At 51.1% G+C, this 56964-nt stretch carries 58 protein-coding genes and 1 tRNA gene (2 of these 59 running past the window's edge); 28 read left to right on the top strand and 31 right to left on the bottom strand.

Annotated elements, in window-relative coordinates; genetic code table 11:
* The 5 genes from cysE to HV229_RS00540 all read right to left on the bottom strand — a co-directional run.
* On the bottom strand, position 1 holds a 1-nt sliver of the coding sequence (cysE, locus tag HV229_RS00560) for a serine O-acetyltransferase (RefSeq protein WP_016154965.1). The gene continues 821 nt to the left of window position 1, outside the view; a 1-nt sliver of its 822-nt coding sequence is all that appears in the window; only part of the start codon is in view: it crosses the left edge, with 1 base visible at position 1; its stop codon lies beyond the left edge, outside the window.
* A 77-nt stretch (positions 2-78) separates the two neighbouring features.
* Entirely contained in the window at positions 79-1098 is a 1020-nt protein-coding gene (gpsA, locus tag HV229_RS00555) for an NAD(P)H-dependent glycerol-3-phosphate dehydrogenase (RefSeq protein WP_016154966.1), read from the bottom strand.
* Positions 1098-1565: a protein-export chaperone SecB gene (gene secB / locus HV229_RS00550; protein ID WP_003024155.1), complete on the bottom strand. Its 468-nt coding sequence runs from the start codon at positions 1563-1565 to the stop codon at positions 1098-1100. Before secB ends, gpsA begins: the two co-directional genes overlap by 1 nt.
* A gap of 46 nt (positions 1566-1611) precedes the next feature.
* Positions 1612-1863: a glutaredoxin 3 gene (grxC, locus tag HV229_RS00545; RefSeq protein WP_003024152.1), complete on the bottom strand. Its 252-nt coding sequence runs from the start codon at positions 1861-1863 to the stop codon at positions 1612-1614.
* A 51-nt stretch (positions 1864-1914) separates the two neighbouring features.
* Positions 1915-2346: a rhodanese-like domain-containing protein gene (locus HV229_RS00540; RefSeq protein ID WP_005120473.1), complete on the bottom strand. Its 432-nt coding sequence runs from the start codon at positions 2344-2346 to the stop codon at positions 1915-1917.
* A 247-nt stretch (positions 2347-2593) separates the two neighbouring features.
* Here HV229_RS00540 and gpmM point away from each other — a divergent pair, with 247 nt between their 5' ends.
* From gpmM to HV229_RS00525, 3 genes are read left to right on the top strand one after another with little or no spacing between them, the layout of a single operon-like run.
* On the top strand, positions 2594-4138 hold the full coding sequence (gene gpmM / locus HV229_RS00535) for a 2,3-bisphosphoglycerate-independent phosphoglycerate mutase (protein WP_016154967.1): 1545 nt from the start codon (positions 2594-2596) through the stop codon (positions 4136-4138).
* Positions 4139-4171: 33 nt separating this feature from the next.
* Positions 4172-5431: a murein hydrolase activator EnvC gene (gene envC / locus HV229_RS00530; protein WP_249417804.1), complete on the top strand. Its 1260-nt coding sequence runs from the start codon at positions 4172-4174 to the stop codon at positions 5429-5431.
* Positions 5432-5434: 3 nt separating this feature from the next.
* Entirely contained in the window at positions 5435-6367 is a 933-nt protein-coding gene (locus tag HV229_RS00525) for a divergent polysaccharide deacetylase family protein (RefSeq protein WP_047358804.1), read from the top strand.
* On the opposite strand, the gene HV229_RS00520 is transcribed toward HV229_RS00525, so the two are convergent.
* The 3 genes from HV229_RS00520 to kbl all read right to left on the bottom strand — a co-directional run bounded on the left by HV229_RS00520 (position 6368) and on the right by kbl (position 9828).
* Positions 6368-7405: a glycosyltransferase gene (locus HV229_RS00520; RefSeq protein ID WP_181546679.1), complete on the bottom strand. Its 1038-nt coding sequence runs from the start codon at positions 7403-7405 to the stop codon at positions 6368-6370.
* Positions 7406-7596: 191 nt separating this feature from the next.
* Positions 7597-8622: an L-threonine 3-dehydrogenase gene (gene tdh / locus HV229_RS00515; protein ID WP_181546677.1), complete on the bottom strand. Its 1026-nt coding sequence runs from the start codon at positions 8620-8622 to the stop codon at positions 7597-7599.
* A gap of 9 nt (positions 8623-8631) precedes the next feature.
* On the bottom strand, positions 8632-9828 hold the full coding sequence (kbl, locus tag HV229_RS00510) for a glycine C-acetyltransferase (RefSeq protein ID WP_046275754.1): 1197 nt from the start codon (positions 9826-9828) through the stop codon (positions 8632-8634).
* A 215-nt stretch (positions 9829-10043) separates the two neighbouring features.
* Between kbl and rfaD the strand changes: the two genes are divergently transcribed.
* Genes rfaD through HV229_RS00475 form a run of 7 tightly spaced genes read left to right on the top strand, consistent with a single transcriptional unit; the run spans position 10044 to position 17305 of the window.
* The gene (gene rfaD / locus HV229_RS00505) at positions 10044-10976 is read left to right on the top strand and encodes an ADP-glyceromanno-heptose 6-epimerase (protein ID WP_003827312.1); all 933 of its coding nucleotides are present in this window, start codon (positions 10044-10046) and stop codon (positions 10974-10976) included.
* A gap of 2 nt (positions 10977-10978) precedes the next feature.
* A complete protein-coding gene (rfaF, locus tag HV229_RS00500) occupies positions 10979-12025 on the top strand; it encodes an ADP-heptose--LPS heptosyltransferase RfaF (protein WP_131347174.1) in 1047 nt (348 codons plus the stop codon).
* Positions 12026-12028: 3 nt separating this feature from the next.
* The gene (gene rfaC / locus HV229_RS00495) at positions 12029-12997 is read left to right on the top strand and encodes a lipopolysaccharide heptosyltransferase RfaC (protein ID WP_046275756.1); all 969 of its coding nucleotides are present in this window, start codon (positions 12029-12031) and stop codon (positions 12995-12997) included.
* Positions 12998-13013: 16 nt separating this feature from the next.
* On the top strand, positions 13014-14297 hold the full coding sequence (locus tag HV229_RS00490) for an O-antigen ligase family protein (RefSeq protein ID WP_176442211.1): 1284 nt from the start codon (positions 13014-13016) through the stop codon (positions 14295-14297).
* Entirely contained in the window at positions 14290-15303 is a 1014-nt protein-coding gene (locus tag HV229_RS00485; RefSeq protein ID WP_181546675.1) for a glycosyltransferase family 2 protein, read from the top strand. Before HV229_RS00490 ends, HV229_RS00485 begins: the two co-directional genes overlap by 8 nt.
* A 1-nt stretch (position 15304) precedes the next feature.
* On the top strand, positions 15305-16360 hold the full coding sequence (gene rfaQ, locus HV229_RS00480) for a lipopolysaccharide core heptosyltransferase RfaQ (protein WP_046275758.1): 1056 nt from the start codon (positions 15305-15307) through the stop codon (positions 16358-16360).
* Positions 16361-17305: a glycosyltransferase gene (locus HV229_RS00475; RefSeq protein WP_181546673.1), complete on the top strand. Its 945-nt coding sequence runs from the start codon at positions 16361-16363 to the stop codon at positions 17303-17305. It begins immediately after the preceding gene.
* Between the two features lie 27 nt (positions 17306-17332).
* Here HV229_RS00475 and HV229_RS00470 read toward each other — a convergent pair whose 3' ends face one another.
* Genes HV229_RS00470 through HV229_RS00455 form a run of 4 tightly spaced genes read right to left on the bottom strand, consistent with a single transcriptional unit; the run spans position 17333 to position 21359 of the window.
* Positions 17333-18343: a glycosyltransferase gene (locus HV229_RS00470; RefSeq protein ID WP_181546671.1), complete on the bottom strand. Its 1011-nt coding sequence runs from the start codon at positions 18341-18343 to the stop codon at positions 17333-17335.
* A 51-nt stretch (positions 18344-18394) separates the two neighbouring features.
* Positions 18395-19414, bottom strand: a complete 1020-nt coding sequence (locus tag HV229_RS00465) for a glycosyltransferase (RefSeq protein ID WP_181546669.1) — start codon at positions 19412-19414, stop codon at positions 18395-18397.
* A 30-nt stretch (positions 19415-19444) separates the two neighbouring features.
* Entirely contained in the window at positions 19445-20242 is a 798-nt protein-coding gene (gene rfaP / locus HV229_RS00460) for a lipopolysaccharide core heptose(I) kinase RfaP (protein ID WP_181546667.1), read from the bottom strand.
* Complete coding sequence (locus tag HV229_RS00455) at positions 20235-21359, bottom strand: glycosyltransferase family 4 protein (RefSeq protein ID WP_181546665.1); 1125 nt, start codon at positions 21357-21359, stop codon at positions 20235-20237. Before HV229_RS00455 ends, rfaP begins: the two co-directional genes overlap by 8 nt.
* A 424-nt stretch (positions 21360-21783) precedes the next feature.
* Here HV229_RS00455 and waaA point away from each other — a divergent pair, with 424 nt between their 5' ends.
* Together waaA and coaD are read left to right on the top strand one after the other, a co-directional pair.
* A complete protein-coding gene (gene waaA, locus HV229_RS00450; protein ID WP_181546663.1) occupies positions 21784-23061 on the top strand; it encodes a lipid IV(A) 3-deoxy-D-manno-octulosonic acid transferase in 1278 nt (425 codons plus the stop codon).
* A gap of 8 nt (positions 23062-23069) precedes the next feature.
* The gene (gene coaD, locus HV229_RS00445; RefSeq protein ID WP_047358802.1) at positions 23070-23549 is read left to right on the top strand and encodes a pantetheine-phosphate adenylyltransferase; all 480 of its coding nucleotides are present in this window, start codon (positions 23070-23072) and stop codon (positions 23547-23549) included.
* 47 nt (positions 23550-23596) lie between these two features.
* Here the strand turns inward: coaD and mutM are convergent, their stop codons facing one another.
* The 4 genes from mutM to radC all read right to left on the bottom strand — a co-directional run bounded on the left by mutM (position 23597) and on the right by radC (position 25871).
* Positions 23597-24406: a bifunctional DNA-formamidopyrimidine glycosylase/DNA-(apurinic or apyrimidinic site) lyase gene (gene mutM / locus HV229_RS00440; RefSeq protein ID WP_019078041.1), complete on the bottom strand. Its 810-nt coding sequence runs from the start codon at positions 24404-24406 to the stop codon at positions 23597-23599.
* Positions 24407-24504: 98 nt separating this feature from the next.
* A complete protein-coding gene (gene rpmG / locus HV229_RS00435; RefSeq protein WP_003024094.1) occupies positions 24505-24672 on the bottom strand; it encodes a 50S ribosomal protein L33 in 168 nt (55 codons plus the stop codon).
* Between the two features lie 20 nt (positions 24673-24692).
* Complete coding sequence (gene rpmB, locus HV229_RS00430; RefSeq protein WP_003024071.1) at positions 24693-24929, bottom strand: 50S ribosomal protein L28; 237 nt, start codon at positions 24927-24929, stop codon at positions 24693-24695.
* A gap of 276 nt (positions 24930-25205) precedes the next feature.
* On the bottom strand, positions 25206-25871 hold the full coding sequence (gene radC / locus HV229_RS00425) for a DNA repair protein RadC (protein WP_016154986.1): 666 nt from the start codon (positions 25869-25871) through the stop codon (positions 25206-25208).
* A 172-nt stretch (positions 25872-26043) separates the two neighbouring features.
* On the opposite strand from radC, the gene coaBC reads away from it, so the two are divergent.
* The 3 genes from coaBC (at position 26044) to slmA (ending at position 28413) form a co-directional block, all read left to right on the top strand.
* On the top strand, positions 26044-27264 hold the full coding sequence (gene coaBC, locus HV229_RS00420) for a bifunctional phosphopantothenoylcysteine decarboxylase/phosphopantothenate--cysteine ligase CoaBC (protein ID WP_094168838.1): 1221 nt from the start codon (positions 26044-26046) through the stop codon (positions 27262-27264).
* Entirely contained in the window at positions 27242-27700 is a 459-nt protein-coding gene (gene dut, locus HV229_RS00415) for a dUTP diphosphatase (protein ID WP_016154988.1), read from the top strand. The genes coaBC and dut overlap by 23 nt, the downstream gene beginning before the upstream one ends.
* Positions 27701-27816: 116 nt before the next feature.
* A complete protein-coding gene (gene slmA, locus HV229_RS00410) occupies positions 27817-28413 on the top strand; it encodes a nucleoid occlusion factor SlmA (protein ID WP_016154989.1) in 597 nt (198 codons plus the stop codon).
* Between the two features lie 87 nt (positions 28414-28500).
* Here the strand turns inward: slmA and pyrE are convergent, their stop codons facing one another.
* Complete coding sequence (pyrE, locus tag HV229_RS00405; RefSeq protein WP_016157763.1) at positions 28501-29142, bottom strand: orotate phosphoribosyltransferase; 642 nt, start codon at positions 29140-29142, stop codon at positions 28501-28503.
* 65 nt (positions 29143-29207) lie between these two features.
* Positions 29208-29924, bottom strand: coding sequence for a ribonuclease PH (gene rph / locus HV229_RS00400; RefSeq protein ID WP_181546661.1), 717 nt, complete (start codon positions 29922-29924; stop codon positions 29208-29210).
* 125 nt (positions 29925-30049) lie between these two features.
* On the opposite strand from rph, the gene HV229_RS00395 reads away from it, so the two are divergent.
* Both HV229_RS00395 and HV229_RS00390 read left to right on the top strand, forming a co-directional pair.
* Entirely contained in the window at positions 30050-30913 is an 864-nt protein-coding gene (locus tag HV229_RS00395; protein ID WP_019078038.1) for a YicC/YloC family endoribonuclease, read from the top strand.
* Between the two features lie 255 nt (positions 30914-31168).
* Positions 31169-31786 carry a trimeric intracellular cation channel family protein gene (locus HV229_RS00390; protein ID WP_003024049.1) on the top strand — a complete coding sequence of 206 codons (618 nt, stop codon included), beginning with the start codon at positions 31169-31171 and terminating at the stop codon, positions 31784-31786.
* On the opposite strand, the gene ligB is transcribed toward HV229_RS00390, so the two are convergent.
* Positions 31783-33462: an NAD-dependent DNA ligase LigB gene (ligB, locus tag HV229_RS00385; RefSeq protein WP_131347194.1), complete on the bottom strand. Its 1680-nt coding sequence runs from the start codon at positions 33460-33462 to the stop codon at positions 31783-31785. The genes HV229_RS00390 and ligB overlap by 4 nt on opposite strands.
* Before the next feature lie 261 nt (positions 33463-33723).
* Between ligB and gmk the strand changes: the two genes are divergently transcribed.
* The 5 genes from gmk to recG are packed head-to-tail and all read left to right on the top strand — an operon-like array spanning position 33724 to position 39597.
* A complete protein-coding gene (gmk, locus tag HV229_RS00380; RefSeq protein WP_016155006.1) occupies positions 33724-34347 on the top strand; it encodes a guanylate kinase in 624 nt (207 codons plus the stop codon).
* Between the two features lie 54 nt (positions 34348-34401).
* Positions 34402-34677, top strand: coding sequence for a DNA-directed RNA polymerase subunit omega (rpoZ, locus tag HV229_RS00375; protein WP_000135058.1), 276 nt, complete (start codon positions 34402-34404; stop codon positions 34675-34677).
* A gap of 18 nt (positions 34678-34695) precedes the next feature.
* Positions 34696-36810, top strand: coding sequence for a bifunctional GTP diphosphokinase/guanosine-3',5'-bis pyrophosphate 3'-pyrophosphohydrolase (spoT, locus tag HV229_RS00370; protein WP_003024038.1), 2115 nt, complete (start codon positions 34696-34698; stop codon positions 36808-36810).
* Between the two features lie 10 nt (positions 36811-36820).
* Positions 36821-37510 (top strand): tRNA (guanosine(18)-2'-O)-methyltransferase TrmH, encoded by a 690-nt coding sequence (gene trmH / locus HV229_RS00365; protein ID WP_131347196.1) that lies wholly within the window; start codon positions 36821-36823, stop codon positions 37508-37510.
* Positions 37511-37515: 5 nt separating this feature from the next.
* Positions 37516-39597, top strand: coding sequence for an ATP-dependent DNA helicase RecG (gene recG, locus HV229_RS00360; protein WP_016155008.1), 2082 nt, complete (start codon positions 37516-37518; stop codon positions 39595-39597).
* 42 nt (positions 39598-39639) lie between these two features.
* Here the strand turns inward: recG and gltS are convergent, their stop codons facing one another.
* Positions 39640-40845 carry a sodium/glutamate symporter gene (gltS, locus tag HV229_RS00355; RefSeq protein ID WP_016155009.1) on the bottom strand — a complete coding sequence of 402 codons (1206 nt, stop codon included), beginning with the start codon at positions 40843-40845 and terminating at the stop codon, positions 39640-39642.
* Between the two features lie 225 nt (positions 40846-41070).
* Here gltS and xanP point away from each other — a divergent pair, with 225 nt between their 5' ends.
* Positions 41071-42462 carry a xanthine/proton symporter XanP gene (xanP, locus tag HV229_RS00350; protein WP_003024026.1) on the top strand — a complete coding sequence of 464 codons (1392 nt, stop codon included), beginning with the start codon at positions 41071-41073 and terminating at the stop codon, positions 42460-42462.
* A gap of 121 nt (positions 42463-42583) precedes the next feature.
* Positions 42584-44293 carry an AsmA family protein gene (locus tag HV229_RS00345; RefSeq protein ID WP_181546659.1) on the top strand — a complete coding sequence of 570 codons (1710 nt, stop codon included), beginning with the start codon at positions 42584-42586 and terminating at the stop codon, positions 44291-44293.
* A gap of 41 nt (positions 44294-44334) precedes the next feature.
* Here HV229_RS00345 and HV229_RS00340 read toward each other — a convergent pair whose 3' ends face one another.
* From HV229_RS00340 to HV229_RS00300, 9 genes are all read right to left on the bottom strand, one after another.
* Positions 44335-45018 (bottom strand): D-lyxose/D-mannose family sugar isomerase, encoded by a 684-nt coding sequence (locus HV229_RS00340; RefSeq protein WP_181546657.1) that lies wholly within the window; start codon positions 45016-45018, stop codon positions 44335-44337.
* Between the two features lie 49 nt (positions 45019-45067).
* Positions 45068-45928, bottom strand: coding sequence for a ketose-bisphosphate aldolase (locus HV229_RS00335; protein WP_016155012.1), 861 nt, complete (start codon positions 45926-45928; stop codon positions 45068-45070).
* Between the two features lie 80 nt (positions 45929-46008).
* Positions 46009-46860 (bottom strand): class II fructose-bisphosphate aldolase, encoded by an 852-nt coding sequence (locus tag HV229_RS00330; RefSeq protein WP_053388722.1) that lies wholly within the window; start codon positions 46858-46860, stop codon positions 46009-46011.
* A gap of 11 nt (positions 46861-46871) precedes the next feature.
* Positions 46872-47963 (bottom strand): PTS fructose transporter subunit IIC, encoded by a 1092-nt coding sequence (locus tag HV229_RS00325; RefSeq protein WP_181546655.1) that lies wholly within the window; start codon positions 47961-47963, stop codon positions 46872-46874.
* Positions 47964-47989: 26 nt separating this feature from the next.
* Positions 47990-48310, bottom strand: a complete 321-nt coding sequence (locus HV229_RS00320; protein ID WP_181546653.1) for a PTS fructose transporter subunit IIB — start codon at positions 48308-48310, stop codon at positions 47990-47992.
* A 19-nt stretch (positions 48311-48329) separates the two neighbouring features.
* Complete coding sequence (locus HV229_RS00315) at positions 48330-48800, bottom strand: fructose PTS transporter subunit IIA (protein ID WP_003842172.1); 471 nt, start codon at positions 48798-48800, stop codon at positions 48330-48332.
* Between the two features lie 26 nt (positions 48801-48826).
* A complete protein-coding gene (locus tag HV229_RS00310) occupies positions 48827-50380 on the bottom strand; it encodes a PRD domain-containing protein (RefSeq protein ID WP_181546651.1) in 1554 nt (517 codons plus the stop codon).
* 446 nt (positions 50381-50826) lie between these two features.
* The gene (gene yicI / locus HV229_RS00305; RefSeq protein WP_181546649.1) at positions 50827-53145 is read right to left on the bottom strand and encodes an alpha-xylosidase; all 2319 of its coding nucleotides are present in this window, start codon (positions 53143-53145) and stop codon (positions 50827-50829) included.
* 10 nt (positions 53146-53155) lie between these two features.
* The gene (locus HV229_RS00300; protein WP_016155017.1) at positions 53156-54538 is read right to left on the bottom strand and encodes a glycoside-pentoside-hexuronide family transporter; all 1383 of its coding nucleotides are present in this window, start codon (positions 54536-54538) and stop codon (positions 53156-53158) included.
* A 290-nt stretch (positions 54539-54828) separates the two neighbouring features.
* Here HV229_RS00300 and HV229_RS00295 point away from each other — a divergent pair.
* Together HV229_RS00295 and HV229_RS26470 are read left to right on the top strand one after the other, a co-directional pair.
* Positions 54829-54923, top strand: a tRNA-Sec gene (locus tag HV229_RS00295).
* A 204-nt stretch (positions 54924-55127) separates the two neighbouring features.
* Positions 55128-55310, top strand: coding sequence for a DUF6680 family protein (locus tag HV229_RS26470; RefSeq protein ID WP_308457948.1), 183 nt, complete (start codon positions 55128-55130; stop codon positions 55308-55310).
* Between the two features lie 70 nt (positions 55311-55380).
* Here the strand turns inward: HV229_RS26470 and HV229_RS00290 are convergent, their stop codons facing one another.
* Positions 55381-55572: a toxin-antitoxin system HicB family antitoxin gene (locus HV229_RS00290; RefSeq protein WP_003844491.1), complete on the bottom strand. Its 192-nt coding sequence runs from the start codon at positions 55570-55572 to the stop codon at positions 55381-55383.
* Positions 55573-55708: 136 nt separating this feature from the next.
* Here HV229_RS00290 and HV229_RS00285 point away from each other — a divergent pair, with 136 nt between their 5' ends.
* Positions 55709-55999 (top strand): SymE family type I addiction module toxin, encoded by a 291-nt coding sequence (locus HV229_RS00285; RefSeq protein ID WP_115190052.1) that lies wholly within the window; start codon positions 55709-55711, stop codon positions 55997-55999.
* A gap of 160 nt (positions 56000-56159) precedes the next feature.
* Positions 56160-56342, top strand: a complete 183-nt coding sequence (locus tag HV229_RS00280) for a prevent-host-death protein (protein WP_249417780.1) — start codon at positions 56160-56162, stop codon at positions 56340-56342.
* 146 nt (positions 56343-56488) lie between these two features.
* Here HV229_RS00280 and misL read toward each other — a convergent pair whose 3' ends face one another.
* Positions 56489-56964: the 3' portion of an intestinal colonization autotransporter adhesin MisL gene (gene misL, locus HV229_RS00275; protein WP_181546647.1), read on the bottom strand. 2407 nt of this gene lie beyond the right edge of the window; 476 of the gene's 2883 nt are visible here — the last part of the coding sequence; its start codon lies off the right edge, out of view; the stop codon is at positions 56489-56491.

Below are 56964 nucleotides of genomic sequence, written 5' to 3'. Positions count from 1 at the left end.
TTGCGTACTCCAGAAGGTAGCAAAACGACCGACCCGTTCTTCGCGGGTCGGGTCGTTATATTCAACAGTTCCTTACAGCTAGTGGCGACTCAGCTCGTCCCTGCGTGCACGGCCTAATAACGTCAATGCTGCCTCGCGCGCGTTTTTTCCGCAATACAATACTTGATAAATTTCCTCGGTTATTGGCATCTCAACACCAAAACGGTGCGCCAATTCACGAACTTCTTTCGTATTGCGGTAGCCTTCAACCACTTGACCAATCTTGTCCTGCGCCCCCTGCACGTCCATCCCCTGGCCGAGCATCATGCCAAAACGACGGTTACGCGACTGGTTGTCGGTACAGGTCAGCACCAGATCGCCTAAACCCGCCATACCCATAAAGGTGGCAGGATCGGCACCCAGCGCCGCGCCAAGACGAGACATTTCGGTCAGTCCACGGGTGATCAATGCGGTTCGCGCATTCGCGCCGAAACCGATGCCGTCAGACATCCCCGCGCCAATCGCAATGACGTTTTTCACCGCGCCGCCAAGCTGCACGCCAATGAAATCCGGATTGCTGTAAACGCGGAAGCTCTTGCCGCAGTGCAGCAACTGCTGGAGATCGTCAGCAAAGGTGTCGTCCGTCGAGGCCAGAGAAATCGCCGTCGGCATGCCCGCCGCCAGCTCTTTGGCGAACGTCGGACCGGAGATAACCGCCAGTGGAATAGAATTCCCCAGCGCTTCACGCGCGACGTCCTGCAGCAGGCGTCCCGTTTCCGCTTCCAGACCCTTTGTCGCCCAGACCAGACGCGCGTCAGGACGCATCAGCGGTTTGATGTTGCGCAGCACTTCGCCAAAGACGTGGCTAGGCACCACCACCAGAATATTACGACTGGCGGCCAGCGCAGTGGCTAAATCACTTTCCAGGCGCAGCGTTTCGGGAAAAGGCACATCAGGGAGGAACGCGACGTTGCAGCGATCGTGCTCGAGGGTCGCGATATGTTTCGGATCATGGCCCCAGAGGACAACCTGATGGCCATTTCTTGCCAGGGTGATGGCAAGAGCGGTGCCGTACGAGCCGGCACCAATCACAGTCATTGAAGCATTACTTTGGTTCATCAGGCATCCTGATGTTCTTCAGTACCTTCGCCAGCCTGCTGCTGTAAATAGTTCATGAACAGCGCATCAAAGTTGACCGGCGCAAGGTTCAGTTGCGGGAATGTACCGCGTGAAACCAGGCTGGTGATGCATTCGCGGGCATACGGGAACAGAATGTTCGGGCAGTATGCACCAAGGCAATGCGCCATCTGAGTCCCTTCAATACCACTGATGGAGAAAATACCGCCCTGCTGAACTTCACACAGGAACGCAGTTTCTTCACCCAGAGAAGCCGTTACGGTGACACGCAGCACTACTTCATACACATCATCTGCCAGTTGGGTAGATGCGGTATCAAGATCCAGTTTAACCTCTGGCTGCCAATCTTTCTGGAAAACATGTGGTGCATTTGGCGCTTCGAAAGACACATCCTTGGTATAAATACGTTGGATCTGGAAAGCCATTTCAGTGTTATTTTGTTCTGACATGTTGAGAAAACCCTTTAGTGTTGTCCTTTAAATACTTCGGTACGCCTTAACGCAGCAGTGGATCCAGTCCACCACGTGCATCCAACGCATACAAGTCGTCACAACCACCAATGTGCTGTGCATCAATAAAAATCTGCGGAACCGTTGTACGGCCACTGCGCTTGATCATCTCTTCACGCTTCACGGCATCGCCGTCAATCGGAAGTTCCTGGAAACTCACACCCTTGCTGTTCAACAGCGCCTTTGCGCGATGGCAAAACGGGCAGGTCGCTTTGGTATAGATCTCAATATTGGCCATGACTTATCTCCAGTGTTCTTTTACCCTGCGGCATGAAAGAAGACGGGTAAATTACTTGCCGCGAACCAGTGGCAGATTCTCGCCACTCCAGCCCGCTACGCCGTCTTTCAGTACAGATACCTGCTCAAAACCGGCTTTAATCAGCGCAGTTGCTGAATCCTGGCACTGCATACCAGAGCCATCAACCACAATAACAGGTTTGTTTTTGTGTTTTTCCAGCTCGCCAAAATTGTTGGCTTTGATTTCGCTCGGCAGCAGGTTCGTGGAGCCCGCGATATGGCCTTTGCGGAAGTCGTCGCGCTGACGTAAATCCACAATCACCGCATCTTCTTTGTTGATAAGACGAGTGGCTTCTCCGCGCGTAATTACCTTCACTTTCGAAGTCAGGCTCTTAAACGTGGTAAATAATACAGCCGCCAGTAACGCAATCCAGGCGATACTCAATACAGGGTGGCGACTAACAAATTGCATAATTTCTTGCATGGGGGGTAACAACTCCCGACTTAGTGATTAAAAAACCAGGAAAGGAGTATACCTGCGCGTTGGCGCAAATACAGCCAGAGCGTGCATTGGATTGCATTTTTGCGGGGCGCTACGGAAAAAAAAACGTAAATCCGCGCCCTCTGCGACACGCTCTGGTCGATTATTTGATCTTCTGGGGCTATTTTATCGATTCAGCTGTAGTAAAATTACGCAATTATTTTTGTCTATTGAGTGTGAGGTTGTCGCAATGTCGGTTTCTAAAAAACCTATGGTACTGGTGATTCTGGATGGCTATGGCTATCGTGAAGACAGCCAGGATAACGCCATCTTTAATGCCAAAACCCCGGTAATGGATGCTCTGTGGGCAAAACGTCCGCATACCCTGATTGATGCCTCTGGCCTGGAAGTCGGCCTGCCCGATCGCCAGATGGGCAACTCCGAAGTGGGTCACGTCAACCTGGGCGCGGGCCGCATCGTGTATCAGGACCTGACCCGTCTGGATGTTGAAATTAAAGAACGGACTTTCTTCGCTAACCCAGTGCTGACCGATGCGGTCGACCAGGCAAAAAATAGCGGCAAAGCGGTTCATATCATGGGCCTGCTCTCTGCTGGCGGCGTTCACAGCCACGAAGATCACATCATGGCGATGGTCGAAATGGCAGCTGAACGCGGTGCTGAGAAAATCTATCTGCACGCTTTCCTTGATGGCCGTGATACCCCGCCGCGCAGCGCTGAACATTCGCTGCAGAAATTCGAAGAGAAATTTGCCGCGCTGGGCAAAGGCCGCGTAGCGTCCATCATCGGTCGTTACTACGCCATGGACCGCGACAACCGTTGGGATCGCGTTGAACAGGCTTATGACCTGATGACGCTGGCAAAAGGCGAGTTCCAGTTCGCTACGGCTGTTGAAGGCCTGCAGGCTGCTTATGCCCGCGACGAAAACGACGAATTCGTGAAAGCGACCGTGATCCGTGCTGAAGGCCAGGCTGAAGCCGCTATGGAAGACGGCGATACGCTGATTTTCATGAACTTCCGTGCTGACCGTGCGCGTGAAATCACCCGTGCGTTTGTTAACGCTGACTTCGACGGCTTCGCCCGTAAGAAAGTCGTTAACCTCAACTTTGTGATGCTGACCGAATACGCAGCCGACATCAAAACGGCTGTTGCTTACCCACCAGCGTCTCTGGCCAACACCCTTGGCGAGTGGATGGCGAAGAATGACAAAACGCAGCTGCGTATTTCCGAAACTGAAAAATATGCCCACGTGACCTTCTTCTTTAACGGCGGCGTAGAAGAGCCGTTCAAAGGCGAAGATCGCATCCTGATCAACTCGCCGAAAGTCGCGACCTACGATCTGCAGCCGGAAATGAGCTCTGCTGAGCTGACCGAGAAGCTGGTTGCTGCGATTCAGAGCGGAAAATACGACACCATCATTTGTAACTACCCGAACGGCGACATGGTTGGTCACACCGGGGTGATGGAAGCTGCGGTTAAAGCGGTTGAAGCGCTGGATCACTGCGTTGAGCAGGTGACTAAAGCGGTTGAATCCGTTGGCGGCCAACTGCTGATCACCGCGGACCACGGTAACGCAGAGCAAATGCGCGATCCGTCCACTGGTCAGGCGCATACAGCACACACCAACCTGCCCGTTCCGCTGATTTATGTCGGTGGTAAAAACGTCAAAGCAGTTGAAGGCGGCAAACTTTCTGATATCGCCCCGACGATGCTGACGCTGATGGGTATGGAAATCCCGCAAGAGATGACTGGTAAGCCGCTGTTCATCGTGGAATAATCCCTCCCCATGAGGGGAAAGGCGATTAATACCATCACTTGGGCCGTGAAACTGCGAAAGCTTTCAGTCAGGCCCTTGTTCTACGCCAGCGCGCTTAGCGCTGGCGTATTGCTGTGCGCCTTTTCCGCCCACGCGGACGAGCGCGATCAGCTCAAATCTATTCAGGCTGATATCGCGGCAAAAGAACGCGCGGTACGCCAACAACAACAACAACGCTCCACTCTCCTCGCTCAACTTAAAGTTCAGGAACAGGCCATCGCCGTTGCCGCCAGGCAACTACGCGAAACGCAAAACTCGCTGGCGCAGCTGAATGCGCAAATTACAGAGATGAATGCCGCCCTCGCGAAGCTGGAAAAACAGCGGGCTGCGCAAGAGCGTAGCCTGGCAGCCCAACTTGACGCAGCGTTTCGCCAGGGCGAACACACCGGTATTCAGCTCATTCTGAGCGGGGAAGAGAGCCAGCGCGGGCAACGCCTGCAGGCCTATTTCGGCTATCTGAACCAGGCGCGGCAGGAAACCATCGCGCAGTTGAAACAAACCCGCGAAGAAGTCGACTCGCAAAAAGCCGAGCTGGAAGATAAGCAGAGCGAACAGCAGACGTTGCTGTACGAACAGCGCGCTCAGCAGGCTAAGCTGGAGCAGGCGCGTAATGAACGCAAGAAGACGCTCTCGGGTCTGGAGTCATCGATTCAGCAGGGTCAGCAGCAACTGGGCGAAATGCGCGCCAACGAATCACGCCTGCGCAACAGCATTGCTCGCGCCGAAGCCGCAGCCAAAGCACGCGCGGAACGTGAAGCTCGCGAGGCGCAGGCCGTACGTGACAAACAAAAGGATGCGTCACGGAAAGGCTCAACCTACAAGCCAACCGAAAGCGAAAAATCACTGATGTCCCGTACCGGCGGTTTAGGTTCCCCACGCGGCCAGGCATTCTGGCCCGTTCGTGGCCCAACGCTACATCGTTATGGCGAACAGTTGCAAGGTGAGCTACGTTGGAAGGGGATGGTTATTGGCGCATCCGAAGGCACCGAAGTTAAAGCCATTGCCGATGGTCGCGTCATTCTGGCGGACTGGTTGCAGGGCTACGGTCTGGTGGTCGTCGTTGAGCACGGTAAAGGCGATATGAGCCTTTACGGTTATAACCAGAGCGCGCTGGTCAGCGTCGGTACGCAGGTTCGCGCCGGGCAGCCTATTGCACTTGTGGGTAGCAGCGGCGGACAGGGCAGGCCGGCACTCTATTTCGAAATTCGTCGCCAGGGTCAGGCGGTCAATCCACAGCCGTGGTTGGGAAGATAAGTTTTGCCTCAATTTCGTCGTCTATTATTCTCTCTCGCCAGCGTGCTGGCCTTCGCAACACCTGTTTTTGCTGGCAAACTTGCCATCGTTATTGATGATTTCGGCTATCGTCCACACACCGAAAATCAGGTTCTGGCGATGCCTTCCACCCTCTCCGTTGCCGTTCTGCCTAATGCCCCACACGCGCGTGAAATGGCGATTAAAGCGCATAACAGCGGGCATGAAGTTTTAATCCATCTGCCGATGGCGCCACTGAGCAAACAGCCGTTAGAGAAAGATACTTTGCGCCCGGAAATGAGCAGCGAAGAGATTGAGCGGATTATTCGCGACGCGGTAAGCAAAGTACCGAATGCGGTCGGGCTGAACAACCATATGGGCAGCGCGATGACCTCCAGCCTGTTCGGCATGCAGAAGGTGATGCAGGCGCTGGAACGCTACGATCTCTACTTCCTGGACAGTATGACCATCGGCAACAGTCAGGCAATGCGCGCAGCATCAGGAACCGGCGTGAAGGTTATCAAACGCAAAGTCTTCCTGGATGACACACAAAACGAAGCCGATATTCGCCGTCAGTTTAATCGTGCCGTTGAGCTTGCGCGCCGCAACGGTTCAGCAATTGCCATTGGGCATCCTCACCCTTCGACGGTTCGCGTCCTGCAGCAGATGCTTTATAACCTGCCAGCGGACATTACGCTGGTTCGCCCAAGCAGCCTGCTCAATGAACCACAGGTAGACACCTCCAGACCAAACCTTACACCGCCGAAGAATGGTAAACCTGATGCGCCACGTAATCCTTTCCGCGGGGTGAGATTATGCAAACCGAAGCAGCCGTTAGAGCCGGTTTACGCCAGCCGCTTCTTCAGCGTGCTCGGTGAAAGCATCACCCAAAGCACGCTGGTGCAGTACATGCGCCTGCAATGGCAGGGCTGGCAATAATTACTCTTTAATATCCAGCGTTAAATGGGCCAGGCGGCGCGGCGTCAGTGATTTATCGCGCCACTGACTAAAGCGTATGGCCCACAATAGCACCTGATAACCCAGCTTAACGCTGCAGATATTGCTCACCATGCGCTTAAACATACCCGATACGAATACTTCAGCAATCATCCGTTGGCGGATTTTCTCGTCCGGCTCTTTACGTATGCAATGACAAACGCGTAGCGCTTCGTAAATCACCTGCTGTTTGAACTCCGGATAAATTGGAATGCGTCCAGCATAGTCGTGATTCATCTTATCCAGCAGACGGGTAATTTTAATGTAGTGGCGTTGATAGGCGAGATTTTTCAGCCCGGTGCGTGGCAGGCGGCTGACGGACGCGCCGTGCAGGAAGTATTTATACAACGGCACTTCCGTGTAACGCGCGCGTTTCGCATTAAACATAAACTCTGTCGTCCAGATAATATCCTGGTGGTGCAGACCGGACAGGAAGGTCAGTCCTGCGTCGCGGATGGTCTGATGGCGGTAAACGCCCATCCAGACAACGTGCCGCCAACGGCGACTGGCTAACGCTTTGCGTAACCAGTCTGGCCCGGTCATCACGCCGGTAGAACGAATTCGATTGGTAGGAATGGATGCCCAGGTGTGGCCTGTCTCCGCAATACACCAATCAGCGTTGCACTGCGCAACATCCAGATTATCCTTCAGCGCCATAGTCATCAGCGTCTCATACATTTCCGGATAGGCAATATCATCGCCGTCTACGTACGCGATGTACTCCCCCCTGGCAACTTCCATACCGGTATTGCGCGCCGCGGATACCCCTCCATTGGGCTGGTGCAACAGGTGAACGTGCGGGTAACGATCCGCATAAGACTGAGCAAGGTCCGCTGAGTTATCCGTAGAACCATCATTAACAATGATGATCTCCAGGTTCTTCCAGGTTTGCGCAATCAGCGAATCCATACACGCAATGAACGGTTCACCCGTGTTGTAAAGTGGCATAATGACGCTCAGGAGACCAGGGATATAGGTCATATCAAATCCAGCCAAACAATAGAGTTATCGGCACTTTTTAGCATATTAAGCGGTAGATTTTCAGAAAAAATTATTAATTCTTTAGCAGAAAATGCGCCAGGCAGGAGCGAGCGTGCAAGCATAAAAAAGCCCCGGATGGTAATGATAATCAACACCCAGGGACATACGCAGAATCTACTGATTGGATAGGGTTAATCCCAGCTCAGGATCACTTTCCCTGACTGGCCCGAGAGCATCGCGTCAAAGCCCTGCTGAAATTCATCGATGGAGAATCGATGGGTGATGATCGGCGACAAATCCAGACCAGACTGAATCAATGCGGCCATCTTGTACCAGGTCTCAAACATCTCACGACCGTAGATACCTTTAATAAACAATCCTTTAAAGATAACTTTAGTCCAGTCGATGGACATGTCTGATGGTGGAATACCCAGCATAGCAATACGGCCACCGTGGTTCATGGTGTCCAGCATGGCGCGAAACGCTGGCGGCGCGCCGGACATCTCCAGACCGACATCAAACCCTTCGGTCATGCCCAGTTCAGCCATCACGTCGGTCAGACTCTCTTTCGACACGTTGACCGCGCGAGTGATGCCCATTTTACGCGCCAGTTCAAGGCGATACTCATTAACATCGGTAATCACCACGTGGCGTGCGCCAACGTGCCTGGCAACCGCTGCCGCCATAATACCGATTGGACCCGCACCGGAAACCAGTACATCTTCCCCAACCAGATCGAACGACAGCGCCGTATGCACCGCATTACCGAACGGATCGAAGATAGACGCCAGGTCGTCAGAGATGTTGTCCGGAATTTTAAACGCGTTAAATGCCGGGATCACCAGGTACTCTGCAAAGCAGCCAGGACGGTTTACGCCAACACCGGTCGTATTGCGGCACAGGTGAGTACGTCCACCGCGGCAGTTACGGCAATGCCCGCAGGTGATATGACCTTCGCCTGAAACGCGATCGCCGATTTTAAAGCCTTTAACTTCCTGGCCGATGCCAACAACTTCGCCGACATATTCATGTCCAACGACCATCGGTACCGGGATGGTTTTTTGCGACCATTCATCCCAGTTATAAATGTGAACGTCAGTCCCGCAGATGGCTGTTTTACGGATTTTAATCAGCAAATCGTTATGGCCGACTTCCGGTTCAGGAACGTCGGTCATCCAAATGCCCTCTTCCGCTTTCAGTTTGGATAACGCTTTCATTTCACATCCTCAGGCAATAACGCCCAGTTGTTTACCAATGCGTGTGAACGCCTCAACAGCACGCGTAATCTGCTCAGGGGTATGCGCCGCAGACATCTGGGTACGAATACGCGCCTGACCTTTTGGAACCACCGGATAGAAGAATCCAGTAACGTAAATCCCCTCTTTTTGCAGCTCGCGGGCGAACTCTTGCGCCACTACCGCATCCCCCAACATGACCGGGATAATTGCGTGATCCGCTCCCGCTAACGTAAAGCCTGCGGCAGACATTTGCTCGCGGAACTGACGTGCGTTCGCCCACAGGCGATCGCGCAGCTCGCTGCCTGCTTCGACCATCTCCAGCACTTTAATGGAGGCAGAAACAATTGCAGGAGCCAATGAGTTGGAGAACAGATACGGACGGGAACGCTGACGCAACCACTCAACAACCTCTTTGCGCGCTGCGGTGTACCCGCCAGATGCGCCGCCGAGCGCTTTACCCAGCGTACCAGTGATGATGTCCACACGCCCCATCACGTCACAGTATTCATGTGAGCCACGACCATTTTCGCCGACAAAGCCGACAGCATGGGAATCATCAACCATGACCAGCGCGTCGTATTTATCCGCCAGGTCACAAACGCCTTTCAGGTTAGCGATCACACCATCCATAGAGAACACGCCATCGGTGGCGATCAGGATATGACGGGCTCCCGCTTCACGCGCTTCTTTCAGGCGCGCTTCCAGCTCGACCATGTCATTGTTGGCGTAACGGAAACGCTTTGCTTTACACAAGCGAACACCGTCAATGATAGAAGCGTGGTTGAGCGCATCTGAGATAATCGCATCTTCTGCGCCCAACAGCGTTTCAAACAGGCCGCCGTTGGCGTCAAAGCAGGAAGAGTAAAGGATGGCATCTTCCATACCGAGGAATGCCGCCAGTTTTTGCTCCAGTTGCTTATGGCTGTCCTGGGTACCGCAAATAAAGCGGACCGAAGCCATACCAAATCCGTGAGAATCCATACCTGCTTTTGCAGCTGCAATCAGTTCCGGGTGGTTAGCCAGCCCCAGATAGTTGTTCGCACAAAAGTTAATAACGTGGCTTCCGTCCGCCACGGTGATATCCGCCTGCTGGGCAGACGTAATAATGCGCTCTTCTTTAAACAATCCTTCCGCACGTGCGGTTTCGAGATCGTTCGTTAACTGTTTGTAAAAATCCCCACGCATTTCAATTCTCCAGACTGGGCAAATTTCAGCACATATTAACCAAAGCTATACGCTGATACGAGATGACGCATCATCACTTCTTCAAAATGAAGCATAAATCACGTGTACCCGTACGGCTTATCGGTGAATGGCTGAAGCCAGAGCCATGTAGTGATATGATAGAAAGTATTCGTGTCTGAGATTGTCTCTGACTCCAAAATTCGAAGGTTACATTTATGATCATCGTTACCGGCGGCGCGGGCTTTATCGGCAGCAACATCGTCAAGTCATTGAATGATAAAGGCATCACCGACATCCTGGTGGTGGACAACCTGAAAGATGGCACCAAGTTTGTTAACCTGGTGGATCTGAATATTGCTGACTACATGGACAAGGAAGACTTCCTGATCCAGATTATGGCCGGAGAAGATTTCGGCGATATCGAAGCGATTTTCCACGAAGGCGCATGCTCCTCCACTACCGAGTGGGACGGCAAGTATATGATGGACAACAACTATCAATACTCCAAAGAGCTGCTGCACTATTGCCTGGAGCGTGAAATTCCGTTCCTGTATGCGTCCTCTGCCGCCACCTACGGCGGTCGCACTTCTGATTTCATCGAATCCCGTGAATATGAGAAACCGCTGAACGTTTACGGCTACTCAAAATTCCTGTTCGACGAGTACGTTCGTCAGATCCTGCCAGAAGCCAATTCTCAGATTGTTGGCTTCCGCTATTTCAACGTCTACGGACCGCGTGAAGGCCATAAAGGCAGCATGGCGAGCGTCGCTTTCCACCTCAACACCCAGCTCAACAATGGCGAAACACCAAAACTGTTCGAAGGCAGTGAAAACTTCAAGCGTGATTTCGTTTACGTAGGCGATGTGGCTGCGGTGAACCTGTGGTTCCTGGAAAACGGGGTTTCCGGCATCTTTAACCTTGGTACCGGTCGTGCGGAATCTTTCCAGGCCGTTGCCGATGCAACGCTTGCGTACCACAAAAAAGGCAGCATTGAGTACATCCCATTCCCGGAAAAACTGAAAGGTCGCTATCAGGCGTTTACCCAGGCCGATCTGACTAATCTGCGCGCTGCGGGCTATGACAAGCCGTTTAAAACCGTTGCTGAAGGTGTAACGGAATATATGGCCTGGCTGAACCGCGACGCGTAAGTATGAAAATTTTGGTGGTAGGCCCGTCCTGGGTGGGCGACATGATGATGTCGCAAAGTCTCTATCGCACGCTTAAGGCGCGCTATCCCCAGGCGATAATCGACGTGATGGCACCTGCATGGTGCCGTCCGTTATTGTCGCGCATGCCTGAAGTTAACGAAGCTATCGCCATGCCGCTGGGACACGGTGCGCTGGAGATCGGCGAGCGGCGTAAACTCGGTCATAGCCTGCGTGAAAAACGCTATGACCGCGCCTATGTGCTGCCTAACTCGTTTAAATCCGCGCTGGTACCGTTCTTTGCTGGCATTCCCCATCGTACCGGTTGGCGTGGTGAAATGCGCTACGGCCTGCTAAACGATGCGCGCGTGCTGGATAAAGATGCCTGGCCGCTGATGGTCGAACGCTATGTAGCCCTGGCCTATGATAAAGGCGTAATGCTGTCAGCTAAAGATTTGCCGCAGCCTCTGCTATGGCCGCAGTTGCAGGTAAGCGAAGGTGAAAAGTCCCTGACCTGTCGCCAGTTTTCCCTTTCTGCCGAACGCCCCATCATCGGCTTTTGCCCTGGAGCGGAATTTGGTCCAGCGAAACGCTGGCCACATTACCACTACGCAGACCTGGCGAAGCAACTGATCGATGAAGGCCATCAGATTGTGCTTTTTGGCTCTGCAAAAGACCATGAAGCCGGAAATGAGATCCTGGCGACGCTGAACGTTGATCAGCAGGCCTGGTGCCGTAATCTGGCAGGCGAAACACAGCTGGAGCAGGCCGTCATTCTGCTCGCCGCCTGCAAAGCGGTGGTCACCAACGACTCTGGATTAATGCACGTTGCCGCAGCGTTGAATCGACCTCTGGTAGCGTTATATGGCCCCAGCAGCCCGGATTTTACTCCGCCGCTTTCACACAAGGCTCGCGTAATTCGCTTGATTACGGGCTATCACAAAGTACGCAAGGGAGATGCAGCAGAAGGCTATCATCAGAGCCTGATTGACATCACACCCCAGCGCGTGCTGGAAGAACTCAACGACCTGTTGTTACAAGAGGAAGCCTGACGGATGCGGGTACTGATCGTTAAAACATCGTCTATGGGCGATGTACTGCATACGTTACCGGCATTAACCGATGCGCAGCAGGTCATGCCGGATATTCAATTTGATTGGGTAGTGGAAGAAGGCTTCGCGCAGATCCCATCCTGGCATGCAGCCGTTGACCGGGTTATTCCAGTGGCGATCCGCCGCTGGCGTAAAGCCTGGTTTTCAGCGCCGATTAAAGCCGAGCGTAAAGCCTTTCGCGATGCGGTGCGTTTACATCAGTATGACGCGATAATTGATGCGCAGGGTCTGGTAAAAAGCGCGGCGTTGGTTACGCGTCTGGCACGTGGCATCAAGCATGGTATGGACTGGAGCACGGCGCGCGAACCATTGGCGAGCCTGTTTTATAATCGCAAACATCACATTGCCAAACAGCAGCACGCGGTAGAACGTACGCGTGAATTGTTCGCCAAAAGTCTGGGATATTCCAGGCCCCAGTCGCAGGGTGATTACGCTATCGCTCAGCATTTTCTGAAAGAACGTAATGCTGATGCGGGCCAGTATGCCGTATTTCTGCATGCCACAACGCGTGATGATAAGCATTGGCCAGAAGCCAACTGGCGGGAGCTAATTGGCCTGTTAAATAACGCTGGCATACGTATTAAACTGCCATGGGGTGCTCCTCATGAAGAAGCACGAGCCCGTAGGCTGGCAAATGGTTTTTCTTATGTTGATGTTCTTCCACGGATGACTTTGGGAGAGGTCGCTCGCGTACTGGCGGGGGCAAAATTTGTGGTGTCGGTTGATACAGGCCTGAGTCATTTAACCGCTGCACTGGATCGCCCTAATATTACGTTGTACGGTCCAACGGACCCAGGATTGATTGGTGGGTATGGGAAGAATCAATACACACAGCTGAGCCATTCCGGAAAATTGCAGGATCTGGACGCTAGCTTAGTCAACGTATCGCTGGTTGATAATAATTTGCTTTAACTTTAAGAGATGAACCATGCTTCGCCAACACATGTTTTCTCGCTTTATTTGTAGTATAAAAAACAATCCATTCGATTTTATATACTTCTTATTTTATGCCGGGATCCTGGCAACCCTTGCGATGGTGCTGGTCAATCCAGATGAAGCGCTGAAGGTATTTATTTTCTCCACAGCTCTGTCTCTGCCGCTTATAGGAAAAAACATAAAGCATGTGTGCAGTAACAAACAAAACCTGGTTTTGCCTTTTATGTTGCTGCTCTTCGGGTTACTCCAGATTATATGGGTAGAAATATTTAAACAACCGGGTTCAGCTTTTACCGGCGCCTACCGTTCATACCAGAACGGTGGCAAAGTGATGATTTTTGCCGCGCTGGTGATGACCATACTAACATCACAAGCACCAAGTGCTAATAAAATCCGCTTGACCAGTATCTGGGTGATTCTTACGGCAATCGGTTTGTATCTTTTCGCGGGTTATCAACTTAGTGGAGCACAAAACCCTTTAAGATACCGCGTTGCTCTTGGTTTTGAACATCAAACCGGCACGGCTTACTCTCTGACACTAATTGCATTATTAGCCTCGCAAGCGATCATTAATCTGCGCCTGAGACATACGGTTTCACTGTACTTGTTACATTTTTTGATCTCACTGGCGGTCATCATCACCACACAAACTCGGGCTGCGATTTTGGTATATCCGCTCCTGAGTATCGGACTATTTTTCATCCACTACCGCCACAACCACAACATACTGTTAAGGGCGCTACTGGGTTTTGTAATACTGGTCGGGATTGCTGCGATCCCCTTAAAACCAGTCATTGAAAGTCGCTACCAGAACTTCCTGATCGATCTGCACTCTTATAATCAAAATAACAGCAATACCTCTATTGGTGCGCGACTTGCGATGCAACGGGCAGGAATTGAAGCAGGGAAAGGTCATCACTGGGGGCAGTCACTTGAACAACGTGGGGCGGAAATTCAGCGACTTGCCGTCCAGGATACGTCCCTACAAGGGACGCTTAAGTTCATTAACGTACATTTGCATAACGAAATTATTGATACCTTTTCGCTAAAGGGCATCTCCGGGGTTATTGTGCTACTCTTGCTCTATACCGCTATGTTTTTAAGAGCTTACTGGCAACGTAGTCCTCTATTGTTCGTCATCTCAGGCGCTATCGCTATCTATGGCTTGAGTGATTTATTATTGTATGCCAAAGGTGAAGCCTTGAGCAGCATGCTGGCGTTATGTATTGCAGCAGTGCTGAGCTCGAATCCAACGAGAGAATCATGCTATGAATAGCGCTTCAGGTTATTTACTGAGCATTATTATACCTACATACAATAATGCTGAACTCATCACGGCGACGTTGGCGTCGATCCATCAGAGCATCACTGATGATGTGGAGATAATAATTGTTAATGATGGCTCAACAGATTTAACTGAAGAAAGTATCAAGGCATTTTATCGTGAGCAGAAATGCCACAACGTTAAGTATATTAGCCAAAAAAATCAAGGCGTTGCAATCACTCGTAACGTTGGCCTTACCCATGCGACAGGGAAATATATTGGGTTTATTGACAGTGACGATATTGTCTGCATAGATTATTTCACTATCCTTCTCCCTAAATTGAGAGACGAAAAATATGATATTCTCGAATTTAATCTGACCAGAGATATGAACAATCTGTATCAGAATTCATCTGGTATAAAAAATGATATTAATCAGCATGAAATTATATTATCGGATGATGATTTTACCCCTCTACTTCCAATATTCCGGGCAGGACAATGGCATCTCATGACAAAAATCTTCCATCGTAACGTTATTGGTAACGATCGATTCGAAGAACATCGTCGGTATGAAGACATGATTTTCTGCCCTTTCCAATACTTTAAATGCCATAAAATATTAAAGATTGAGAATAAACTATATTTTTACCGGTTAAATGATAAGAGCATTACCGAGAATATTATTGATAGCGATGCGGATAGTATCTTTTTTGCTATGCGGAAAATGTATAATTATATAAATAAAAATAACGCAAAACGTACTGTTGCCACACTAATGATCATCAACTGTTTTCTGGAAGGACGCAAACTATTACGCAAGAAAAAAGGTTATTATCGTTATAGTGAAAGTATGCTGAATGATATTCATAATGCGCTTGCATCCTGTGACACAAAAATTGTTAATAAAAAAATACTTCTTAAGATGAAATATCCCCATATTGACCGCTCCATTTCAGAAATGAGATATAAGGTATTATCTGCTTGCAAGAGCTTATTTTTTCGAAAAGGAATTTAACATGTTTGAAAAAATTGACCATGTGCTTATTTGCAAGCTCAAGTTTTATGGGGATGTTCTGTTAATCACGCCCGTCATTGCCAGCATTCGGGCTCGTTATCCACAGGCTAAGATCGATCTGCTCCTCTATAAAGATACCAAAGCAATTCTGGCCGCCCATAAAGATATCAATAATTTTTATCTCATTGAGAAAAAACAAGGCCTGTTGGCAACAGTAAAAAATTATCTTTCAGTGCGTCAACAACTGAAGAAAAATCACTATGACTTGATTATTAACCTCACAGAACAATGGCCAATTGGAGCACTTATCGCCTCTTTACGCCTTCCTTCAATTGCCTTTAAGCGTGATAAAGAGCAGTGGAACCGACTTTTTACGCGAGTAACGCCATCCGTTGGGACGCATATTGTTGAACAAAACCTATCTATTCTAAAAGGCATTGGGTTTAGCGAAGCAGAACTCAAGAAAGAGATGTCACTGAGTTATCTTCAGGAGGATTATCAACATCTGGTATCTCTGTTGCCTACACTGCCTGCGCAAAAATATGTCGTTATTCAACCCACTGCCAGACAAGAGTTTAAATGCTGGGATGATGAGAAATTCGCTCATGTTATAGACCATCTGCATCAGCGTGGTTTACATGTTTATCTTACCTGTGGGCCTGCATTGAGTGAGCAGCAACAGGTCCAGCGTATTGCTGCCCTGTGTCAATCGTCTCCTGACCTGACGCTGGCAGGTAAAACGACCTTTCTGCAACTGGCCGCGTTGATTGACCATGCTGTTTTGTACATTGGTGTCGATTCTGCACCCATGCATATGGCCGCAGCGCTAAGGACACCGCAGGTATGCCTGTTTGGCGCCACCAATTACCGACAATGGAAGCCGTGGTCTGATAAAGCCGTATTGATTTGGGCTGGCGAGTACCATCCGATGCCTTCGCGAGATGAACTCGATCGGTCAAAAAAATATCTAACTTGGATTCCGGAACAGGTCGTGATTGACGCTATCGATACGGTACTTCATGATAGTGACAATGTTAAAGGTAATGAGAAAGCATAAATGGACAGCAAAAATAACGTTATTAATATTGCTTACTGTACAGATGCCAATTATCTGGAATATGTAGCAGTGTCCATTATGTCGGTCATAATGAACAACCCAGAGCAAGACCTGTCATTTTTCGTCTTTGTCTATGATGTTACTGACGAAGAAATCAATAAACTACGTTCAACCAGTGATAAAATTCAGGTTATCAATATCGATAAAGAAGAGATTGAAAAGTATAATAATGACTTTGCAATCAAACACCTGAACCGCTCTACCTATATGCGTCTGGCCGTACCGCGCTTACTAAAAGATAAAATAGAGCATTTTATCTATTTAGATGCTGATACACTATGTTTTGATAAGCTCAATGATATTAACAGCATTGATATCAGCAACGTCATTTGCGCAGTCAGCCACGACTCCCTCGATATTCACGATACAAAAAATGCTAAACGCTTGGGCCTTAGTACTGATCATTATTTCAATGCTGGCTTTTTATATATTAACATTGAAAATTGGATCAAGTTTGATATTGAAAATAAAGCAAATACAGTGTTATTTGAACAAGGTAAATCCTTGCCTTATTTTGACCAAGATGCTCTGAATATCGCAATTGACGGCAACGTTAAGTTTATTGATAAACGATGGAATTTCTTATTTAACTGGTTCACAGATCAGCAAAAAGACACCTTTTTTTATCAAAAAGATATCTTGCCTCGCATCATTCATTTCACTGGTGGAAGAAAACCTTGGTATAAAGAACATACTGGGCTTTCACAGCAACTTTTTCTTTTCTACCATCACTTCACACCATGGCGAGACGCTGAAATGCGCTCTTACGCTCCGCGTATGAGGCCTACTGATTACCGGGTTTACTCGCGCCAGGAAGCCAAAAAGGGAAATTACTACGCTTCTCTCAAATGGTATATGAAATACCTTAAGACTAAATTACGTTAATAAAAAACTCCCTTACGGGAGTTTTTTTTACTTACTCTTTAACTTTTCCCGCAAATAACCAATATAGCTAATTATCGAGTTGAAATACTTCCCTTGTAATCTTTCATGACGTGATTTCTTTTTATACTGTTTTGGCGTTCTAGCTGGCAGCAATGGAACATCCGTCCAAGGTGAAGCTTTCCAGGCATCAACAAAAAACTGTGCTGAAGGGTAATTTGCCCATGAATTCCAGGGTTTAGTTACGCCAACATAATGGATAAGGATCGTATCATCAGTTATATATTCTTTATAACTTGATGTGTCCTTACTTTTAAGTTCTTGTTTAATTCCGTAAATTGCATCATAAATTCTTGGTAAAAAAATCGTCTTCCCAAAAAACATTATATTTAAGACATCCTGATCCAGAAAAGCGAATTTCCTGGTCTTATCCAGGAGGATCGAAAATGCTTTAGCAAAGAACTTTTGTTTTTTCCATTCCTTTAAATTTGCATATATAACACCAGCATTGAAGTATTGTTCGTTAAATTCCGGAGTATTAAGCCTCTGCGCGGCATACACCCGACTATATTCAACATCCTGAATAACCGCTGCAACATGATTTTCCAGGGTAATTTGTGTTAACTCAACAAGTGACCCTTTACATACAACATCAGCGTCAATATAGAGAAGATTATCAATATTTTCGCTAAGATACTCAAACGCGATAAATCTAAAGTAAGTCGCATGTGACCATGCATTCCCACACGGAAGGATCTTTAATCCTTCTGCATCCATCACATATACAGTTATATTGGTCGAAAACTGCTTTGCTAGTTTTTCTAATCTTTTGCGGTAATCTGAATCAAGATAATCAGTAAAAAGATGAAAATGTATGCTGATATCTTTGTTATGTAGTAAAACGGACGACATCGAAACTGCCGCTCCAAACATAAAGTTTTGATCAACCCCCCATGCAATATTGAGTTGTGGGGTTTGAGTCTCTGGAGCCCCAAAAACCTCAATGATGTCTTTAATAGACTGATTACAATCAAAATTCATGTACTACACCTTTTTAATATGCTATCTGGAAATTATTTGCACTTCTATTAACTAATGAGACCGTGCATTATGTAGTTTGTTCTTTATATACATAACATGACTAAGTACCGAGCGGATATATTTACGCTGCACTCTTTCATACCGGGATTTGCGCTTATACAATTTTGCAGTGTTTGCATTTAATAAAGACTTTCCCGCCCATGCAGATTTTTTATATGCGTCGATGAAGAATTTAGCCACCGGATATTTTGCCCAAGTATGCCATGGCTTAGTGACACCGACATAATGTATTAAAACAGTATCATCTGTAATATAATCCTGGTAAATTTTATCGTTTTTATTTTTTAGTTCCTGATCCACACCATAAATGCAGTTAAAATCCCGTCTCAGGAAAATCACATTACCGACAAATAATATATTTAGAACATCCTGATCAAAATACAGAAGTTCCTTTTGGCGTTTATCTAAGATAGAAAATGCCTTCGTCAACAACTGCTGTTCACGCCAAATTTCAAGATTCGCAAATACCACACCAGAATTAAAATAACCGTTACTCAGCTCAGGAATACCAAGCCTGTTACCGGACTTAATACGCACTTCATCAATATCATTGATAACAGCAGCATATTCCCCACAGAAATTAACCTCGGTAAGTTCGCGTAGAGAACCTTTGCAAATGACATCAGCATCAAGATACAGTACAGAACTTAACTCGGTACTTAAATATTCAAATGCGAAATAACGATAATACATTGCATAAGTCCATGCTTTCGTACTCGGCAACTCACGAAATGCCGCATTATCGAACACAAGAACAGTCACCGTTGTACTGTACATTTGTGTCAGGCGTTTTACGCTCTCCAGATAATCATCATCTATATAGTCTGTTGCTATATAAAAGTGAATATCAATATCAGGATTATTCACTAATACTGAGGTCATAGAAATGCCGGATCCAAATAAAAAATTACGATCGACACCATACGCAACACTTAGTTTTTTAGTCTTCTCATGCGCAGAGCTGTCGATAACGTGTTTTTGAATGATTAGCTTCTGGAAATCAATGTTCATAATAAAATAGCCTCAAACTTCATATGGTATTTATAGCGCTTTTCTTATTGTTCTTTGTCTTATTTTTTGCGCTTTTGTGACAGCCTGTTCAAACAACCGGACTTCCTGACGAAAGATTTCGCGCAGTGGCATCGAAAAATAGACACGTAAAAAACGGTAGATATCTCTGGACGTCAAACCGATCTCCAGTGAAGAGAAATAGAGTCCGATCAAATCCTTATCCCGCCAGCGTCGCGGTACATGCTGACGTATTTGTGCACGATGCAAATCAATCACAGAGAGTTTGATATCCGCAACATCTGCCGGCATTGGCTGTTGGAGTAGGAAATGGCAAATATAGCAATCCCGATGATTTACTCCGCCCCGATGCATTTTACCCACCATTTCAGCCACGCGGGTAATAATGGTCCGTTTTAATACAAAATCAGGACGCTTAACTCCCCACCTTGCACAAAAATCTTCAAGACTGATGGCAGGAGAGAGATCTTCAGTGATGATAAATGAGGTTCGCGCTAACGGATTCAGTCCTTTCTGCCCAAATGCAACACCAGTCATTGTGTCAACATTGAGTTCTTGTAAGCGATGAATTGCCAGCCACTCCCGATCTGCACCCAGTACTGGCATACGTAAAGAAATAAGGTTTTTCACCACTTCTTTAAGTGTGGTTCCATGATGATATTTAAGAAAATAACCCTTACCCATCATCTCAAAACGCAGGGTACGCCGTGTTTCCAGCGCGCGAAAAACTTCCCCATCCAGCTTTGTAACTTCCGTAAACGGGTCTTTTCCTTGCCATTGCGTGGCAAATGGTTCTTTTAACTCAATCATTATCAAGGCCTAAAATGATATCAGCAGCCTTATCCGCCAGGCTGTAGAGATCTTCTGTATCAGCAAAATGCCGAGCATTCTCGGCCCAACGACTTCTCTGCTCATTATTTTGCAGCGCATCGAAAAGTGCTGTATTCAGATTTACCTGCTCAAAAGGTTCAGGAATCACGACTCCGCATCGGGCGGCATTAATATAACCCGCATAGCCGCATACTTCTGTAGTTAATACTGGCAGCCCGGCGACTACAGCCTCCAACAAGACAATACCAGCAGCTTCCTGAACAGCAGGGTGAAGCAATAAATCAGCAGCAGACATCAATTCAGCGACATCATCTCGCCCCGAGAAGAACTGTACTTGTTCTTCGATACCCAATTGACAAGCCAGAGAACGGTAACGATCGGCCTTATCCTGACCAACAACCATCAATCGCGTACGGTGACGTATAACCTCAGGTAGCGAAGCCAATGCCTGTAATGTTCTTGGCACGCCTTTACGTTTGAAATCAGAACCCACCTGCAGGAGCAGGAACTGATCGAAACCAATACCGTTTTTTTCTCTGACAATCTGCCTGCTGTTTTCAGGTTGCTGACTATACTTTCTGTCAGGGTAGATGCCTGGTGGCAGAATACGAAAACGCTGGCTCTCAGTTTGGTAATGATGTTTGAAGTCACCAATTTGTTTATCGGTTAACATCAACAGCATGGTGTCAGCACCTTGCTGAAATGCGGCTTTTTCAAATGCAGCGTAATGCCGGTACCGACGCGTCAACTTGTAGAAAAAGCCTTTCTCACGGGCAACTTTCTCCGCGTAGCAAACGTCGGCTGCGTAATACACATCCAACCCAGGCATTTTGTTAAACCCGACGACACGATCGACGGGATGCTGACTTAAATAAGCCTGAACCCACTGATAATATTGCTCGTTTTTCCCATGATTCGTTCTGGATGTGACGGGGACGAGTATAATTTCCAGTCCTTCCGGACGCTCGCCCTGCCATGACTGGGTAAACACCTGGACATGATGACCACGAGCAGCAACCGTAAGCGCTACCCGCAAGAAATCACGCTGTAACCCGCCATAGGGAAAATATTTGTACAAACAAAAAGCAATATTCATGCATTAATATCCGCATCGCGTCGCCAGACATACCCGATCTGCGACATCAGAGTCATGTAATCCTTGCATGAACCGACCAAAGATTACTTCCCATGTTTTCGAAAGGTTTCTGCCTGCTAGCTACCTGAAATTGCGCAGTAGTATATCATTTATTATCACGCATTCCGAAATGAATATTTTTTGAACAAAATTTAAAATAACCTATTAAAAACATTAAGATATAAAGTGAAGCAATTCACGAGAAAACTCACGCCGCACAAGACGTTAAGTCATGTAAATGTACCAATAGACATTTTTGAAATAGCTACCGGTTAAAACAATGCCTCACGAATTCCATCGTTTTGAGACAACCTGGATAAAAATGATGGTAAAGCCACAGCTAAATACATAGAATCCCCAGCACATTCATAAGTCAGCTACCATTATGCTCGAATTGCTTTACACCGCCCTTTTCTACCTTATTCAGCCTTTGATCTGGGTACGGCTTTGGGTGCGCGGACGTAAGGCTCCGGCCTACCGTAAACGCTGGGGTGAACGCTACGGCTTTTACCGCCGTCCGCTAAAACCAGGCGGCATCATGCTTCATTCGGTTTCCGTGGGCGAAACGCTGGCAGCTATCCCATTAGTCCGCGCTCTGCGACATCGTTACCCCGACTTGCCGATCACGGTCACCACCATGACGCCAACCGGTTCCGAGCGCGTACAATCCGCTTTTGGCCCTGACGTTCAGCATATTTATCTGCCATACGATTTACCGGATGCCCTAAATCGTTTCCTGAATAAAGTTGACCCCAAGCTGGTGTTAATTATGGAAACCGAGCTGTGGCCGAATCTGATCGCGGCACTGCATAAGCGCCATATTCCGCTGGTCATTGCCAATGCACGTCTTTCCGCTCGCTCAGCTGCTGGCTACGCTAAATTAGGTAAATTTATTGGCAGGCTACTGCGCCGAATTACGTTGATTGCCGCCCAGAACGAAGAAGATGGCGCTCGTTTTATCACGCTTGGTGCCAGAAACAATCAGGTCACCGTTACCGGTAGCCTGAAGTTTGATATTTCCGTCACGCCGCAGTTGGCCGCAAAAGCGATTACATTGCGTCGTCAATGGGCACCTCACCGCCCGGTATGGATTGCAACCAGCACGCACGACGGCGAAGAAAGCATTATCATTGCCGCCCATCAGGCGTTATTAAACCAGTTCCCTAATCTTTTACTGATTCTGGTACCCAGACATCCTGAACGGTTCCCGGATGCCATTAACCTCGTACGCCAGGCTGGGCTAAGCTATACGACACGTTCTTCGGGCGAAGTTCCGTCATCAGGAACCCAGGTCGTAATCGGCGACACCATGGGCGAGTTGATGTTGCTTTACGGCATTGCTGACCTTGCTTTTGTTGGCGGTTCGCTGGTTGAACGCGGTGGACACAACCCACTGGAAGCCGCGGCGCACGCCATTCCGGTACTGATGGGGCCACATACTTTTAATTTTAAAGATATTTGCGCCCGCCTCGAACAGGCAAGCGGATTGATCACCGTCACCGACGCAACTACGCTGGTGAAAGAGGTCTCTTCTTTACTGACCGATGCCGATTATCGTAATTTTTATGGCCGTCACGCAGTTGAAGTTCTGTATCAAAATCAGGGCGCGCTTCAGCGTCTGCTGCAGCTGCTGGAACCTTATCTGCCACCCAAAACGCATTGAGGCAAGTCATGCAAAAACGGGCGATTTATCCAGGAACCTTTGATCCCATTACTAACGGCCACATCGATATCGTGACAAGAGCGACAAGCATGTTCGATCACGTAATCCTGGCAATTGCCGCAAGTCCCAGTAAAAAACCGATGTTTACTCTGGAAGAGCGCGTTGAGCTGGCACAACAGGCAACGGCGCATCTCGGTAATGTGGAGGTTCTGGGATTCAGCGACCTGATGGCAAACTTTGCCCGCGATAATCAGGCTAACATTCTGATCCGTGGCCTGCGTGCGGTAGCCGATTTTGAGTATGAAATGCAGCTGGCCCATATGAACCGTCATCTGATGCCACAACTGGAAAGCGTCTTTCTGATGCCGTCTAAAGAGTGGTCATTTATCTCATCGTCACTGGTGAAAGAAGTTGCCCGCCACCAGGGTGACGTAGCGCACTTTCTGCCGGAAAACGTTCATCAGGCATTATTGAGTAAACTGAAGTAATGCGTCTGGCCGGATGAGGCATACGCTACGTCCGGCCGATAATGGTGTTATTTCTGACAGCGACGGCAATAAAACGTTGTGCGCTGAGCGTGTTTTGTCGCAATGATTGGCGCGCCGCATACGCGACAGGGTTCACCTTCTCTCCCATAGACCTGCAGCTCCTGGGCAAAATAGCCCGGCTTACCGTCACTTTGCAGAAAGTCCTTCAGCGTGGTCCCGCCCTGCTCGATAGAACGCAGCAAAACCGCCTTGATAACGCGCACCAGCAGTTCGCACTCATCCTGCGACAAAGATGACGCCAGACGGTCAGGATGGATACCAGCCGCAAACAGCGACTCGCTGGCATAGATGTTTCCCACCCCCACGACCAGCTTGTTATCCATCAGCCAGGGTTTAATCGCAGTTTTCTTCTTCGCACATTTCTGCTGCAGATAACCAGCATTGAAATCGTCGCTCAGAGGCTCAGGGCCAAGATGGGCGAGGACATTATGCCCATCCAGCTCTTTAGTCCACAGCCAGGCGCCAAAACGACGCGGATCGGTATAGCGCAGGACTTTGCCGTTACTCATCACTAAGTCGACGTGGTCATGTTTTTCTGCCGGAAGCTCTTCAGAAAGGATACGCAAACTACCCGACATCCCCAGGTGAATGATTACCCAGCCATCTGATAGCTCCAGCAGCAGGTATTTCGCGCGCCGCTGTACGCTCAGGACAGGTTTATCACTCAGACGATAGATTTCCTCTGATACTGGCCAACGCAAACGACCGTTACGCACAGTCGCGTGCATAATCGTTGCCCCCACCAGATGCGGCTCAATACCGCGGCGGCTGGTTTCGACTTCAGGTAATTCAGGCATAGTATCTCCGGCGGTATATCAGATTTCATTAATATGGGGACGGCCAGAAAACAAAAAACCCCGCCGAGGCAGGGTTTTTCTTTACATCAAAGCGGAAATTATTTGATTTTCGCTTCTTTGTATAAAACGTGCTGACGAACAACTGGATCGAACTTTTTCAGCTCCAGTTTTTCCGGCTTAGTACGTTTGTTCTTCGTGGTGGTATAGAAGTGACCAGTACCAGCAGAAGAAACCAGCTTGATTTTCTCACGAATACCTTTAGCCATGATTTATTTCCTCTTAGTACTTAGTACTTTTCGCCACGGGCACGCAGTTCAGACAGAACTGTTTCGATGCCTTTCTTATCAATAACACGCATACCTTTAGCAGATACACGCAGGGTGACAAAACGCTTCTCGCTCTCAACCCAAAAACGGTGAGAGTGCAGGTTAGGCAGGAAACGGCGTTTAGTCGCGTTCAGTGCGTGGGAACGGTTGTTACCGGTCACCGGACGCTTGCCAGTAACTTGGCAGACTCGGGACATGTCTATTCTCCAAAAATCAAATTAGCTCGAGCTTCGTATGGGGTATTGGCGCCTCGTCAGGCTTCTCAGCCCGGTTATCGCAGTTCAATACACTAAATCTTTCATCGTTGCCTCGTCATTGGACGCAACAAGAATGATTTTGCGTATTTGCGAACTCTCGATTGCCAGGCCCAAATGCCAAACCCGAGATTCTCAAAGGTGGCGTAGTATACGCTGAGTCAGCGATGTGCTCAAGTCCCGAACAGACAAAGATCCCGATGGATCGCGTAAAGTGCGTTAAATCCAACCGCGTTCCGCAAAAGAAACGTACTCTCCGCGCCCAATGACCAGATGATCAAGCACCCGGATATCCATGAACTGACAGCATTTCACAACACGCTCGGTGATGAGTTTATCTGCTTTGCTCGGCTCTGCACACCCCGAAGGGTGATTATGTGCAAGGATCACCGCAGAAGCATTCATTTTTATCGCTTCGCGGACAATTTCTCGCGGATGCACTTCAACGTGGCTTAGCGTTCCGGAAAAAAGTTTACGGTGTTTAATCACGCGATGTTGAGAATCCATAAAGATCACATAGAAGATCTCGCGTTCCTCTTGCGAAAGCTGGCTTTGCAGAAATTCACGCGCCATTTCCGGGCTAAGTATCGCACGCTCCTCTATCACCTGTACGTTGTAGTAGCGCCTTGCCAGCTCCACTATTCCCTTCAACTGTGCGTACTTCGCGATACCGATGCCCTGAACATAGCTGAAATCCATGTAATCAGCAGACAACAGGCCATACAACGAATCAAAATGCTGAAGCATCTCTTTCGCCAGCGTAAGCACATCTTTACCCAGTATCCCGGTGCGTAGAAAAAGAGCCAGTAGCTCTACGTCGGTCAGCGAACTGGCCCCCTGCGCCAACAGCTTTTCCCGAGGCATTATACGTCCTGTATTTTCCATGCTTTTCCCCTCCTTTCGCGTCCGCATAGTGGCATAACGCCAGCGGCGAATCGACGCTCTGTTTTCACTTCTTCGTAGAGCCTCGCAAACTGGAGCGCGGGCAAAAGCACGACACATTGCGGATTGTGATAAAATATCCGCCTTCTGGTGAAACCCAACAGGAAAGATCATGATGAGCCTGGCCGGTAAAAAAATCGTACTTGGCGTCAGTGGCGGGATTGCTGCGTACAAAACCCCTGAGCTGGTGCGTCGTTTACGGGAACGCGGCGCAGACGTCCGCGTGGCGATGACCGAAGCAGCAAAAGCGTTTATTACTCCTCTGAGCTTACAGGCGGTTTCGGGCTATCCCGTATCCGACAGCCTGCTTGACCCCGCAGCCGAAGCCGCGATGGGCCACATTGAGCTGGGGAAATGGGCCGATTTGGTTATACTGGCCCCTGCGACGGCAGACCTGATTGCCCGCGTTGCCGCAGGTATGGCCAACGATCTGGTGTCTACGATCTGTCTGGCAACGCCAGCGCCTGTTGCCGTGCTGCCGGCTATGAACCAGCAGATGTACCGCGCCGCCGCTACCCAACACAATCTGGGCATTCTTGCCTCGCGCGGTTTGCTCATTTGGGGCCCTGACAGCGGTAGTCAGGCATGTGGTGATGTCGGTCCTGGACGTATGCTGGATCCGTTAACAATTGTGGATATGGCGGCAGAACATTTTTCACCTGTCAAAGATCTGCAACATCTCAACATCATGATTACAGCAGGCCCGACGCGTGAACCGCTTGATCCCGTGCGTTATATTTCCAACCACAGCTCCGGGAAAATGGGATTTGCTATCGCGGCCGCTGCCGCAAAACGCGGGGCAAATGTCACGCTGGTATCAGGTCCGGTTTCGTTACCCACACCGCCTTTTGTCCAGCGCATTGATGTGATGACCGCGCTGGAAATGGAAGCCGCCGTGCAATCTGCGGTGCAACAACAGCATATTTTTATCGGCTGCGCCGCAGTCGCTGATTATCGCGCTGAAACTGTCGCCAATGAAAAAATCAAAAAACAGGCAACGCAGGGTGATGAATTAACAGTAAAAATGGTCAAAAACCCGGACATCATCGCTGGTGTTGCCGCACTGGATGCTAACCGTCCTTTTGTCGTTGGGTTTGCCGCCGAAACAAATAATGTGGAAGAATATGCCCGGCAAAAACGCATCCGCAAAAACCTTGATGTGATCTGTGCGAACGACGTTTCGCTGTCCACTCAAGGATTTAACAGCGACAGCAACGCATTACACCTTTTTTGGCAGGATGGAGATAAAGTCTTACCGCTTGAGCGCAAAGAACTCCTGGGCCAATTATTACTCGACGAGATCGTGACCCGTTATGATGAAAAAAATCGACGTTAAGATTCTGGACCCGCGCGTAGGGCAACAATTTCCGCTCCCGACGTACGCCACTTCTGGTTCTGCCGGACTTGACCTGCGTGCCTGTCTTGATGACGCCGTAGAACTGGCGCCTGGCGCAACAACGCTGGTGCCAACCGGGTTAGCTATCCACATTGCCGATCCTTCCCTTGCGGCAGTGATGCTCCCGCGCTCCGGGCTGGGCCATAAGCACGGGATCGTACTGGGCAATCTGGTCGGTTTGATTGATTCCGACTACCAGGGCCAGCTGATGGTTTCAATCTGGAACCGTGGTCAGGACAACTTTACTATTGAACCGGGCGAACGTATCGCGCAGATGGTATTTGTACCGGTCGTCCAGGCTGAATTTAATTTGGTGGAAGAGTTTGAAGCCACCGATCGTGGCGAAGGTGGCTTCGGCCATTCCGGGCGCAAGTAACCCGCAGAAAAGTATCTCACAGCGTAATAACGCAATAACACACCGCAAATACCAGTTTGCGGTCGCTGTGTGGATGCCTGCCTGGCAAGAGCTTATTTTCAGGGGTATTTTGTAACATGGTAGAAAAGCAAACTGCGAAAAGGAATCGTCGCGAAGAAATACTTCAGTCTCTGGCACTGATGCTTGAGTCCAGCGATGGTAGCCAACGCATCACGACAGCTAAACTGGCGGCCTCTGTGGGCGTTTCCGAAGCGGCCTTGTATCGCCATTTTCCCAGCAAGACCCGCATGTTCGATAGCCTGATTGAGTTTATCGAAGATAGTCTGATTACCCGTATCAATCTGATTTTGAAAGATGAAAAGGACACTAACGCGCGATTGCGTCTGATCGTACTGCTGATTTTAGGGTTCGGTGAACGTAATCCTGGCCTGACGCGAATTCTGACCGGACACGCGTTGATGTTCGAGCAAGACCGTCTGCAAGGCCGTATTAACCAGCTTTTTGAGCGAATTGAGGCGCAGTTACGCCAGGTTCTGCGAGAAAAAAGAATGCGTGAAGGTGAAGGCTACACCGTGGATGAAACGCTGCTGGCCAGCCAGCTACTGGCTTTCTGCGAAGGTATGCTGTCCCGGTTTGTACGTAGCGAATTTAAATACCGCCCAACGGATGATTTCGACATCCGCTGGCCGTTGGTTGCCGCTCAATTGCAGTAACACCGTTGTTGGATGGCGACCTCGCCTATTTTGCCTACGAACCCTGCGGTGCGTAGGCTGGATAAGCGCAGCGCCATCCGGCAGTTCTTATACGCCGTACGCTTCGCGATACGCCCGTACTGCGGCCAGATGTTCTGCCATTTCTGGTTTTTCTTCCAGATACGCAATCAGATCTTTCAGGGTAATGATAGAAATCACCTTGCAGCCATAATCGCGTTCCACTTCCTGAATCGCTGAAATCTCGCCGCGACCGCGTTCCTGACGATCGAGAGAAATCAGTACCCCCGCCAGCGTAGCGCCGTTAGCCTGAATAATTTCCATCGACTCACGAATAGCCGTACCTGCAGTGATAACATCATCCACCAGCATTACACGCCCCTCAAGTGCGCTACCTACCAGATTACCGCCTTCACCGTGGGTCTTCGCCTCTTTACGGTTAAAGCAGTACGGCAAATCTTTATCGTGGTGTTCCGCCAGCGCAACAGCCGTGGTGGTCGCAATCGGGATACCTTTGTAGGCCGGACCAAACAGCAAATCGAACTCAATACCGGAATCCATCAGCGCTTCGGCATAAAAACGGCCTAACAGAGCCAGGCAGCGCCCGGTATTAAACAGCCCGGCGTTGAAGAAATAGGGGCTTTTACGCCCGGATTTCAGCGTAAACTCGCCAAACTTTAGTACCTGCTTGCTAAGCGCAAACTCAATAAACTGGCGCTGATACGGTTTCATGGATTCGCTCCTCATCTCACTTTATTACAGACAAAAAAAAGGCGACTCATCAGTCGCCTTTAAAATCAATTTTCTAACGCCGCCTTCTGCGTCGTTACAATGGATTCGATTCCCCCTCGGGCTAACTCCAGTAGGGTGAGAAGTTCTTCATGGCTGAACGGCTCGCCTTCTGCCGTGCCCTGCACCTCTATAATGCGGCCGTCTTCAGTCATCACCACGTTCATGTCGGTTTCTGCGGCAGAGTCCTCAACGTATTCGAGGTCACAGAGCGCTTCACCGTTCACAATGCCCACGGAAACCGCGGCGACCATCCCCTTCATCGGGTTAGTTTTCAGTTTACCGCTCGCAACCAGCTTGTTCAGCGCATCAGCCAACGCCACACATGCGCCGGTAATTGATGCAGTGCGCGTACCGCCATCTGCCTGAATAACATCGCAGTCCAGCGTAATAGTGAATTCACCGAGCGTCTTCAGATCAACGGCGGCGCGCAGCGCACGAGCGATCAGACGCTGGATTTCCATGGTACGACCGCCCTGCTTACCTTTCGCCGCTTCACGGGCGTTACGGGTGTGCGTGGCGCGTGGCAGCATGCCATATTCTGCGGTGATCCAGCCCTGGCCCTGACCTTTCAGAAAACGCGGTACGCCTTCATCAATAGAGGCGGTACACAGCACTTTGGTATCACCAAATTCGACCAGCACGGAGCCTTCAGCGTGTTTTGTATAATTACGGGTCAGGGTGACGGGACGCACCTGGTTGGCACTACGACCTGCTGGACGCATGATAAAATCTCCGGCTTGAAACGAATGTGGCTGCGCATTATACGGACTTCCGACTGTTATTCCTATCCTGACAAGACGTGGATGGCTATAATCCTCCCATCTCATCTTTAAAAACAGGAACGTCTATGATCCGCAGCATGACCGCCTACGCCCGGCGTGAAATCAAGGGTGAATGGGGTAGCGCTACCTGGGAAATGCGCTCGGTAAACCAGCGTTATCTGGAAACTTATTTTCGCCTGCCGGAACAGTTCCGTAGTCTTGAACCCGTTGTCCGCGAACGCATACGCACGCGTCTGACGCGCGGTAAAGTCGAGTGTACGCTGCGTTTTGAGCCTGATGCCAGCGCCCAGGGCGAGCTGATTCTAAATGAAAAGCTCGCTAAACAGCTCGTTAGCGCTGCTAACTGGGTCAAAATGCAGAGTGATGAAGGTGAAATTAACCCAGTTGATATCCTGCGCTGGCCAGGCGTAATGGCTGCCCAGGAGCAAGATCTGGACGCCATTGCCGCTGAAATCCTCGCCGCGCTTGACGGTACGCTGGATGACTTCATCGTCGCGCGTGAAACCGAAGGTCAGGCGCTGAAAGCGCTGATCGAGCAGCGTCTGGAAGGCGTCAGCACTGAAGTTGCTAAAGTGCGTGCACATATGCCGGAAATTCTGCAATGGCAGCGTGAGCGTCTGGTAGCCAAACTGGAAGACGCCCAGGTGCAACTGGAGAATAACCGCCTTGAGCAAGAACTGGTGCTGATGGCGCAGCGCATCGATGTAGCAGAAGAGTTAGATCGTCTGGAAGCCCACGTCAAAGAAACCTACAACATTCTGAAGAAAAAAGAGGCTGTTGGCCGTCGTCTGGACTTCATGATGCAGGAATTCAACCGTGAGTCGAACACTCTTGCATCCAAGTCTATCAATGCCGAGGTGACTAATTCCGCAATTGAACTGAAGGTATTGATCGAGCAAATGCGCGAGCAAATTCAGAATATCGAGTAAACTCCATTCCACGTAGCCCCCCATAAACGACGGGGCTACGTGTTTTTCCCAACACTTCGGTTGTGACCCATCCAGTTCGAATTATATTTTCTCATCATTTATTGTCACCATTCATAAAGTAAAGCGCATGCCATAACGCATTTACAGCAAAATCACATTAGCTGTAGTTATTAAAATCGCTTCACCTTAGAAAATCTCAATCGTGACAATGCGCACAAATCGTTAACCTTAGCCCCAGCAAATCAGGGGGAAGACATGCTGTTACACGTTTTATATTTAATTGGTATTACTGCCGAAGCCATGACCGGTGCGCTTGCGGCTGGGCGTCGCCGTATGGATACATTTGGCGTCATTATCATTGCCACCGCGACGGCCATTGGCGGCGGCTCGGTACGCGACATCCTTCTCGGCCACTATCCACTCGGCTGGGTAAAGCACCCTGAATACGTCATTATCGTGGCGACCGCTGCGGTACTCACCACCATTATTGCCCCCGTAATGCCCTATCTGCGTAAAATATTCCTCGTCCTGGATGCGCTGGGCCTGGTGGTCTTTTCTATTATTGGCGCCCAGGTGGCGCTGGATATGGGTCATGGACCAATTATTGCCGTGGTCGCTGCGGTCACTACCGGGGTCTTTGGTGGTGTATTACGTGACATGTTCTGCAAACGCATCCCGTTAGTATTCCAGAAAGAACTGTATGCCGGCGTTTCATTTGCCGCTGCTGTGCTGTATATCGTGCTACAACATTATGTCTCCAGCCACGATGTGGTGGTGATCTCTACCCTGCTCTTCGGCTTTACCGCCCGACTACTGGCCCTGCGCCTGAAGTTGGGGCTGCCGGTATTTTACTATCGCCATGAAGGCCATTAAGGCATAAAGCCCGTGATCCGCTGAGCAGCTAACCAGTTGCTCAGCGCTGTGATCTCTTTATCCTCCAGCCACTGAATAACCTGTCGTGCCCGTCGCTCTCCCATGAAAGGAAATTGCCGCCAGCTTTGTTCACTGCGATCCCGTAACTGCTGCCACGAACCATCCCGACTGGCATTCAACGTTGCCTGTGTTAACGGTATTCCCATGGCAATCACCCAGCGCGTAAATGGAAGATGGCGTGACAGATTGAACTGATGCCACAGCTTCCCCCCTTTGTTCACGCCAAATGTGGACTGTAGCTGCTCCTGTGTTAATCCAAGCCAGGAAAAGATATGTTCAAAGCGATACGTCTGATGTAGCTCCCGCCATCCCGCCTCGCCCATACCCTCCAGCCCTAACACATCTTTGGCCCCCAGCCAGACGAGCCTGGCAACAAACTGTTCCTGACACTCCGCTGTGGCATAAAAACAAGTTAGTGAATTGAAGCGCCCCTCAGGTGGTGCTGGCTTATTACGCTGGGTGCTGCGCCAGACCACCTCATCTATACGGGGAATCCCCTGTCCGGCCAGACTTATCAGAATCTGATCGCCAGGCGCAATATCCCATTCATTCCAGCGCCGTACTGAGCCAATATTGACGCGCTGCACCCACTTATCATCCAGCATGACGGGGACCAGCAATGCAACCACCGCAATTTTCCCACTTTTGCCAACGGAGAACTGGATACCCGTCACCTCAGATACCCTGGCCACGGGAGGATATTTCCACGCAGCCAGCCAGTCTCCCTGTCCGGGTAGCCAGTATTGCGCCCGCGGTTCTTTTCCCGTTCGCACCACCACACCATCCGTCACAAAAGGTAATGCTGAAGTCCACCACCCGGCGCGCGCCTGCTCGACGTCATCCACACTCTTCACGGCCTGAGTATATCGTTGCGTGAAACTGAACCCGGCAGCAGTGAGTTGCTCAAGTCTTTCCGACATGGCAACTGGACCATCAGGCCAGGCCCAGATAAAAATAGCCAGCGAGCGTAACATTTCCGGGTTGCTCTGGCGCATCATCATTCCAGCAACCTTTGAGCGGGCGTTCATTCCCCCTCTCTGCTGCTGAATATGCCCTTGTTGCTGCAAAAATATCTCCCCCTGCAACGTACTGTTAGAGAGCGGCCCCCTGGTAGTACGTGGAACGGAAGGGATCTGAAGAACCTTTTGCGTCCAGTCTTCGCCTTTCAGACCGTTACCACGGCTAATCGCCCGTATCAGATTTCCATTGCGATAAACCAGCGTGACCGCCACGCCATCCACCTTCGGCTGCACCCAGAGATCGCTACGAGCATGCATCCATTGCTGTAGCGCTTGCTTATCGGCAAGTTTTCGAACTCCCGTGTGGGGAACGGTGTGCGAGACGGTTCCACTTATTGGGGGCGCAGATAGATCTGATGGGGCTTCATCGCCAAAACAGCGCTGCCATTGGATGAGTTGCGCATTGAGCTGGTCATAAACAGCGTCGTCTACGACACTTTCCCCTTGTTTCCAGTAACTGTCATTCCACTGTGTTATCTGCTGCTGTAGCCGTGAAATTTCCTCTTGTGCCCTGGCTGGTGACCAGACGGGGCATACCGCCCATGAGGGTAGATACCACATTAGCAAAACCAGCCCTATGCATTTCCATAATCCCATGCTATCTCCGCTGAACCATACGTTTCCCAGCAGGTATAACGCGAATTGAAATGGAAACTGAGCGGCAAAAACTCATCCTGCGCGCAACGTTCCTGACATTTGCACGAATTGCTGCAAATCGCGGATAAAACAGGAAACTGGTACGCAAAACGCAATAAACATGCGCAAAAAGTGTGACAAGGGCTACGTCACATAGCGGCTACGTGTATAATAAGCCCGTATGTAGGCTCTCTTTCGACAATCACATACATTAAGATACTCATGGCTCAAGGCACGCTTTATATTGTTTCTGCCCCCAGTGGCGCGGGTAAATCCAGCCTGATTCAGGCTTTATTAAAGACCCAACCGTTGTATGACACCCAGGTTTCTGTTTCGCACACCACGCGCGCACCGCGCCCGGGGGAAGTGCACGGTGAACACTATTTTTTTGTGAACCATGACGAATTCAGAACCATGATTGGCAGAGACGCGTTCCTGGAACACGCTGAGGTTTTCGGTAATTACTACGGCACCTCGCGTGAGGCCATTGAGCAAGTATTAGCCTCCGGCGTAGACGTCTTTTTAGATATCGACTGGCAAGGTGCGCAGCAAATTCGTCAAAAAATGCCGCATGCGCGCAGTATTTTTATTTTGCCACCATCTAAGATTGAGCTGGATCGCCGTCTTCGTGGCCGCGGTCAGGATAGCGAAGACGTGATCGCAAAACGTATGGCGCAAGCTGTTGCAGAAATGAGCCATTACGCCGAATATGATTATCTTATTGTGAATGATGATTTCGATACCGCCCTGGGCGATTTGAAAACTATCATTCGCGCCGAACGTCTGCGCATGAGCCGCCAAAAGCAGCGTCATGACGCTTTAATCAGCAAACTGTTGGCAGACTGAACCCACATTCAGTATCATGCCCAGTCATTTCTTCACCTGTGGAGCATTTTAAGTATGGCACGCGTAACTGTTCAGGACGCTGTAGAGAAAATTGGTAACCGTTTTGACCTGGTACTGGTCGCCGCGCGTCGCGCTCGTCAGATGCAGGTAGGCGGAAAGGATCCGCTCGTACCGGAAGAAAACGATAAAACTACCGTTATCGCGCTGCGCGAAATCGAAGAAGGTCTGATCAACAACCAGATCCTCGACGTGCGTGAGCGCCAGGAACAGCAAGAGCAGGAAGCCGCTGAATTACAAGCCGTTACCGCTATTGCTGAAGGTCGTCGTTAATCACAAAGCGGGTCGCCCTTGTATCTGTTTGAAAGCCTGAATCAACTGATTCAAAACTACCTGCCGGAAGACCAGATTAAGCGTCTTCGGCAGGCGTATCTCGTTGCACGTGACGCTCACGAGGGCCAGACACGTTCAAGCGGTGAACCCTATATCACGCACCCGGTAGCGGTAGCCTGCATTCTGGCCGAGATGAAACTCGACTATGAAACGCTGATGGCTGCGCTGCTGCATGACGTGATTGAAGATACCCCTGCCACCTACCAGGACATGGAACAGCTTTTTGGTAAAAGCGTTGCTGAACTGGTAGAAGGGGTGTCGAAACTTGATAAGCTTAAGTTTCGCGATAAGAAAGAGGCGCAAGCCGAAAACTTTCGCAAGATGATTATGGCGATGGTGCAGGATATCCGCGTCATTCTCATCAAACTCGCTGACCGTACCCACAACATGCGCACGCTGGGCTCATTACGCCCGGACAAGCGTCGCCGCATCGCCCGTGAAACCCTCGAAATCTATAGTCCGCTGGCACACCGTTTAGGTATTCATCACATTAAAACCGAGCTGGAAGAGCTGGGTTTTGAAGCGCTGTACCCGAACCGCTATCGCGTGATTAAAGAAGTGGTTAAAGCCGCTCGTGGCAACCGCAAAGAGATGATCCAAAAAATCCTCTCGGAAATTGAAGGGCGTTTACAGGAGGCAGGCATTCCGTGTCGCGTAAGTGGCCGCGAGAAGCACCTGTACTCTATTTACTGCAAAATGGTGCTCAAAGAGCAGCGTTTTCACTCCATCATGGATATCTACGCTTTTCGCGTTATCGTTCATGATTCCGATACCTGTTATCGCGTACTCGGCCAGATGCACAGCCTGTACAAACCTCGTCCTGGTCGCGTGAAAGACTATATCGCCATTCCGAAAGCGAACGGATATCAGTCTTTGCACACCTCAATGATCGGCCCTCACGGCGTCCCGGTTGAAGTACAGATTCGTACCGAAGACATGGACCAGATGGCAGAAATGGGTGTAGCAGCGCACTGGGCTTACAAAGAGCACGGCGGCGAAAGCAGCACCACCGCACAAATCCGCGCTCAACGCTGGATGCAAAGCCTGCTGGAACTGCAGCAGAGCGCCGGTAGCTCGTTTGAATTTATTGAAAGCGTCAAATCTGATCTCTTCCCGGATGAGATTTATGTTTTCACACCGGAAGGGCGCATTGTCGAACTGCCTGCCGGTGCAACGCCTGTCGACTTCGCCTACGCCGTGCATACCGATATCGGTCACGCCTGCGTCGGCGCACGCGTCGACAGACAACCTTACCCACTTTCGCAGCCGCTCTTTAGCGGACAGACCGTTGAGATTATTACCGCTCCGGGCGCCCGTCCGAATGCAGCGTGGCTCAACTTCGTCGTCAGTTCGAAAGCGCGCGCCAAAATTCGCCAACTGCTGAAAAACCTCAAGCGCGATGATTCCGTCAGTCTGGGTCGTCGACTGCTCAACCATGCCTTAGGCGGTAGCCGTAAACTGGCTGAGATCCCGCCAGAGAGCATCCAGCGTGAGCTTGAGCGCATGAAGCTCGCCACGCTTGACGATCTGCTCGCGGAAATCGGTCTGGGTAACGCCATGAGCGTGGTGGTAGCGAAAAACCTCCAGCAGGGCGAAGCAACGGCAAACGTGCCAGCACAATCTGGTCACGGTCATCTGCCGATCAAAGGCGCAGATGGCGTGCTGATCACCTTCGCGAAATGCTGTCGTCCGATTCCTGGCGATCCAATCATTGCCCACGTCAGCCCGGGTAAAGGTCTGGTGATTCACCATGAATCCTGCCGTAACATTCGTGGCTATCAAAAAGAGCCAGAGAAGTTTATGGCGGTGGAATGGGATAAAGAGACAGAGCAGGAGTTCATCACCGAGATTAAGGTGGATATGTTTAACCACCAGGGTGCTCTGGCGAACCTGACGGCGGCAATCAACACGACCACCTCCAACATTCAAAGTCTGAATACGGAAGAGAAAGATGGCCGCGTCTATAGCGCCTTTATTCGCCTGACCGCTCGCGATCGCGTGCACCTGGCGAATATCATGCGCAAAATCCGCGTCATGCCGGACGTGATAAAAGTCACCCGTAACCGTAACTAGAACACGTTTTATGAATACTCAACGTTATGCACGTATTTGCGAGATGCTCGCACGTCGTCAGCCCGATCTGACCGTCTGCATGGAGCAGGTCCACAAACCTCATAACGTTTCTGCAATCATTCGTACTGCAGACGCGGTCGGCGTGCATGAAGTCCACGCCGTCTGGCCTGGTAGCCGTATGCGCACCATGGCCTCTTCTGCCGCAGGCAGCAACAGTTGGGTACAGGTGAAGACTCACCGCACTATTGGCGATGCGGTCACACATTTAAAAAACCAGGGCATGCAGGTTCTGGCAACACATCTGTCAGATAAAGCCGTGGATTTTCGCGAGATTGATTACACGCGCCCCACCTGCATCCTGATGGGCCAGGAGAAAACCGGCATCACTCAGGAAGCGTTGGATCTGGCGGATCAGGACATCATCATTCCCATGACTGGCATGGTGCAATCGCTGAACGTTTCGGTCGCCTCCGCGCTGATTCTGTACGAAGCACAGCGCCAGCGGCAAAACGCCGGCATGTACCGACGAGAAAACAGCATGCTGGCGCAAGATGAGCAGCAGCGTTTGCTGTTTGAAGGCGGTTATCCGGTGCTGGCGAATGTCGCTAAGCGCAAAGGTCTTCCCTACCCCCACGTAAACACGCAGGGCGAAATTGAAGCCGATGCAACGTGGTGGGCCACTATGCAATCTGCGAGATAAACGCGATGAAAGGCCGTTTACTGGATGCCATCCCACTCAATTCTCTGACCGGCGTTGGCGCAGCGCAAAGCAGTAAACTGGCGAAAATTGGCCTGCACACCGTGCAGGACCTTCTGCTCCACCTCCCTCTGCGTTACGAAGACCGCACACACCTGTACCCGATTGGCGAACTGCTGCCGGGCGTTTACGCCACCGTAGAAGGCGAAGTGCTGAACTGCAATATCACCTTCGGCGGACGCCGGATGATGACCTGTCAGATCAGTGATGGCTCCGGCATTCTCACCATGCGCTTTTTCAACTTCAGCGCCGCAATGAAAAATAGTCTCGCCACCGGTCGCCGGGTGCTGGCCTATGGCGAAGCCAAACGCGGAAAATACGGCGCAGAGATGATCCACCCGGAGTATCGCGTGCAGGGCGATCTCAGCACGCCGGAATTGCAGGAAACGCTCACGCCGGTGTATCCAACCACCGAAGGCGTGAAGCAGGCCACGCTGCGCAAACTGACCGATCAAGCGCTGGACCTGCTCGATACCTGCGCCATTGCCGAACTGCTGCCGCCAGAGCTGTTGCAAGGCATGATGAGCCTGCCAGAAGCTCTGCGCACATTGCACCGTCCACCGCCGTCACTGCAGTTGAGCGATCTGGAAACCGGTCAGCATCCAGCACAGCGACGTCTGATACTGGAAGAATTGCTGGCGCATAACCTCAGCATGCTGGCACTACGCGCCGGGGCGCAACGTTTCCACGCCCAGCCGCTGATCGCAAACAACGCGCTGAAAGATAAGCTGCTGGCGGCTCTGCCGTTTAAACCCACCGGCGCCCAGGCCCGCGTTACCGCTGAGATCGAACGCGATATGGCACTGGATGTCCCCATGATGCGTCTGGTACAGGGCGATGTCGGCTCAGGTAAGACGCTGGTTGCGGCGCTGGCCGCCCTACGTGCCATCGCACATGGTAAGCAAGTTGCACTGATGGCCCCTACCGAACTGCTGGCTGAACAGCACGCCAATAACTTCCGCAACTGGTTCGCGCCACTGGGTATTGAAGTTGGCTGGCTGGCAGGTAAACAGAAAGGCAAAGCGCGCCTGGCACAGCAGGAAGCTATCGCCAGCGGTGAGGTGCAGATGATTGTCGGCACGCACGCAATTTTCCAGGAACAGGTGCAGTTCAACGGACTGGCGCTGGTTATCATCGACGAACAGCACCGTTTTGGCGTACATCAGCGCCTGGCGCTGTGGGAGAAAGGTCAGCAGCAGGGTTTCCACCCACACCAGCTAATCATGACCGCCACCCCAATCCCGCGCACGCTGGCAATGACCGCCTATGCCGATCTCGACACATCGGTCATTGACGAACTCCCTCCGGGGCGTACGCCGGTCACCACGGTGGCGATTCCGGATACCCGCCGCAGCGATATTATTGACCGCGTGCGCAACGCTTGTACCCATGAAGGGCGCCAGGCGTACTGGGTCTGTACGCTGATTGAAGAGTCTGATTTGTTAGAAGCTCAGGCGGCTGAAGCCACGTGGGAAGAGCTTAAACTGGTGCTGCCAGAACTGAATATTGGCCTGGTTCACGGCCGTATGAAGCCCGCAGAGAAGCAGTCGGTAATGGCGGCGTTTAAGCAGGGCGAACTGCAGCTGCTGGTTGCCACCACGGTGATTGAAGTGGGCGTAGACGTACCTAATGCAAGCCTGATGATTATTGAAAACCCGGAGCGCTTGGGCCTGGCGCAGTTGCACCAGCTACGTGGTCGCGTAGGTCGTGGCGCGGTGGCCTCCCACTGCGTCCTGCTCTACAAATCACCGCTGTCAAAAACCGCGCAAAAACGCCTGCAAGTTCTGCGCGACAGCAACGACGGATTCGTGATCGCGCAAAAAGACTTGGAGATCCGCGGGCCCGGCGAGCTGTTGGGTACGCGCCAGACCGGAACGGCAGAATTCAAAGTCGCAGATTTGCTGCGCGATCAGGCGATTATACCGGAAGTTCAGCGCATTGCCCGTCATATTCACGAACGTTACCCGCAACAGGCTGTGGCGCTGATTGAACGCTGGATGCCGGAAACCGAGCGCTACTCCAACGCATAGTCGATTCATAGCGGCGGCGGATGTGACTCCGCCGCACAGACATTATTGCGCAAAAATCGGCAGCAGCAGATACAGCTTAATCACCAGCGCATTGACGATATCGATAAAGAACGCCCCCACCATCGGCACCACCAGAAACGCCATATGGGATGGTCCAAAACGTTCTGTAATTGCCTGCATGTTGGCAATCGCCGTGGGTGTCGCACCGAGGCCAAAACCGCAGTGTCCGGCTGCCAGCACGGCGGCATCGTAGTTCTTACCCATCATGCGCCAGGTGACGAATATCGCGTACAGCGCCATGAAAATGGTCTGCACAACCAGGATTGCCAGCATCGGCAGGGCCAGAGAAGCCAGCTCCCACAGCTTCAGACTCATTAGCGCCATCGCCAGGAACAGCGACAGGCTAACGTTACCCAACACCGAAACCGCGCGCTCGAACACCCGATAAAAACCCATTAACGCCAGGCCGTTACTGAGGATCACCCCAACAAACAGCACGCAGACGAAAGTCGGCAGTTCCAGCACCGTTCCGACCAACATTTGTGCAACGATTTTACCCACCGTCAGACAGATGGCGATCAGCGCAATGGTTTCAATCAGCACCAGCGAAGTGATTATGCGTCCGACATCCGGCTTTTCAAATGCGGTAGGCACAGCCTGATCGTCCGGCATGCCGTCTGGCGTGGTAGAGTGTTTGACCAAATAGCGGGCCACCGGGCCGCCAATCAATCCGCCCAGCACCAGGCCAAACGTTGCGCAAGCCATCGCCACTTCCGTCGCATTAGCGAAACCATAGCGCTCAATAAACAGCTTGCTCCATGCGGCCCCGGTTCCATGCCCACCAGAGAGGGTTATCGAACCGGCGATCAGACCCATCAGCGGATCCAGACCCAGCAGGGTCGCCATACCAATACCGATGGCGTTTTGCATCAGCAGCAGGCCAACAACCACAATCAGAAAGATACCCACCACGCGGCCACCCGCGCGCAGGCTGGCAATATTGGCGTTCAGGCCGATAGTGGCGAAGAATGCCAGCATCAGCGGATCGCGCAGGGTCATATCGAAGTTCACTTCCCAACCCATGCTTTTTTTCAGCACCAGCAGCGCAATCGCCACCAGCAATCCGCCAGCTACAGGTTCGGGAATGGTGTATTTTTTCAGGAAGGAAACAGACTGGACGAGCTTACGTCCCAGCAGCAACACAAGGGTTGCCGCAACCAGCGTTGATAACGTATCGAGATAAAACATTTACAACTCCATTAGTGCGTTTAGCACAATCACGCACGATGCATTCCAGACCGATTTTTAGCTCTTATTGAGTTTTCGGTGTGGATTTTAAGCAGAAAATCATGAAAAGTTATATAAAAATGTTTGTTTATCCGTTTTAAATATTAAGAACGCCTGGTAGCAAACGTTTGCATTTCCGCCATGGTCAGATAAAATCACCGCTTTTCCACCATGGGATTGCCTCTGATGTCCGTTAACGCCGTAGAGTCAACAAATGCGCAACCGGTTGCGCAGACTCACAACAGTGAACTGATTTACCGTCTTGAAGATCGCCCCCCGCTAGCCCAGACCCTGTTTGCCGCCTGTCAGCACCTGCTGGCCATGTTCGTCGCGGTAATCACCCCAGCGCTGTTAATTTGCCAGGCGCTCGGTTTACCGGCTCAGGATACTCAACACATAATCAGTATGTCGCTGTTCGCTTCCGGCGTGGCTTCTATCATTCAGATCAAAGCCTGGGGGCCGGTCGGCTCAGGGCTATTATCCATTCAGGGCACCAGCTTTAACTTTGTTGCGCCACTGATTATGGGCGGTACAGCGCTAAAAACCGGTGGTGCAGATGTCCCAACCATGATGGCGGCGCTGTTCGGTACACTGATGCTGGCAAGCTGCACTGAGATGGTTATCTCACGCGTACTGCATCTGGCGCGTCGTATCATTACCCCGCTGGTCTCAGGCGTGGTGGTGATGATTATCGGCCTGTCACTGATTCAGGTAGGTCTGACGTCGATTGGCGGCGGCTATGCGGCAATGAGCGACAACACCTTTGGCGCACCAAAGAATTTACTGCTGGCAGGCGTCGTGCTGGCGCTGATTATCCTGCTTAACCGCCAGCGCAACCCGTACCTGCGCGTTGCGTCACTGGTGATTGCGATGGCGGCAGGTTACCTGTTGGCGTGGTTTATGGATATGCTGCCGCAAAATACCGCGCCGGTAAGTCAGGACCTGCTGATGGTGCCAACGCCGTTGTATTATGGCCTGGGTATCGACTGGAGCTTGCTGCTGCCGCTGATGCTGGTGTTTATGATTACCTCGCTGGAAACCATCGGTGATATTACGGCCACCTCCGATGTCTCCGAGCAGCCCGTTTCTGGTCCGCTGTATATGAAACGCCTGAAAGGCGGCGTACTGGCGAACGGTCTGAACTCGTTTGTTTCAGCCGTATTCAACACCTTCCCGAACTCCTGTTTTGGACAAAACAACGGGGTTATTCAGTTAACGGGCGTTGCCAGCCGCTACGTTGGTTTTGTGGTTGCGCTGATGCTGATCGCGTTGGGCCTGTTCCCGGCGGTCAGCGGTTTTGTACAGCATATTCCTGAGCCAGTACTCGGCGGTGCTACGCTGGTGATGTTCGGTACTATCGCGGCATCTGGCGTGCGTATCGTATCCCGCGAACCGCTGAACCGCCGCGCAATTCTGATTATCGCGCTGTCGCTGGCCGTCGGCCTCGGCGTTTCCCAGCAGCCGCTGATCCTGCAGTTCGCTCCGGACTGGGTGAAAAACCTGCTCTCTTCCGGCATTGCCGCAGGCGGTATTACCGCTATCGTTCTGAATCTGGTGTTCCCACCAGAGAAGCAATAAGCAAAATGCGGCGTTGATTCTGAATCAACGCCGCTGTAACGCTCTTTCACCATTCCCGCCTTGAGCATTGCGCCTAAATCGTGCATAACTTGACTATGTGCACTTCGCGGGATGGAAGACCATGAAATTTATTGGAAAGCTGCTTCTTTACGTGCTGATCGCCCTTGCAGTGGCGATCCTCGGTTTGTATTTTCTACTGCAAACTCGCTGGGGCGCAGAGCACGTCAGCGCCTGGGTTTCGCAAAACAGCAGCTACCATCTGGCATTTGATGCCATCGATCACCGGTTTTCTTCTCCTTCCCATATTCTGCTGGAAAACGTCACCTTTGGCCGGGATGGTCAGCCCGCAACGCTGGTCGCCAAAACGGTCGATATTGGACTGAGCAGCCGCCAAATCACCGACCCGCTGCACGTAGACACCATTCTTTTGCAAAACGGCACGCTGAATCTTTCCCAGCAAACTGCGCCGCTGCCGTTCCAGGCCGATCGCCTGCAATTGCAAGATATGGCGCTTAACAGTCCCGGTAGCGAGTGGACCCTGAGCGCGCAGCGCGTTAACGGCGGAGTCATTCCCTGGAGTCCTGAGGCGGGTAAAATTCTCGGGAGTAAAGCGCAAATTCAGCTCAGCGCCAGTTCGTTGACGCTGAACGACGTCCCCACGACCAACGTATTGATTGAAGGCAGTATTGACCATGACCGTGTGATGCTGAGCAATATTGGCGCAGACGTGGCGCGTGGCGCATTAACCGGCGTGGCGCAACGCAATGCCGACGGTAGTTGGGTAGTAGAGAATCTGCGCCTGAACGATATTCGGCTGCAAAGCGACAAATCTCTGGCCGAGTTTTTTGCTCCGTTAAGCACTATTCCTTCCCTGCAAATTGGTCGTCTGGAAGTAACAGATGCCCGTCTGCAAGGCCCTGACTGGGCGGTGACGGATCTCGATCTGAGCTTGCGCAACATGACCTTCAGCAAGGACGACTGGCAAACTCAGGAAGGAAAACTGTCGATGAACGCCAGCGAGTTTATCTACGGCTCTCTGCACTTTTTCGATCCGATTATGAACGCCGAGTTCTCGCCGCAGGGCATAGCGCTGCGTCAGTTCACCACCCGCTGGGAAGGGGGAATGGTCAGAACATCCGGAAACTGGCAGCGCAACAACAAAGCGCTGGTCCTCGATGATGCTGCCATTGCCGGTCTGGAGTACACGCTGCCGGAAAACTGGAAACAGCTGTGGATGAAACCTCTACCAGGCTGGCTAGCCAGCCTGACGCTGAAGAAATTCAGCGCCAGCCGTAATCTGGTGATTGATATCGACCCGAGCTTCCCATGGCAGCTCACCGCGCTGGACGGCTACGGTGCTAACCTCGGGCTGGTGCAGAACAATCAGTGGGGGATCTGGAGCGGGAGCGCTAACCTCAACGCCGCTGCCGGCACCTTTAACCGCACCGACGTGCGTCGTCCTTCGCTGGCGCTGACGGCGAACAGCAGCACCATCAATATCAGCGAACTAAGCGCCTATACGGAAAAAGGGTTGCTGGAGGCCACTGCCAGTATTTCACAGTTGCCTCAGCATCAAACTCAGGTCAGCCTGAACGGGCGCGGCGTGCCAATGACGATTCTGCAGCAGTGGGGATGGCCCGCACTGCCGCTTTCCGGCGACGGTAACATCCAGCTTACCGCCAGCGGCAATATTCAAGCCGATGCGCCACTCAAGCCAACGGTCAGCGGCCAGTTGCATGCGGTGAACGTGGAGAAACAGCAGGTAACGCAAACCATGCAGGCGGGCGTGGTATCCGGTAGTGAAGTTACCGCCCCACCCGCTGCGCAGTAAAATCTGACGGCCCGGCGGCGATTTGCCGACCGGGTCGCCGTTTATCGCTGTAAGCGCGCATATTCACTGCACAACAGCCACTTCACCGGCTCATCCTCTTCTATCGCCGGGAAGCGACCGCCTGGCTCAAGGAAGTGATTGTCATGCAGGTCGTCATTGACCATCGAGATCTCCCAGCCCAGCACGAACGCTTTCTCCGCCCAAAAGCGATGATACAACCGCGGCGGCAGGCATACCCCCTGCCCCGGTTTCAATACCAGCGTCTCGCCAGCGTCAACAGAACGCCGCTGACCATCAACGCTAACCTCAACAATGCGCCGGACATCATACCCGTCATCAGGCGTAGCCCACGCCAACTGCATACATAAATCACCGCCGCCGCGGTTAACAATATCTTCCATTTTATGGCGATGAAAATGCCATGGCGTCTGCTGATCCTGCTGAATCTGCAGCATCTTTTCGGCGTACGGTTTGGGGTAGCTGGCTGACCCTAACTGACCATTGCGCAACGTCAGTAACGTCAGCCCCGTTTGCGCAAAATCTCCGCGCCCAAAGTCGGTTATATCCCAGCCCAGTTGGAGATCGAGCACTTCACGCCACAGAGTGTGATCCTGTTGCCGCCAGGCGTCAGCCGTAAAATACGCAAAGTCAGGCAGGCAAACCCGAAAAGTCTCGGCGATGGCATGCGCTTTATCGACGGCATAATTAATGTGTGAACGCTTCATTCCACTTTTCCTTGTTGCGAACAAGGCGGGTCACCCCGCCTGTATGCGGTTAGTAAAGTGACGCTTTGCCGGTTGAGCCGAACAGTTTCATTTTGTGACGGATCACATCCCGCGCGGCGCTAATGGCTTCCGGGTAAATAACGTTCGGGTCCCACCAGGTTTCTTTCGCCAGGATTTCGCGGACTTTCTGGAAGTAAGCGTATTTCATATCGCTGGAAATGTTGATTTTGCCAACGCCCAGCGTAACGGATTCGGCAATTTCCGCATCCGGGTTCGCGGAACCTCCATGCAGCACGAGCGGAATGTCCACTCGCCCGGCAATCTCACGCAGGATGTGCATTTGCAGCTCTGGCTGCATCCCTTTCGGGTAGATGCCGTGTGCAGTTCCAATCGCCACCGCCAGCGTGTCCGCGCCGGTACGGGCGATAAAATCCTGTGCCTGATCAGGATCGGTATAAGTGACCTTCGATACACCGCCTTCCACTGACGTCCCGGTTTGACCAATCGTACCCAGTTCCCCCTCCACCGAAACGCCTACCGCATGCGCCAGCTTGACCACTTCGCGGGTCAGCGCCACGTTCTCTTCATACGGCAGCAGCGAGCCATCAATCATCACCGAGGTAAACCCACACTGAATCGCCCGCAGGACATGCTCGACCGAAGCGCCGTGGTCCAGATGCAGAGTAAAGGGAACCGGGCTGCGCAGAGTGATATCACGGACGTAGCTAAAAAACGCATCGCCTACAAAATCATGTTCGCTGGGGTGAATGGAGATAATCGCCGGGGTATTGGTTGCTTCCGCTTCTTCCACTACTGCACGTACAAAGCAGCTGTCCGCCACGTTGAATGCGCCGATGGCAAAACCGTGCTGACGGGTAGGTTGCAGTAATTCTTTCATCGAAACTAACATGTTAATTCTCCAGTTTCAGGGTGTAGAAAGCCCTGCCAGTGCGTCGTCGCAGAGGCATAGAAGGCGTTACAGAAAATGAATCAGGCTTTGTCGATAGCGCCGCTGGCCTGCAGGTACGGAATAATGGCTTCCTCGCAGGCCTGCTCCATCAGGGCCAGGGCATCAACGAGTTCACCGGATGTGTCGCGACACAGGGTATGCAGTAGTGCAGCCTTTCCGGCTTCGAAAACCGCCGCGCCAACGTTTATCTTGGCGACGCCAAACGTCGGGCAGCGCTGTAGCTGGTCAAACGGCGTCCCGCTGCCGCCATGCAGCGCCAGCGGCACCGTTGATAAACGGGCAATTTCCTCCAGTCGCTGGAAATCAATGGCGGGTATGACACCGGGCGCGTACATGCCATGTGCCGTGCCGACCGAGACCGCCAGTAAATCGATACCGGTCTGTTGGATAAAGGGCTCCACATCGGCGGCCTGGGTCATCAAATCAGCGTTAGCTGCGTGATCATAGCGCGGGGCGTCGGCCAGATGCCCCAGCTCACCTTCCACGCACAGAGAAACGCTGGTCGCGAGCTCAACCACCGCCCGGGTCTGGCGAATGTTCTCCTCCAGCGCAAAGGCGGAGGCGTCGATCATTAACCCGCTGAATCCGGCGCGAAAAGCCTGTCGAATGCGCACTGGGTCCTTTCCATGATCCAGCGCCAGCGCGACCGGTACCGACGCTTCCTCTGCCAGCGTTTTGACGACCGCCACCGCTATCGGTGCAGGAAAATGGCCCAGATGCCCCTGATACAGATTCAGAATGATGGGCGCACGGTGTTTCTCAGCCGCCCGCACCGCCGCACGGGCGCTTTCCAGGTTCATACAGTTGATGGCCAGCAGCGCGTACTGCTCGCGCCAGGCTTTCGTCACCATGCTTTTCATATCGGCAAACATACGGCCTCCGGTTATTCCAGGGTGAAGGTGATCTCTTCGTCTTTCAGCTTTTGATCGCTAAGTTCATCAAACTCTTCGTCACGTTCGGTCACCGGCTTCTTCCACAACGACAGCATGACGCCGCAAATCACCGTGCCGATCCCCAGCGCCAGGCAAAACAGTAGCGGATGCGTAAAGAGCGGGACCACGAACATGCCGCCGTGCGGTACCGGGCTTTCGACGCCCCACACCATAATCAGACCGCCCGCTATCGCCGAGGCCACTACGCAGGACCCCACCACGCGCAGCAGGTCGCGCGCCGCAATGGGAATGACCCCTTCGGTAATCATGCAGATCCCCATCGGGAATGCCGCTTTCAGCGCCTCGCGCTCCGCACAGGTGTACTTGTGACGCGTCAGCAAAAAGGAGAGCGTAATGCCGAACGGAGGGATTATCGAACCGACAAACTTCACCGCTTCCGGACCGTACACGCCGCTGACTAACATGCCGTCAGCAAATAGCGACATGGTTTTATTCACCGGTCCGCCAAAGTCGAATGTCGCCATTGCGCCAAGGATGGCCCCCATTAAAAAGCGTGACCCGCCCTGCATGGACTCCAGCAGATGAATCAACGCGTCCTGCAGCCAGGCTATCGGTTTGCCAATGAGCGTCATCATCAACAGGCCACCAATGACGGTACTCAGTACCGGCAGCACCATGATGGGCATCAACCCCTGCATCGACTGCGGCAAACGGATATAGCGCTTGAGCAGCAGGACGGTATAACCGACCAGAAAACCGCCCAGCATCCCGCCGATAAAACCGGTATGAATTTCACCGCAGACAAAGCCGACAATCAGACCCGGTGCGAATCCGGGGCGGTCAGCAATAGAGTACGCAATCGCCGCGCTAATCAGCGGTACGATTAACCCCATCCCCCAGCCGCCAATCTGGTTGAGCATCCAGGGTATGGTTCCTGTTTTTTCACCCACGTTAGTACCGCCAAGTATTTGCCCGAGAGCAATACAGATCCCGGCGGCAACAATTAACGGGATCATCCACGAAATCCCCGTTAATAAATGTTTTTTTATTTCCTGAGATAGCGGAATTTTATTTTCACTCATGTGAAATCCCTCCAGAATGGGGATCGCTACTGGTTATTATTAGCTAATGATTTTTCGACCTTTTCAAGAAACTGAATGGGCGACTTTATGACAATTTCAGTTTTCACTCGCACAATACGTTTATTTAAAAATCGTTCCTCCCCTTTTATTTTTACATCCACAGCGAGAATCACGACATCAGCAGCAGAAATGTCCTCTGTCAGCAGTTCGTTTTCCGTGCCGATAGTCCCCTGGGTTTCCACTCTTATATTATGACCAAGCGCTTTAGCACCTTTAATTAACTTCTCACGGGCAATATAGGTGTGCGCAATACCCGCCGTACAGGCGGCAACACAAACAATATTCATAACATGCTCCACGTTTGATTTAGCAGACATTGGATTCAGCATATTGGCTAAAAAGCTCAATAATTTTCTGTGGACTGCTTTCGACTAACAGTTGTTCAATAATGTCGTCATCCGCCAACGCGCCGGCAACCTGCGAAAGCAGACGAATATGGGTGGTGTTTTGATCTTCAAGGCGTACGGCAAACAGAATGATGCAGCGCACGTTGCTGCCGTCCAGGGTTTCCCAGGGAATATCCTGGCGGGTACGCCCAATCGCCAGCGTGGTATTGACCACCGCCGAGGATTTCCCGTGCGGAATCGCAATATGATTTTCGAAGCCGGTCGAGCCTTCTGATTCACGCTGCCAGACATCCTGAATAAACGTTTCCCGACAGCTAATTGCCCCATCTTTTTGCAGAATATCCGTCAGTTCCTCAATAACCTCCGTTTTGTTTGTGGCCTTCATGTCCAAAATAACGCGATTTGTATTGAGTATTTTCGTGATGTCCATAAATCATACCTCATGGAGTTCAGACATTAATTTTCAACGACCAGCGACGTCGCCCGATGTAATTTTTCCGTAATAACCGTTTCTGTTACCCGCTTAATATCCGCATCATTGAAGAAGGCGGTGACATACACGACCGGCATGGCAACGGCAGGTAAATTGATCGTCGATACCACCAGTTCAATATCGTCCGTCAGGACGGAGGGCAAGCTGCCTGCCGACACCACGCCGACGATGGTCCAGTCCGGAAAGGCGCGCAGAATGCGGCTTTTGAGTAAGTGAGAGGTGCCGATACCGGTTGAGCAGACCAGCAGCACACGTTTACGCGCTATCTGACGCTCCATCGCGGCCTGAAAATGCACGGTTAAATATCCCACCTCATCATCCGACACGGCCCGTTCGCCCCAGCCGCTAAACACCCGATTCACCGCGCACTGTGTCAAACGCCAGACGTCCTGCAACTCGCCTTTAATGTCCTCCAGCAGCGGATTACGAATGCGGATCTGGTAGTTCAGGCGGTTAATCAGCGGCTTAATATGGATCAGCAATCCGTCATACAGCGCAGTGTCCTGGCTAAGATCGCAGTCAACCATTTCGGCGAAGGTGGCAATCAGCCGATGGGTAATCAAGCGTGCTTCGTCGCTGGAGTGCAAATGGCCAATCACGCTCACATCGTTATGCTCTTCAATCACCATACCGGAGGAGATAATATATTGATAAATAAACCAGACTTCGTCTTCCGGCAGCGGGTGGGCAATGCGTTTTTCGATATGCTGAATCATGCGACTGGCAATGGAAAAAATGTTCTCATCACATGACGTGATGCTTTCTTCTTTTCTCGGCAGCGCATTGCCCCGCGTAATGCGGTACATCATGATCAGAATATGAGTAAAGATATTGACGTAATAAGGCTCGCCCAGCGACCAGCACAGATCGTTCTCCATTTCCTGCAACAGCGTCTGGACAAATAAAACGTCTTCTTCGCCAAAGTAATGCACTAACGCTTTATAACTGCCCGGATCAAGTCGTGAATAAATCACGCTTCCAGGTTCATTATGGTTAATCACACCGTTAATCAGCGACGCCATCGCCTGGCGCACCCCGCTCTCGCTGCCTTCAATGTGTGTGCCGCTCTGGCTGCGAATCAGCGACAGGCCCAGCGGGGTAATCCACGATTCAATCACTTTCAGATCGTTAACAATCGATGCACTACTAATAAAATAACGTTCGGATAATTTATTGATCGATGTTTCATGCGGCGTTTCACTTAATAATTGCGAGGCTATCTTAACCCGCCGTGAATTATTCATCATGCCGTCAGCATCATCACCCTCCGACCCTAATAACTGATCCAGATATAAAAGGTCAGTAATGTTATCGGCACTTAATATCACGCCCGCACCGGCACGTTTATCGATGGATATTTTCCATTCCGATAACCATTGTTCCAGTAACCGCAGATCGCGCTGGACGGTTTTCTCTGAAACAGATAAATATTCGGCAATTTTTAGCAGCGTAACATATTCCTTCCGGGACAGAAGAAACTTTAATAATCTGTTTTGTCGCGAGGTAATCATTTGCATTATTTACCCTTATTACATACCAGATTAAATATCTATACCCGTCATACTTCAAGCTGCATGTGCGTTGGCTTTCCTCGCTCACCCCTGTCACGTACTTATGTACGCTCAGGGGATTCGCTGCGTCGCCGCCTTCCTGCAACTCGAATTATTTAGGTAATAAAGAAGCATTTATGCTCCACGTGTAATCCGTGATGATAAATATAAGAGGACTACGATGCGCCAACAATACTAAATCGTGTCCTGTATTCCGGACAGAAATAAGACAAAAAGAGGAAATAGTAAGATATTTACGGCGCAGATCACATTTTTCGCGGGAATTAGAGTGATAGCGCTCGCAAATATGGGGAGGTAAAAATTTAAGTCGGGATGTTTTTGATTTTAAGATCTGGAACGCTGCTCGCGGTGTGGGCCGGATAAGACGCATCCGGCACCACGTCGACACATGCTTACAAGGTAATCGTCAGCTCACTGCCCTGTGGAGTAATAACTACACCCAGCTCGCTGCCCATATGCGACCCGCATTTAATGCCGCCAATTTTCTGAATATTTCGCAGGCACAACGTCCAGTTACGTGCCTCACCATTCCCTTTCACAGTGATGGTATTACCTACACGCGTCGCCTTCAGCGTGAAGATAACCGAGCCGTCAGCAGCCGGAACTTCACAGAGTGCTTCCCGCCCCTCCTGCAGATGGAACAGCTGGAACGCTGTCCCTTCGTGCCAGGCGTAGTCCGGCTTCTGGTTATTGCTGCCCAACGCCAGCAGGGTATTGTCACGCACATAAACCGGCAGACTCAGGAAGTCATGCTGCTGCTTATGCCAGCGGCTGCCGGCCACCTCATCATTACGCCACAGATGCGTCCAGCGTCCTTCCGGCAGATAGAACTGCACATCGCCCGCCTCGCTAAACACCGGCGCGACCATCACGCTATCGCCCAGCATGTACTGGCGGTCGAGATAATCACACGCCGGATCGTCCGGGAACTCCAGCATCATCGCGCGCATCATCGGGGTGCCCTGCGCATTAGCGCGCGCTGCTTCACGATACAGGTACGGCATCATGCGGCATTTCTGTTCGGTGAAGTAGCGCACCACATCGCAGGATTCGTCATCGTACGCCCATGGCACACGGTAGGATTTACTGCCATGCAGGCGGCTGTGGCTGGAGAGCAGCCCAAACGCACACCAGCGCTTGTAGACGTGCGCCGGAGCGGTATTCTCAAAGCCGCCGATATCGTGGCTCCAGAAGCCAAAGCCGGACAGGCCAATAGACAAGCCACCGCGCAGGCTTTCCGCCATCGATTCATAGTTGGCGTAGCAGTCACCGCCCCAGTGCACCGGAAACTTCTGCGCGCCCACCGAAGCTGAACGAGCAAACAGGACAGCCTCTTCTTCACCGACGGTTTCTTTCAGCACGTTCCACACCAGTTCGTTGTAGATGTACGCATAATGGTTGTGCATCTTCTGCGGATCGGCACCGTCAAACCACTGAACGTCAGTAGGAATGCGTTCACCAAAGTCGGTTTTGAAGCAGTCTACGCCGATATCCACCAGACCTTTCAGCTTGTTGACATACCACTCGCAGGCTTGTGGATTAGTGAAGTCATAAATCGCCAGGCCCGGCTGCCATTTATCCCATTGCCACAGGGAACCGTCCGGGCGCTTGAGCAGATACCCTTTCGCTTTCAGTTCAGTGAACAGCGGGGATTTCTGACCGATGTAGGGGTTTATCCATACGCACACCTTCAGCCCTTTCTCTTTCAGGCGGCGGATCATACCTTCCGGGTCCGGGAAGGTCACCGGGTCCCACTCAAAGTCGCACCACTGGAAGGCCTTCATCCAGAAACAGTCGAAGTGAAAGACGTGCAGCGGCAGATTGCGCTCGGCCATGCCGTCGATAAAGCTGTTCACCGTCGCTTCGTCGTAATTGGTGGTGAATGACGTGGTCAGCCACAGACCGAACGACCAGGCTGGCGGCAACGCCGGACGGCCGGTAAAGCGGGTATAGCGATCCAGCACCGCCTTCGGCGTTGGGCCGTCGATGACGAAATATTCCAGATACTCGCTTTCAACGCTGAACTGCACTTTCGACACTTTCTCAGAGCCGATTTCAAACGACACGCACTGCGGATGGTTCACCAGCACGCCGTAGCCGCGGTTGGTGAGATAAAACGGGATGTTCTTGTAAGACTGCTCGGTACTGGTGCCCCCATCGCGGTTCCAGGTTTCCACCGTCTGGCCGTTACGTACCAACGCGGTAAAACGCTCGCCCAGCCCGTACACCGTTTCCCCCACGCCCAAATCCAGACGCTCAAACATATAATTACGCCCGCTGTGGGTATCCTGCACGTAACCGCTATTCTTTAGCTGACTGCCGGTAATACGTTCACCATTACGCAGGAAATCCAGCGACCAGAACTCGCCTTTGGTCACCCGAACGCTCAGATTGCCGCTCTTCAGTTCGGCAAATTCAGCGGTGTTTCGCATCTCAACATTGACGTCCTGCAACACATTCAACGGGTAATGTGGGCCGGTATCCAGCGCGCCCTGGAAGTGCTCCATACGTACCCCCACCACCCCTTCCTGCGGCGAGAAAAAGCGTAAGGTGAAGAGTGGGGTATCCAGTTGCCAGGTACGTTCACGCACATCGCGCGGCGCAACGTAGACAATCATCTCGTTACCCTGCTGTTCAACGTCGAACACCTGAATTGGGTGTATTAAATTCAGGCCAGGTTGGGTCAGCCAGTTACCATCGCTAATTTTCATCGTCAGTTCCTTAGTTCTGTAATTCTTTCGTCGTGAAATCCTGCTGGTTGCGGCGCGCGCCCTGAGCCAACTGACTCATAATTTCCGTCAGATACGGCGTTTTCAGGGTATAGAAGCGTTTGGCAATCACGGCACTCAGCAGGTAACAAATAGCCGGGACAATGGTGAACAGGGCGATGATGATGCTAATGGTGGCGCTGTTCTGGGTTTTCGCTGCGGCGTCGTAGCCACCGCCCGCCAGCATCCAGCCGATCAGCGCCCCGCCGAGCGCCAGACCCAGCTTGAGCACGAACAACGTGCCCGCAAAGCTGATCCCCGTCAGGCGTTTACCGTTGCACCATTCGCCGTAATCAACGGTATCGGACATCATTACCCACTGGATTGGCGTAACGAGCTGGTGCAGTACACCAATGACAAAAATAAAGATAAACATGGTGATGCTGGCGTGCATCGGCACAAAGAACATCGCCAGGCTCGCTACCGCCAGCGCAGCGTTGGTCCACCAGAAGACGCTGACTTTGCATTTCCAGTCGGTCAGCGGTTTTGCCAGCGCAGAGCCGATCAGGTTGCCGACGCAATAGGCGGTGAGAAAGGCGACAAACACCTCCGGCTTACCCAAAATCCAGGTGACGTAATACATCATCGCCCCGCCACGAACGCAGACGGCCAGAATATTGAGGATGGTCAGCAGGCCGACGATGCGCCATTGGTCGTTTTGCCAGATGTCGCGCAGGTCTTCACGCATAGAGGTGGTGCTCGGCGGCGCTTCCACGCGTTCTTTGGTAGTGAAGAAGCAGAACGCCAGCATCAGGAACGCCACCACGGAGAGCACCGCAATCCCGCCTTGAAAGCCGAACGCTTTATCCTCGCCACCAATCAGATTCACCAGCGGCATCATCAGCACGGTGGAGAGCATGCCGCCCGCCGTCGCCAGCACAAAGCGCCATGATTGCAGGGAGATACGCTGCGTTGGGTCATTAGTGATCACGCCGCCCAGCGCGCAGTAGGGAATATTGACCACGGTATAAAGCAGGGTCAGCAGCGTGTAGGTGATTGCGGCATAAATCATTTTGCCGTTCAGGCTGAGATCCGGCGTGCTGTAGGCCAGCACGCAAACCAGACCAAACGGCAGTGCGCCAAACAACACCCATGGGCGGAATTTCCCCCAGCGCGAACGGGTACGGTCAGCCAGCAACCCCATACAAGGGTCTGAGATGGCATCCAGCGCGCGGGCCAGTAAGAACATGGTGCCGACAAATCCGGCTGGGATACCAAAAATATCGGTATAGAAGAACATCATATATAACATGACGTTATCGAAGATAATGTGGCTAGCCGCATCGCCCATTCCGTAGCCAATCTTCTCTTTAACAGACAGAATTTCACTTTTCATTACGCATCCTTGTTAGCACTTTCACACGCCCTGATACCGGTTACAGTTCTTGTAAACCATCCCTGTGAGCGCGGGTATTCCGATATCTCGTTATCAAATTACGATTCTTGTTTTCTGTGATCAGCGTAGCGTCAAAAAATGTGTCTAAGTGTAAGTAATGGATTTTGCGGGGATTTATTTGAAACTGGTCATGGTATAGAGAAACGGAAGTTAAAAAAGTGAGTGAGGGGGTGTGGAAACGTTTGGAAGTAGCTATAATGCGCCCCGCCTCCATGTAGCAATCGAGGCGCGGAAGATCGTCATCTCCGGTGAGGTGGCTGGACTTCAAATCCAGTTGGGGACGCCAGCGTTCCCGGGCAGGTTCGACTCCTGTGATCTTCCGCCAAAATGCTCATATCATCCTCAAAGATTTTATTTCGTCTCAATTGTCATAACCTTCAGAATTAAGGAAAAGACAATAAATTTAGCACTAACTGCCGCTACTGTTTTGCTACACTTTTAAGTCCTTTGCTCGCAGTCCGAGTACAAAAACTTATCGAAAAACACTCCTTTATGCACACACTTTCCAGAAAGTGAGAGTGGTAACGCGATATGGGATCAGACTAGCCATAGACTTTTTGCGAATTTACTTTCTGTTATGGCTAAAGATATAGGCTACGATTTTGATCGAGTTCATTTGCAGAATACTATTTATATAGCTGTTGCTCACGGGCAAATAAATTTAGATAATCTAAAAATTCGCAAAGGGATGGCTTCAATTTTCTCTGGTTAAACAGCATTGAAAATGGATGTAGTTTCTTTTCCCGAATCCTCTGACGCTCAAAATTCTTAATAGAACTAACCTACATTTCTGGCTCAATACCTAATTTACGTAATTCATTTCTCCCCAAGGTTTTGAGCCAATTCCCCAAACTCATCCCCTCTGCCTTTGCCGCAGCCTCGAACTGCGCCTTTAACTCGGGTGTGATACGAATCTGGAAAGTTGGTGCTTTTCCGGATTTAGACTGATTTGGGTCGCGTTTAGCTGTTGACATGTACGTACCTACAAGAGCAGTATACCACCAATCAGGTACGTACCTTTATATCTGACGACCTGACTCATAAACGCTCTCGCCCGGTATTCGCAGTACCCGACGAGAGCTAACCTCACCAACTATCAAGGAGTTGATTATGGCTGATTCGCATTCTACCCCAGACACCGACCAATCTGGAACCGAGCGCTCGTTAATTGTGGGATACCGCCCGAATGTTTTCGACAAATCCACGCCCAAAATTATTCTTTCCGGCAAGTGGCTACGCGAAGCGGGGTTTGATACCGGGCAACAGATTACCGTAAAAGTGATGAATGGCTGTATCGTCCTGATGGTCTATGGCGAGCAGGAGCAACGGCTGCAGGATAAGCTGCAAGAAGCAAATCAGAAGTTAAAAAGAATTGAGAGCACGCTGGCGACTCTCCAGTAACGTATAACTGAACCTGTAAGCGTTAATTACAGGTTTACCAGGTGCCGGATGGCGCTAACGCTTATCCGGCCTACTCTGCCTGTTAGTATTTATCCCAGTGAGAGAACAATGTACATGTTCTCTCAGGGACAAAACCAAAGCGAATCGAGACCCCGAACAAATGAATCACAAAGGAAAACCAGCCATAGTTATCTACCCCATTGAAGGTGGTGAACAAACGGAAGAGATAACGCTGCAGATACTGAAAACAAAAATCCAATGGACTCAAAACGATATCCACTTAGGAAATATTGCCGATGGTGATGCTTTCTTTGATACGTTGATAGGTCAGCACAAAGAATAAAATTAAGTAATGTATTATCAAATAGGTAACGTTTGTTGCTCACCACCTTATTTGCCGGATAGCGCTAACGCTTATCCGGCATTCCCCCACAAAAAATAAAGCCGCTGACCCAATAATCAGCGGCTTTTCCATTACCTGCAACTACGTCAGAAGTTATATTTCACGCCCAGCATACCGCGGGTGTCGCTGTAGCCTTTGTCACCAACCTGTTGGGCCACGTTGCTCCACACGTTGAGGCGCGGAGTGATTTGACCTTCAACGCCGACTTTCAGCTCGCCAATGTTCTTGGTGCCACGCATGTCGTTGCTCACATCGTCCATCTTCACGCGAGTCGTCTGCGTGTTGTGGATCCAGTTGGCTTCAACAAACGGCTGGAACTCACGAGATTTACCGTCGTCGATGGCGTTGTGACCGTTGATAAAGGCTTTTACCCCCAGACGGGTCATCAGGTTGCCATCGGTGTTGTCCTTCACGCGGGTACCGTTCGCTTCGCGGTGGCTGTCGGCCTGCACGTCCATCCACACCACCTGAGCTTTCGGTTGCAGCCAATAGCTGTTGCGCTCGTTTTCACCCAGTTTGAAGCTGTAACCGGCTTCAACAGAAGCGGTGATCCCGCTGGATT

The sequence above is a fragment of the Citrobacter sp. RHBSTW-00524 genome, from assembly GCF_013747755.1.
Taxonomy (GTDB): Bacteria; Pseudomonadota; Gammaproteobacteria; order Enterobacterales; family Enterobacteriaceae; genus Citrobacter; species Citrobacter braakii.
The sequence above is the reverse complement of the archived record's forward strand: the minus strand, read 5'-3'. Positions and strand labels throughout refer to the sequence as shown.

Excerpts from the sequence above, each read along its gene's own strand:
- dut (WP_016154988.1), top strand. The coding sequence starts at position 27,242 with ATGATGAAAAAAATCGACGTTAAGATTCTGGACCCGCGCGTAGGGCAA.
- HV229_RS00315 (WP_003842172.1), bottom strand. The coding sequence starts at position 48,800 with ATGGACATCACGAAAATACTCAATACAAATCGCGTTATTTTGGACATG.
- HV229_RS00285 (WP_115190052.1), top strand. The coding sequence starts at position 55,709 with ATGGCTGATTCGCATTCTACCCCAGACACCGACCAATCTGGAACCGAG.
- pyrE (WP_016157763.1), bottom strand. The coding sequence starts at position 29,142 with ATGAAACCGTATCAGCGCCAGTTTATTGAGTTTGCGCTTAGCAAGCAG.
- rfaD (WP_003827312.1), top strand. The coding sequence starts at position 10,044 with ATGATCATCGTTACCGGCGGCGCGGGCTTTATCGGCAGCAACATCGTC.
- HV229_RS00345 (WP_181546659.1), top strand. The coding sequence starts at position 42,584 with ATGAAATTTATTGGAAAGCTGCTTCTTTACGTGCTGATCGCCCTTGCA.
- waaA (WP_181546663.1), top strand. The coding sequence starts at position 21,784 with ATGCTCGAATTGCTTTACACCGCCCTTTTCTACCTTATTCAGCCTTTG.
- HV229_RS00310 (WP_181546651.1), bottom strand. The coding sequence starts at position 50,380 with ATGCAAATGATTACCTCGCGACAAAACAGATTATTAAAGTTTCTTCTG.
- HV229_RS00280 (WP_249417780.1), top strand. The coding sequence starts at position 56,160 with ATGAATCACAAAGGAAAACCAGCCATAGTTATCTACCCCATTGAAGGT.
- HV229_RS00320 (WP_181546653.1), bottom strand. The coding sequence starts at position 48,310 with ATGAATATTGTTTGTGTTGCCGCCTGTACGGCGGGTATTGCGCACACC.
- HV229_RS00485 (WP_181546675.1), top strand. The coding sequence starts at position 14,290 with ATGAATAGCGCTTCAGGTTATTTACTGAGCATTATTATACCTACATAC.
- grxC (WP_003024152.1), bottom strand. The coding sequence starts at position 1,863 with ATGGCCAATATTGAGATCTATACCAAAGCGACCTGCCCGTTTTGCCAT.
- coaBC (WP_094168838.1), top strand. The coding sequence starts at position 26,044 with ATGAGCCTGGCCGGTAAAAAAATCGTACTTGGCGTCAGTGGCGGGATT.
- HV229_RS00520 (WP_181546679.1), bottom strand. The coding sequence starts at position 7,405 with ATGACCTATATCCCTGGTCTCCTGAGCGTCATTATGCCACTTTACAAC.
- HV229_RS00465 (WP_181546669.1), bottom strand. The coding sequence starts at position 19,414 with ATGAACATTGATTTCCAGAAGCTAATCATTCAAAAACACGTTATCGAC.
- slmA (WP_016154989.1), top strand. The coding sequence starts at position 27,817 with ATGGTAGAAAAGCAAACTGCGAAAAGGAATCGTCGCGAAGAAATACTT.
- rfaQ (WP_046275758.1), top strand. The coding sequence starts at position 15,305 with ATGTTTGAAAAAATTGACCATGTGCTTATTTGCAAGCTCAAGTTTTAT.
- rfaC (WP_046275756.1), top strand. The coding sequence starts at position 12,029 with ATGCGGGTACTGATCGTTAAAACATCGTCTATGGGCGATGTACTGCAT.
- rfaF (WP_131347174.1), top strand. The coding sequence starts at position 10,979 with ATGAAAATTTTGGTGGTAGGCCCGTCCTGGGTGGGCGACATGATGATG.
- recG (WP_016155008.1), top strand. The coding sequence starts at position 37,516 with ATGAAAGGCCGTTTACTGGATGCCATCCCACTCAATTCTCTGACCGGC.
- HV229_RS00490 (WP_176442211.1), top strand. The coding sequence starts at position 13,014 with ATGCTTCGCCAACACATGTTTTCTCGCTTTATTTGTAGTATAAAAAAC.
- coaD (WP_047358802.1), top strand. The coding sequence starts at position 23,070 with ATGCAAAAACGGGCGATTTATCCAGGAACCTTTGATCCCATTACTAAC.
- HV229_RS00475 (WP_181546673.1), top strand. The coding sequence starts at position 16,361 with ATGGACAGCAAAAATAACGTTATTAATATTGCTTACTGTACAGATGCC.
- rfaP (WP_181546667.1), bottom strand. The coding sequence starts at position 20,242 with ATGATTGAGTTAAAAGAACCATTTGCCACGCAATGGCAAGGAAAAGAC.
- HV229_RS00325 (WP_181546655.1), bottom strand. The coding sequence starts at position 47,963 with ATGAGTGAAAATAAAATTCCGCTATCTCAGGAAATAAAAAAACATTTA.
- rpmG (WP_003024094.1), bottom strand. The coding sequence starts at position 24,672 with ATGGCTAAAGGTATTCGTGAGAAAATCAAGCTGGTTTCTTCTGCTGGT.
- kbl (WP_046275754.1), bottom strand. The coding sequence starts at position 9,828 with ATGCGTGGGGATTTTTACAAACAGTTAACGAACGATCTCGAAACCGCA.
- rph (WP_181546661.1), bottom strand. The coding sequence starts at position 29,924 with ATGCGTCCAGCAGGTCGTAGTGCCAACCAGGTGCGTCCCGTCACCCTG.
- gpmM (WP_016154967.1), top strand. The coding sequence starts at position 2,594 with ATGTCGGTTTCTAAAAAACCTATGGTACTGGTGATTCTGGATGGCTAT.
- HV229_RS00390 (WP_003024049.1), top strand. The coding sequence starts at position 31,169 with ATGCTGTTACACGTTTTATATTTAATTGGTATTACTGCCGAAGCCATG.
- tdh (WP_181546677.1), bottom strand. The coding sequence starts at position 8,622 with ATGAAAGCGTTATCCAAACTGAAAGCGGAAGAGGGCATTTGGATGACC.
- mutM (WP_019078041.1), bottom strand. The coding sequence starts at position 24,406 with ATGCCTGAATTACCTGAAGTCGAAACCAGCCGCCGCGGTATTGAGCCG.
- HV229_RS00540 (WP_005120473.1), bottom strand. The coding sequence starts at position 2,346 with ATGCAAGAAATTATGCAATTTGTTAGTCGCCACCCTGTATTGAGTATC.
- rpmB (WP_003024071.1), bottom strand. The coding sequence starts at position 24,929 with ATGTCCCGAGTCTGCCAAGTTACTGGCAAGCGTCCGGTGACCGGTAAC.
- HV229_RS00290 (WP_003844491.1), bottom strand. The coding sequence starts at position 55,572 with ATGTCAACAGCTAAACGCGACCCAAATCAGTCTAAATCCGGAAAAGCA.
- HV229_RS00335 (WP_016155012.1), bottom strand. The coding sequence starts at position 45,928 with ATGTTAGTTTCGATGAAAGAATTACTGCAACCTACCCGTCAGCACGGT.
- gmk (WP_016155006.1), top strand. The coding sequence starts at position 33,724 with ATGGCTCAAGGCACGCTTTATATTGTTTCTGCCCCCAGTGGCGCGGGT.
- HV229_RS00300 (WP_016155017.1), bottom strand. The coding sequence starts at position 54,538 with ATGAAAAGTGAAATTCTGTCTGTTAAAGAGAAGATTGGCTACGGAATG.
- HV229_RS00455 (WP_181546665.1), bottom strand. The coding sequence starts at position 21,359 with ATGAATATTGCTTTTTGTTTGTACAAATATTTTCCCTATGGCGGGTTA.
- gpsA (WP_016154966.1), bottom strand. The coding sequence starts at position 1,098 with ATGAACCAAAGTAATGCTTCAATGACTGTGATTGGTGCCGGCTCGTAC.
- ligB (WP_131347194.1), bottom strand. The coding sequence starts at position 33,462 with ATGGGATTATGGAAATGCATAGGGCTGGTTTTGCTAATGTGGTATCTA.
- radC (WP_016154986.1), bottom strand. The coding sequence starts at position 25,871 with ATGGAAAATACAGGACGTATAATGCCTCGGGAAAAGCTGTTGGCGCAG.
- secB (WP_003024155.1), bottom strand. The coding sequence starts at position 1,565 with ATGTCAGAACAAAATAACACTGAAATGGCTTTCCAGATCCAACGTATT.
- HV229_RS00395 (WP_019078038.1), top strand. The coding sequence starts at position 30,050 with ATGATCCGCAGCATGACCGCCTACGCCCGGCGTGAAATCAAGGGTGAA.
- HV229_RS00340 (WP_181546657.1), bottom strand. The coding sequence starts at position 45,018 with ATGAAGCGTTCACACATTAATTATGCCGTCGATAAAGCGCATGCCATC.
- rpoZ (WP_000135058.1), top strand. The coding sequence starts at position 34,402 with ATGGCACGCGTAACTGTTCAGGACGCTGTAGAGAAAATTGGTAACCGT.
- trmH (WP_131347196.1), top strand. The coding sequence starts at position 36,821 with ATGAATACTCAACGTTATGCACGTATTTGCGAGATGCTCGCACGTCGT.
- yicI (WP_181546649.1), bottom strand. The coding sequence starts at position 53,145 with ATGAAAATTAGCGATGGTAACTGGCTGACCCAACCTGGCCTGAATTTA.
- gltS (WP_016155009.1), bottom strand. The coding sequence starts at position 40,845 with ATGTTTTATCTCGATACGTTATCAACGCTGGTTGCGGCAACCCTTGTG.
- HV229_RS00330 (WP_053388722.1), bottom strand. The coding sequence starts at position 46,860 with ATGTTTGCCGATATGAAAAGCATGGTGACGAAAGCCTGGCGCGAGCAG.
- HV229_RS00470 (WP_181546671.1), bottom strand. The coding sequence starts at position 18,343 with ATGAATTTTGATTGTAATCAGTCTATTAAAGACATCATTGAGGTTTTT.
- xanP (WP_003024026.1), top strand. The coding sequence starts at position 41,071 with ATGTCCGTTAACGCCGTAGAGTCAACAAATGCGCAACCGGTTGCGCAG.